This window comes from Vibrio sp. Vb2880, assembly GCF_033337975.1.
Classification (GTDB): Bacteria; Pseudomonadota; Gammaproteobacteria; order Enterobacterales; family Vibrionaceae; genus Vibrio; species Vibrio alginolyticus.
This window is the reverse complement of the sequence record NZ_JAWORT010000030.1, coordinates 1-47,899: the sequence shown is the minus strand read 5'-3', so window position 1 is coordinate 47,899 and position 47,899 is coordinate 1. Positions and strand designations below refer to the sequence as shown.

The 47,899-nt window shown below is 44.0% G+C and carries 39 protein-coding genes, 1 tRNA gene and 1 other annotated feature; of the genes, 27 read left to right on the top strand and 13 right to left on the bottom strand.

Annotated features, from left to right (window positions below):
* Positions 1–2: 2 nt before the first annotated feature.
* The 4 genes from R7M92_RS22375 to uvrY form a co-directional block, all read right to left on the bottom strand.
* Positions 3–76, bottom strand: a tRNA-Cys gene (locus tag R7M92_RS22375).
* Between the two features lie 463 nt (positions 77–539).
* Positions 540–1,097, bottom strand: a complete 558-nt coding sequence (pgsA, locus tag R7M92_RS22370; RefSeq protein ID WP_005394805.1) for a CDP-diacylglycerol--glycerol-3-phosphate 3-phosphatidyltransferase — start codon at positions 1,095–1,097, stop codon at positions 540–542.
* Between the two features lie 46 nt (positions 1,098–1,143).
* Positions 1,144–2,976, bottom strand: a complete 1,833-nt coding sequence (gene uvrC / locus R7M92_RS22365; protein WP_318134326.1) for an excinuclease ABC subunit UvrC — start codon at positions 2,974–2,976, stop codon at positions 1,144–1,146.
* A gap of 1 nt (position 2,977) precedes the next feature.
* A complete protein-coding gene (uvrY, locus tag R7M92_RS22360; RefSeq protein ID WP_005386783.1) occupies positions 2,978–3,622 on the bottom strand; it encodes a UvrY/SirA/GacA family response regulator transcription factor in 645 nt (214 codons plus the stop codon).
* Between the two features lie 427 nt (positions 3,623–4,049).
* Between uvrY and R7M92_RS22355 the strand changes: the two genes are divergently transcribed.
* Positions 4,050–6,413 carry a DNA polymerase II gene (locus R7M92_RS22355; protein ID WP_213866463.1) on the top strand — a complete coding sequence of 788 codons (2,364 nt, stop codon included), beginning with the start codon at positions 4,050–4,052 and terminating at the stop codon, positions 6,411–6,413.
* Here R7M92_RS22355 and R7M92_RS22350 read toward each other — a convergent pair.
* The gene (locus R7M92_RS22350; protein WP_005386779.1) at positions 6,410–7,177 is read right to left on the bottom strand and encodes a hypothetical protein; all 768 of its coding nucleotides are present in this window, start codon (positions 7,175–7,177) and stop codon (positions 6,410–6,412) included. The genes R7M92_RS22355 and R7M92_RS22350 overlap by 4 nt on opposite strands.
* A gap of 194 nt (positions 7,178–7,371) precedes the next feature.
* Between R7M92_RS22350 and yeiP the strand changes: the two genes are divergently transcribed.
* On the top strand, positions 7,372–7,938 hold the full coding sequence (gene yeiP / locus R7M92_RS22345; RefSeq protein WP_005376801.1) for an elongation factor P-like protein YeiP: 567 nt from the start codon (positions 7,372–7,374) through the stop codon (positions 7,936–7,938).
* A 2-nt stretch (positions 7,939–7,940) separates the two neighbouring features.
* Complete coding sequence (locus R7M92_RS22340) at positions 7,941–8,261, top strand: HI1450 family dsDNA-mimic protein (RefSeq protein WP_005376800.1); 321 nt, start codon at positions 7,941–7,943, stop codon at positions 8,259–8,261.
* 187 nt (positions 8,262–8,448) lie between these two features.
* Here the strand turns inward: R7M92_RS22340 and rluB are convergent, their stop codons facing one another.
* Positions 8,449–9,387, bottom strand: a complete 939-nt coding sequence (gene rluB, locus R7M92_RS22335) for a 23S rRNA pseudouridine(2605) synthase RluB (protein WP_054701249.1) — start codon at positions 9,385–9,387, stop codon at positions 8,449–8,451.
* Between the two features lie 565 nt (positions 9,388–9,952).
* On the opposite strand from rluB, the gene R7M92_RS22330 reads away from it, so the two are divergent.
* A complete protein-coding gene (locus R7M92_RS22330) occupies positions 9,953–10,663 on the top strand; it encodes a calcium-binding protein (RefSeq protein ID WP_005376796.1) in 711 nt (236 codons plus the stop codon).
* Positions 10,664–10,756: 93 nt separating this feature from the next.
* On the opposite strand, the gene R7M92_RS22325 is transcribed toward R7M92_RS22330, so the two are convergent.
* Together R7M92_RS22325 and rnm are read right to left on the bottom strand one after the other, a co-directional pair.
* The gene (locus R7M92_RS22325; protein ID WP_005376791.1) at positions 10,757–11,377 is read right to left on the bottom strand and encodes an L-threonylcarbamoyladenylate synthase; all 621 of its coding nucleotides are present in this window, start codon (positions 11,375–11,377) and stop codon (positions 10,757–10,759) included.
* Between the two features lie 59 nt (positions 11,378–11,436).
* Positions 11,437–12,294 carry an RNase RNM gene (rnm, locus tag R7M92_RS22320; RefSeq protein ID WP_005386777.1) on the bottom strand — a complete coding sequence of 286 codons (858 nt, stop codon included), beginning with the start codon at positions 12,292–12,294 and terminating at the stop codon, positions 11,437–11,439.
* A 95-nt stretch (positions 12,295–12,389) separates the two neighbouring features.
* On the opposite strand from rnm, the gene R7M92_RS22315 reads away from it, so the two are divergent.
* From R7M92_RS22315 to R7M92_RS22280, 8 genes are all read left to right on the top strand, one after another.
* The gene (locus tag R7M92_RS22315) at positions 12,390–12,515 is read left to right on the top strand and encodes a trp operon leader peptide (RefSeq protein WP_005376787.1); all 126 of its coding nucleotides are present in this window, start codon (positions 12,390–12,392) and stop codon (positions 12,513–12,515) included.
* Positions 12,462–12,565: a sequence feature (Trp leader region), on the top strand. (Overlaps the previous gene by 54 nt.)
* Before the next feature lie 126 nt (positions 12,566–12,691).
* Entirely contained in the window at positions 12,692–14,257 is a 1,566-nt protein-coding gene (locus tag R7M92_RS22310) for an anthranilate synthase component 1 (RefSeq protein ID WP_318134322.1), read from the top strand.
* A 16-nt stretch (positions 14,258–14,273) separates the two neighbouring features.
* The gene (locus R7M92_RS22305; protein WP_005434961.1) at positions 14,274–14,882 is read left to right on the top strand and encodes an aminodeoxychorismate/anthranilate synthase component II; all 609 of its coding nucleotides are present in this window, start codon (positions 14,274–14,276) and stop codon (positions 14,880–14,882) included.
* A gap of 37 nt (positions 14,883–14,919) precedes the next feature.
* Entirely contained in the window at positions 14,920–15,930 is a 1,011-nt protein-coding gene (gene trpD, locus R7M92_RS22300; protein ID WP_138940444.1) for an anthranilate phosphoribosyltransferase, read from the top strand.
* A 13-nt stretch (positions 15,931–15,943) separates the two neighbouring features.
* Positions 15,944–17,383: a bifunctional indole-3-glycerol-phosphate synthase TrpC/phosphoribosylanthranilate isomerase TrpF gene (gene trpCF / locus R7M92_RS22295; protein WP_318104708.1), complete on the top strand. Its 1,440-nt coding sequence runs from the start codon at positions 15,944–15,946 to the stop codon at positions 17,381–17,383.
* Between the two features lie 64 nt (positions 17,384–17,447).
* Positions 17,448–18,638: a tryptophan synthase subunit beta gene (gene trpB, locus R7M92_RS22290; RefSeq protein ID WP_005376781.1), complete on the top strand. Its 1,191-nt coding sequence runs from the start codon at positions 17,448–17,450 to the stop codon at positions 18,636–18,638.
* Positions 18,638–19,444: a tryptophan synthase subunit alpha gene (gene trpA, locus R7M92_RS22285; protein WP_047009991.1), complete on the top strand. Its 807-nt coding sequence runs from the start codon at positions 18,638–18,640 to the stop codon at positions 19,442–19,444. Before trpB ends, trpA begins: the two co-directional genes overlap by 1 nt.
* 196 nt (positions 19,445–19,640) lie before the next feature.
* On the top strand, positions 19,641–20,336 hold the full coding sequence (locus R7M92_RS22280) for a Crp/Fnr family transcriptional regulator (RefSeq protein WP_005376777.1): 696 nt from the start codon (positions 19,641–19,643) through the stop codon (positions 20,334–20,336).
* 126 nt (positions 20,337–20,462) lie between these two features.
* Here the strand turns inward: R7M92_RS22280 and R7M92_RS22275 are convergent, their stop codons facing one another.
* Entirely contained in the window at positions 20,463–22,004 is a 1,542-nt protein-coding gene (locus R7M92_RS22275; RefSeq protein WP_262643584.1) for a long-chain-fatty-acid--CoA ligase, read from the bottom strand.
* A 543-nt stretch (positions 22,005–22,547) separates the two neighbouring features.
* Here R7M92_RS22275 and R7M92_RS22270 point away from each other — a divergent pair.
* The 8 genes from R7M92_RS22270 to R7M92_RS22235 all read left to right on the top strand — a co-directional run bounded on the left by R7M92_RS22270 (position 22,548) and on the right by R7M92_RS22235 (position 30,227).
* On the top strand, positions 22,548–23,807 hold the full coding sequence (locus R7M92_RS22270) for a dicarboxylate/amino acid:cation symporter (RefSeq protein WP_005376774.1): 1,260 nt from the start codon (positions 22,548–22,550) through the stop codon (positions 23,805–23,807).
* Between the two features lie 156 nt (positions 23,808–23,963).
* Positions 23,964–25,148 carry an acyl-homoserine-lactone synthase gene (locus tag R7M92_RS22265; protein ID WP_005386744.1) on the top strand — a complete coding sequence of 395 codons (1,185 nt, stop codon included), beginning with the start codon at positions 23,964–23,966 and terminating at the stop codon, positions 25,146–25,148.
* Entirely contained in the window at positions 25,141–27,681 is a 2,541-nt protein-coding gene (locus tag R7M92_RS22260) for a hybrid sensor histidine kinase/response regulator (RefSeq protein ID WP_318134319.1), read from the top strand. Before R7M92_RS22265 ends, R7M92_RS22260 begins: the two co-directional genes overlap by 8 nt.
* 111 nt (positions 27,682–27,792) lie before the next feature.
* Positions 27,793–28,035 carry a hypothetical protein gene (locus R7M92_RS22255; protein ID WP_005376770.1) on the top strand — a complete coding sequence of 81 codons (243 nt, stop codon included), beginning with the start codon at positions 27,793–27,795 and terminating at the stop codon, positions 28,033–28,035.
* Positions 28,036–28,234: 199 nt separating this feature from the next.
* A complete protein-coding gene (locus R7M92_RS22250) occupies positions 28,235–28,798 on the top strand; it encodes a septation protein A (RefSeq protein ID WP_033905687.1) in 564 nt (187 codons plus the stop codon).
* Positions 28,799–29,023: 225 nt separating this feature from the next.
* Complete coding sequence (gene yciA, locus R7M92_RS22245; protein WP_005376768.1) at positions 29,024–29,419, top strand: acyl-CoA thioester hydrolase YciA; 396 nt, start codon at positions 29,024–29,026, stop codon at positions 29,417–29,419.
* A 115-nt stretch (positions 29,420–29,534) separates the two neighbouring features.
* Positions 29,535–29,831, top strand: coding sequence for a YciI family protein (locus R7M92_RS22240; RefSeq protein WP_005392847.1), 297 nt, complete (start codon positions 29,535–29,537; stop codon positions 29,829–29,831).
* A 3-nt stretch (positions 29,832–29,834) separates the two neighbouring features.
* Positions 29,835–30,227, top strand: a complete 393-nt coding sequence (locus R7M92_RS22235; RefSeq protein ID WP_005376765.1) for a GspS/AspS pilotin family protein — start codon at positions 29,835–29,837, stop codon at positions 30,225–30,227.
* Between the two features lie 132 nt (positions 30,228–30,359).
* Here R7M92_RS22235 and metE read toward each other — a convergent pair whose 3' ends face one another.
* Positions 30,360–32,642, bottom strand: coding sequence for a 5-methyltetrahydropteroyltriglutamate--homocysteine S-methyltransferase (metE, locus tag R7M92_RS22230; RefSeq protein ID WP_170890395.1), 2,283 nt, complete (start codon positions 32,640–32,642; stop codon positions 30,360–30,362).
* A gap of 281 nt (positions 32,643–32,923) precedes the next feature.
* On the opposite strand from metE, the gene metR reads away from it, so the two are divergent.
* Entirely contained in the window at positions 32,924–33,835 is a 912-nt protein-coding gene (gene metR, locus R7M92_RS22225) for an HTH-type transcriptional regulator MetR (RefSeq protein ID WP_005376763.1), read from the top strand.
* Between the two features lie 21 nt (positions 33,836–33,856).
* Here the strand turns inward: metR and R7M92_RS22220 are convergent, their stop codons facing one another.
* From R7M92_RS22220 to R7M92_RS22210, 3 genes are all read right to left on the bottom strand, one after another.
* Complete coding sequence (locus R7M92_RS22220) at positions 33,857–34,057, bottom strand: DUF4250 domain-containing protein (RefSeq protein WP_005376762.1); 201 nt, start codon at positions 34,055–34,057, stop codon at positions 33,857–33,859.
* 152 nt (positions 34,058–34,209) lie between these two features.
* Positions 34,210–34,920 carry a hypothetical protein gene (locus tag R7M92_RS22215; RefSeq protein ID WP_005376761.1) on the bottom strand — a complete coding sequence of 237 codons (711 nt, stop codon included), beginning with the start codon at positions 34,918–34,920 and terminating at the stop codon, positions 34,210–34,212.
* 86 nt (positions 34,921–35,006) lie between these two features.
* A complete protein-coding gene (locus R7M92_RS22210; protein WP_318134316.1) occupies positions 35,007–37,463 on the bottom strand; it encodes an EAL domain-containing protein in 2,457 nt (818 codons plus the stop codon).
* Between the two features lie 425 nt (positions 37,464–37,888).
* On the opposite strand from R7M92_RS22210, the gene R7M92_RS22205 reads away from it, so the two are divergent.
* The 6 genes from R7M92_RS22205 to R7M92_RS22180 all read left to right on the top strand — a co-directional run bounded on the left by R7M92_RS22205 (position 37,889) and on the right by R7M92_RS22180 (position 47,792).
* The gene (locus tag R7M92_RS22205) at positions 37,889–40,222 is read left to right on the top strand and encodes a YgiQ family radical SAM protein (RefSeq protein WP_064368606.1); all 2,334 of its coding nucleotides are present in this window, start codon (positions 37,889–37,891) and stop codon (positions 40,220–40,222) included.
* A 262-nt stretch (positions 40,223–40,484) separates the two neighbouring features.
* The gene (locus tag R7M92_RS22200; protein ID WP_318134314.1) at positions 40,485–43,991 is read left to right on the top strand and encodes a T6SS effector BTH_I2691 family protein; all 3,507 of its coding nucleotides are present in this window, start codon (positions 40,485–40,487) and stop codon (positions 43,989–43,991) included.
* A 3-nt stretch (positions 43,992–43,994) separates the two neighbouring features.
* Positions 43,995–44,942, top strand: coding sequence for a hypothetical protein (locus R7M92_RS22195; protein WP_064368608.1), 948 nt, complete (start codon positions 43,995–43,997; stop codon positions 44,940–44,942).
* A 3-nt stretch (positions 44,943–44,945) separates the two neighbouring features.
* Complete coding sequence (locus tag R7M92_RS22190) at positions 44,946–45,890, top strand: hypothetical protein (RefSeq protein WP_318134311.1); 945 nt, start codon at positions 44,946–44,948, stop codon at positions 45,888–45,890.
* A 3-nt stretch (positions 45,891–45,893) separates the two neighbouring features.
* On the top strand, positions 45,894–46,838 hold the full coding sequence (locus R7M92_RS22185) for a hypothetical protein (protein WP_318134310.1): 945 nt from the start codon (positions 45,894–45,896) through the stop codon (positions 46,836–46,838).
* A gap of 3 nt (positions 46,839–46,841) precedes the next feature.
* Positions 46,842–47,792, top strand: a complete 951-nt coding sequence (locus tag R7M92_RS22180; protein ID WP_318134307.1) for a hypothetical protein — start codon at positions 46,842–46,844, stop codon at positions 47,790–47,792.
* Positions 47,793–47,899: the final 107 nt, after the last annotated feature.

Below are 47,899 nucleotides of genomic sequence, written 5' to 3'. Positions count from 1 at the left end.
AATGGAGGCGCCTCCCGGAGTCGAACCGAGGTCCACGGATTTGCAATCCGCTGCATAGCCACTCTGCCAAGGCGCCTCATTTGTGAATAAAGCTAAGCTTTTTCACCACCCTTTCGAGCCGTGCTCTCTTGGGTACGGGATGCATTCTACGGATTCGAGCGATCGAGTCAACACTATTTTTATTTTTTTAAATCGTTTGACTAGAATTTGTGCGAAAGACGATGGATTGCTTAGTTTTAATACTAAAAATCGCTTAAATACACTTGTTTATCATAAAACTTTGGCTACGCCTTACACTGCTGGCCGTGCGTTGCGTGCATTGAAGTATTAATAATCAGAAGACTCGCCTCTCTAAGACTCTCCAAGGACAAAAACAAGACTTAGATCACAAATAGAACTCTATCGAAGCAAAAGCCCCAGATACAAATTGCAAACATGGCCGTTAGCAAGCATTGAAAAGCGGGAGAAGCCAAAAAATGCTGTAGATTGCCTTAGATACAAAAAAGCAGGCTATTAAGCCTGCTTTCTAACATCAGAATTTAATGGTGCTCTTCATTCAACAGATCGTCTTTCGCAGCAGCCAAATATTGAATCATTGACCAATATGTCAAGAAAGTTGCCACATACAAGGCCGCAAAGCCTAGCCAAACCATCCATTCATCGTAACGCCATATCAACACCCATAAGGCGAACATTTGCGAAACAGTTTTTACTTTGCCAACCCAAGATACCGCAACACTTGCTCGCTTACCGATTTCAGCCATCCATTCTCGCAATGCTGAGATAATGATTTCTCGCGCAATCATCGTTACCGCAGGAATGGTCACCCAAATTGAATGATAATGTTCCGTGATTAGAATCAATGCCGTTGCCACTAGCACTTTATCAGCGACAGGATCAATAAACGCGCCAAAACGAGAAGTTTGGCCAAGTTTACGGGCCAACATGCCGTCAAGCCAGTCAGTAAAACCCGCTACCCAAAACACCATTGCTGCTGCAAACGGTGCCCATGAATAAGGTAGATAAAAGACAACCACAAAAACAGGGATTAGGAACAGTCTAAGAAGAGACAGAATGTTCGGGATATTCAAACGCATTTTATTATTCTCTTACACATTGCGGCTTAATGTTGCGCGATTTTCCTTATTGTTTCAATGCTTGGAAAATAATTTCTGCTAAAGAGTGACTTATTCCCGGTACTTTGGCGATTTCTTCGACACTTGCACGTTTAAGTTCTTGTAACCCACCCATGTACTTGAGTAACGCCTGACGTCGTTTAGGGCCGATTCCTTCAATCCCTTCGAGTGCACTCGTACGTCTGGTTTTACCTCGCTTAGCACGGTGCCCCGCTATAGCATGGTTATGGCTTTCATCACGAATATGTTGGATAAGGTGCAGCGCAGGAGCATCGCTTGGTAAATGAAACTCCTCCCCATCGACTGTAATCAGCGTTTCTAAACCTGGTTTGCGAGTAACGCCTTTTGCAATACCAATCATGATGGGACGCTTTGGCCAATCCCCCCAATATTGCGAAATGATGTCATGCGCACGATTTAACTGACCTTTACCGCCATCGATAAAGATGATGTCGGGAATTTTCTCTACGTCCAATTGCTTCGAATAACGGCGCTCCAACGCTTGTCCCATTGCTGCGTAATCATCACCACCGGTAATCCCAGTAATGTTGTAGCGACGATACTCTTGCTTTACGGGGCCTTCGTTGTTGAACACCACACATGACGCAATCGTGCTTTCCCCCATCGTATGGGAGATATCAAAACATTCCATTCGAGCTATAGACTCCAACTTCAATGTTTCGCGAAGCGCATGAAAACGCTGATTAATCGTCATCTTGTGATTGATTTTTGTGGTAGTCGCCGTTAGTGCATTCGTGTTCGAAAGCTTGAGATACCTTGCTCGAGAGCCAGTTGGCGACGTATGAAAATGAACCTTACGGCCTGCCACTTCACTTAACGCTTTCTGTATTGGCGCAATATCTTCTGCCAACTCTTGATTCAAAATAATACGAGAAGGAATTGTACGTGCTTCGTTATGGCTCAAATAGTATTGAGTCAGAAAACTATCGAACACTTCCTGCTGGCTTGTATTTTGTGGGATTTTCGGAAAATGGCTACGGCTACCAAGCACTTTGCCTTGGCGTATCATCAGGATATGGATACACGCGATACCATTCTCCTGAGCAAACCCGAGTACATCCATATCATCCATGCTGTCTTCTGAGACGTACTGCTGCTCTTGAACACGCCTAATCGCTTGGATTTGATCGCGAAATTTAGCGGCATCTTCAAAGCGTAATTGCTGACTGGCAACTTCCATTTTCTCAATCAACTGTTTGAGTACTTGCTGATCTTTGCCTTGCAAAAACATGCGCACAAAGCCAACCAACTCTGCATATTCTTCATCAGAAATGATGGTATTAACGCATGGTCCTGCACAGCGACCAATTTGGTACATCAAACATGGGCGCGTTCGGTTGGAATAGACAGTGTCTTCACACTGGCGCACAGGAAATATCTTTTGCAGCAAATGCAATGTTTCTCTTACTGCACCAGAATCTGGGTAGGGGCCAAAATATTCACCTTTGCGCTTCTTGGCGCCACGGTGGATAGAAAGCCGTGGGTGCTTATGACCGCTAATAAAGATATAAGGGTAAGACTTATCATCTCGCAGCAACACATTGTATTTCGGTAAATACTGCTTGATGTAGTTATGCTCTAAGATCAGCGCTTCTGTCTCAGTGTGAGTCACCGTGACGTCTATTTTGGCGATATTACTGACAAGCGCGCGAGTTTTCTCACTGTCTACTTTTTTTCGAAAGTAGCTTGAAAGGCGCTTTTTAAGGTCTTTGGCTTTACCTACGTAGATTACAACAGCTTCGGCGTTGTACATTCTGTAAACGCCGGGCTGATGAGTTACTGTCTTGAGAAAGGAAGCCGAATCGAAAGGAGGATTCACGCTAAAGGGTCTCGGTGTCCAGCATTCCGTGGCGAATCGCTAAGTGAGTTAACTCAACGTCACCATTAATGTCCAATTTACTAAAGAGTCGGTAGCGATAGCTGTTGACTGTCTTTGGACTTAAATTAAGTTGCTCAGAAATATCCGTTACCTTTTGGCCTTTGGTGATCATAAGCATGATCTGCAATTCACGTTCGGATAAGTCTTTAAAAGGGTTCTCAGAGGCTGGAGAAAATTGACTCAATGCCATCTGCTGCGCAATCTCTGGCGAGATGTAACGCTGCCCACTATTAACTACACGAATCGCATTCACCATTTCGTCAGGGCCAGCACCTTTGGTTAAATAACCAGACGCACCTGCCTGCATCACCTTGGTTGGAAACGGGTTTTCTGTATGAACGGTAAGTACGATGATTTTCACATCAGGATTCACGCGAAGAATTTTTTTAGTGGCTTCCAAGCCGCCAATTCCTGGCATGTTCATGTCCATTAAAACGACGTCAGCATGATTACTGCGACACCATTTTACTGCATCTTCACCGCTGTCAGCTTCTCCTGCTACGTTCATTCCACGGACGTCTTCAATAATACGTCGTATCCCTGTGCGAACCAGCTCGTGATCATCTACAAGGAAAACATTTATCAAACTTGTATCTCCACACTTTGTATTGGTTCTGCACCCACATAACCATTATTTGTTAAATGTGGATATCAGTATGACTGCCTATATACTAACGTAATCGACAAAAAATTGCTTTCTATGAATATGTGCTGAAACGCAAACTTTAGCAAGAACTTATTCATAAACCACTCTATTATTTTAGAGCGTGATGAGCAGAACCGAAATCTAAGAAAAGACAATTAACAACATTAAGTACAATAAATCAAGTAACTAGGTTTCATATTGCCCAGAGAAACACGCTATAACTTAAAATGACACTGTCCCTCTTGCACCAAAGACTAACTTGTAATCACTAATTCCAGCAAAAATTTGAGACGCTTTCTTTACTGGTTATTTTCACAGTTCTTAGTGTTAAACTAACGTTCTTCAAGTTTTCTAAGGTTTCTCACATTTGAATATTCAACAAGGCTTCCTGCTAACTCGACAGGCACGAGACATCAAAGGTCAAACTCAAATCGAGCTGTGGCTTTCGACAGAAGCAGGTCCTACTCAGTTACTTATTAATGGTGAGAAGCCAGTATTTTTCATCGCTCAGAAACACTCAGAGCAAGCAAAGACACTCGCACGAGAAAAAAACATATTCGTCGACATCCGCCTTTTGGATCTCAAAACGTTTGAACATACGCCTCTTGCTGCCTGCTATACCAATGTAACCAGAGACGCTCTCGCACTCAAAGACACATTCGCTCAAAAAGATATCACTACGTATGAAAGTGATATTCGCCTCGCCGATCGCTACCTAATGGAGCGTTTTATCAAAGGCAGTATCGAGTTTACAGGCAATGTGACTCGCACCAATGGCTACCAACGCGTCCAGAGCGCAAAATGCCGTGCGGGGCAATATGAGCCGAAGTTAAACGTTGTCTCGTTAGATCTAGAATGCTCTGAGAAAGGCATTCTTTACTCAATCGGATTAGACAGCGTCATGGATTCCCGCGTTATCATGATCGGAGAACCAGAACCTTCGGAGACACCGATACAATGGGTTAAGGATGAAAAAGCGCTTCTAGAAGCACTCATCGATTGGTTTAAAAAATTCGACCCCGATGTCATTGTCGGTTGGAATGTCATTGATTTTGACTTTCGTCTGCTACACAAACGAGCAGAATGGCACAACATGAAGCTAATGCTTGGCAGAGCAGACCAAGCCAGCTTTTTTAGAAGTTCATCTCAAAGCCAACAAGGGTTTATCTCCATTCCCGGGCGAGTTGTGATGGATGGTATCGATACGCTAAAAACGGCTACTTACCACTTTCGATCTTGGTCATTAGAGTCTGTATCTCAAGAACTCTTGGGGGAAGGTAAAGAAATCCACAACGTGCATGACCGCATGGATGAGATCAATCGTATGTACCGCTCCGACAAACCATCGCTGGCTAAATATAATTTACAAGACTGCGTGTTAGTGAATAAGATTTTCAATCACACTCACCTGCTTGACTTTGCAATAGAGCGCTCTCGTCTCACTGGTGTCGAACTGGATCGTGTCGGCGGTTCGGTTGCAGCATTCACAAACCTATACATGCCTCAGATACACCGAGCAGGCTACGTTGCTCCGAACCTACACCCTGAAAATTGGATTGCCAGCCCCGGAGGTTACGTGATGGATTCCATCCCTAACCTATATGATTCTGTTTTAGTATTGGATTTTAAGAGTCTATATCCATCGATTATTCGCTCTTTCTTGATTGATCCTATGGGTTTAGTTGAAGGGTTATTGCTCGATATTGGAAAAGAAGAAAATCAGGCTGTACCTGGCTTTCGCGGTGGGCAGTTCCATCGTACGAAACACTTTTTACCAGAAATGATTGAAAAGCTTTGGGCAGCACGTGATGTTGCAAAGAAGAACAATGAAAAAGCTTTTTCTCAGGCAATCAAAATCATCATGAACTCCTTTTATGGCGTACTGGGCTCATCGGGATGTCGTTTCTTTGATACTCGGTTAGCTTCTAGTATTACCATGCGCGGACATGAAATCATGAAGCAAACTAAGGTGCTGATTGAGGAGCAAGGATATCAAGTGATTTACGGCGATACGGATTCCACATTCGTGTCGTTGAATCGACCATACAGTCAAGTAGAAGCTGACGCTGTTGGAAATCAATTAGTTGATTACATCAACTCTTGGTGGCAAGAACACCTGCGTTCTGAGTACAACCTAACATCTATGTTGGAAATCGAGTATGAAACCCATTATCGCAGATTCCTTATGCCAACGATTCGTGGCGCAGAAACTGGCTCGAAAAAGCGCTATGCGGGTTTAATCGGTGAAGGAGAGCAAGAACGGATTGTATTTAAAGGGTTAGAAAGTGCCCGTACTGACTGGACCTCGTTAGCTCAGAAATTTCAAAATACACTCTATAGCATGATTTTCCATGGTGAAGATCCAAGCGACTATGTCCGAGAGATGGTTGAGAAAACTAACAACGGTGAATTTGATGAACAGTTGGTGTATCAAAAGCGACTGCGCAGAAAACTGCATGAGTATCAGAAGAACGTCCCGCCACAAGTGCGCGCAGCTCGTTTAGCGGATGAGATAAATGCCAAGCTTGGCCGCCCATTACAGTATCAAAACAAAGGACGAATTGAATACATTATTACCGTGAACGGCCCTGAACCTTATGAGTACCTCAATAGCCCGATTGATTATCAACATTACATTGATAAACAACTCAAACCCGTTGCAGATGCGATTCTCCCTTTCATTGGGACGGACTTTGACAGGCTTTCAGCGCCACAAATGGGGTTGTTTTAGCCGATACGAAACTCTGTTTTCTGGTACTGTTTGACTAACCAATCACCAAACGCATCAATTAGCCCGATAACAGAACGCTTGGGAATCCCCCGGCCAGAAAGTAAAATTTCTAGCCGCTCGATCTCAAGCTGCTTTTCAGGATGATAAGTTAAGAATACCTTGCCACACTCTACGGGGTCATCAAACCAACGTTTATCTCGATACATCACCAAAGAGTATGACGCTCTTAGTAACTTTTTAGCAATCACGCGCTGGGCGGCCACCTGCTCTTCTATCGTCTTCGCTTGTACGATTTTTTTGCGATAAGCCGTAATCCAATCTTCCACATCCATATTCCAGTGCTTAGCAATTTCCCAACTTGGGACGTAATCACCAAAACAGTCTGCTAGATCATCACCATAAACACAGACACAGCAATGCTTAAGCATAAAGCCCCAAGTGAAAATACTATCTAAATTAGCTACTTCGCTCACTAAGGCTGTACGGACCGATACACCATTAACGTGAGGGTAACTCTGCTGCGCACGCCACTTAATTGTGTTGAGCAAAGTCGCGCGATTGTGCTCAAAGGATGATTGAGTAACGACAACCAGGTCTAAGTTCGACTTCCCTGCGATCGCTGTTTTACGAGCAACACTACCGTATACATAAACGCTGTGTAAGTTTTGCCCCAGTCCACCTTTGAGACAAGCGGTGACTTCCCTAATTAAAGGCGCAAACTCTGGTTGAAATGGTTGTTTAGGATCGATAACAGGCAGAGACATGACTTAAAACGTGTTCTCAGATGGTTCAAGAAGTTGGGCTATATGTTCTCTTAGCCGACTCACTGAATCAAGTCCATTCAGGTGTTTAGTCATGGGAGTAACAACAAATTTCTGCAATGAATTTTAATGCTAGGCGGCTAACTTAGCGCTATAATCACCGAGTTTTGCTTAATAAGTATGAATAGGAATATACAATGCCAAAGGCAAGTGAAATCAAAAAAGGCTTCGCAATCGAGTCTAATGGTAAAACTCTTCTCGTTAAAGACATCGAAGTAACGACTCCTGGCGGTCGTGGCGGCGCTAAAATCTACAAAATGCGTTGTACAGATCTAAACACGGGCGCACGTGTAGATGAACGTTACAAGTCTGATGACGTTGTTGAAACGGTAGAAATGAACAAACGTGCAGTTGTGTACTCATACGCTGACGGCGATGAGCACATCTTCATGGATAACGAAGACTACTCACAATACACATTCAAGCACAATGAAGTTGAAGACGACATGCTGTTCATCAACGAAGATACACAAGGTATCCACATTATCCTTGTTAACGGTGCTGCAGTGGGTATTGAACTACCATCTTCTGTTGAGCTAGTGATTGAAGAAACTGACCCTTCAATCAAAGGTGCTTCTGCATCTGCTCGCACTAAGCCAGCACGCTTCGCTTCAGGTCTTGTCATCCAGGTTCCTGAGTACATTGCAACTGGTGACCGTGTTATCATTAACACAGCTGAACGTAAATACATGAGCCGAGCATAAGCATGTCTGATTTGATTTCTTACGACGACGTCATCGACGCAGCGTACGACATTTTCCTTGAGATGGCTCCGGATAACCTAGAGCCTGCTGACGTGATTCTGTTTACTGCGCAATTTGAAGATCGTGGTGCCGCAGAACTTGTTGAAACCGGTGATGACTGGGTTGAACATGTTGGCTTCGAGATCGACAAAGAAGTATATGCAGAGGTTCGTATCGGCCTAGTAAATGAGGAAAATGACGTTCTTGATGACGTATTTGCTCGTATGCTAATCAGCCGAGACCCTGAACATAAGTTCTGCCATATGCTTTGGAAACGCGATTAACGTTTCTTCATCATGAACAAAAATACCAGCCTAGTGCTGGTATTTTTTTATCTGTTGTTTTTGTTTAGCTGAGATATTTGTTTATCCAAAGCACCCTGCTCTATATCGGCTTTAGATCCTTTTGTTATGTAACAGATAAGAAAAAGGCTTGCCGAATTGGCAAGCCTTTCTGATGTTTTGCTATCGATTAACGATGCTTGTTACGTGCGCCTTGGTCACCAGCAGCCTTCTTCGGCTTACGACGAGAAGGGTTGTTGCTGCGGCCTTTTGGCGTGTTAACACGCTCTTCATGGCGCTTAACTGCGCGACGAATTTTTTGGCTGCGTGCACGCTCACGTTTGCGTGACGTGTTGTCTTTGTTCAGATCAAGCATGGTTTCTTTCTCTGGACGAAGCTCTACAAGCTCACGCAAGTAGTTTACTTCTTTCAGGTCAAGCTCCATCCAACCGCCACGAGGCAGTTTCTTGTCTAAGAAGATGTCGCCGTAACGAACACGTTTCAGACGGCTAACGGTACACTCTTGCGATTCCCATAGTCGACGAACTTCGCGGTTACGACCTTCGTTGATAACAACGTAAAACGTGTGGTTCATGCCTTCACCACCCGCGTAAACAACATCTTCAAAGCGAGCTAAACCGTCTTCCAGTTCAACACCTTTGACTAGATTACGAACTTTCTGTTCAGTTACTTCACCGAACACACGTACTAGGTATTCACGTTCAACTTGGCGGCTTGGGTGCATTAAGCGGTTCGCCAGTTCACCATCCGTTGTGAAAAGTAGAAGACCAGAAGTGTTCGCATCCAGACGACCAACTGAAATCCAACGAGAGCCACGAATTTTTGGCAGACGATCAAAAACAGTACGACGACCTTCTGGATCGTGACGAGTACACAGTTCACCCTCAGGTTTGTAGTACGCAAGTACACGACAAATCACTTCTTCTTGAATCTTTGCAGAGACAATGTGACCATCGATACGAACTACGCTGCTCTCGTCTTCAAGTCTTTCACCAAGCTTAGCGACTACACCGTTCACGCTAACGCGACCAGATTTAATTAACGATTCAATCTCACGACGAGAACCGTGACCAGCACGTGCTAATACTTTTTGTAACTTTTCGCTCATTTATCTACCTATGTGTCGTCTTCACAGACGTCTAGACCAGGATTGGTCTGCATTTTGCTATTTACCCATTTCAGTGGGATTTTTCGGTCGGACATTATACGTAACTTTCTTAGTTAATGTAAGCTAAATCGGCGCCATTCTCCACACCAAAATTCACTTCAAAAATGACCGAAATATTTGTCCTATTCTGCAACTTTTTTACTACTTAATGCAGGCATTGCTCAACGAGAATCCCACTAATATCGGTCTTCCTGAACCACTTTAACCACGCGGTACCTGATAAAATTGTCAGGGTTACAACAATAACCACTTGGGGTGTGTTTACTGTTCGTATTGCTAGAAAGCAACGAAGAATAAGCCGTCCCTGTTTGCTGCTAAGTAATACCAATCACCGCAGACAATGAGCGCTCATAGCAAAACAAGGTCGTGGGTAACAAGACAAAAATTGTCTTTAAGTCATTAGTTCACATCAAAAATAACACTAATGCTATCGTGTACTCTGACTCTCTAGGTTCGCTCTGCACTCTCGGCGATTGGCATAAATCAGACAAAAAGGAATAGAACAATGTCTATGCTAAATCTCGACCTAAATTGGATTTTTGGGACATCTCAAGATGACGATATGACAGGCACAAAAGGCTCTGAAACAACCGATATCTTCTTCGGCTTCTGTGGTGATGATAAGTTTGTAGGATACGGAGGTAATGATATTGTCTTCGGTGGCTGGGGAGATGATACCTTGCTTGGTGGCCGAGGTAACGACTTTGTTTCTGGCGGCTTTGGAAACGATTTCCTATCCGGCGGATTAGGAAACGACAAACTCTTTGGTGGCTGCGGCGACGACACAATTTTTGATTATTCAGGCAACAACTACTTGAGTGGTGGCTGGGGTAACGACACGCTCGTTGTTGGTGATGGTGAATCAGTACTGAGCGGTGGCTGTGGAGACGACACCTTCGTGCTTACAAACCGCCTGGCTATTGGTGTACCTGATCAGCCAGTGTCTTCCAACGATATTGATGTTAAAGCCGACATTGTCGATTTTAATATTTTCCATGACAAACTTGTCTTTGATATGGGCCGAGACACTGATAACGATGGCATTCGAGATACGTTCTTGGATTCAGCGGATGATCTGACTTTATCTTACAATGAATGTGGCTGGGCAGTATTCTCAAGTGATGAATACAATGTTGAAGTGACACTAAACGGTGTGAGCTCTGCATACATCAACTATGCAGAACAAAATGGTATCGACATTTTCGATTTCGCTTAACCTCAATCAGTTAAGTTCAATGAGATATTCGATATGACAACTAAAATAGGAGGCGCGATGCCTCCTATTTTGTTTGACGGTGGTGTGCGTCTACTATTCGAATGGTGCAGGGTCACCAGATCCCAAACGAACCACAACAGGTTCACCTTCGCTAAAGTCAATTACAGTCGTAGGTTGTTCACCTAAGTAACCGCCATTAAGAATCACATCAACCGCATGTTCTAGTTTATCGCGAATATCCTCTGGATCAGATTCTGTTACGTCACTGCCAGGTAGAATCAACGACGTAGACATCATCGGCTCACCTAATGCTTCCAACAAGTCCAAGGCAATTTGATTGTCTGGAACACGGATACCGATGGTCTTACGTTTTGCATTCATCAAACGACGCGGCACCTCTTTTGTGCCTTTGAAGATGAAGGTGTAAGGACCTGGTGTGTTATTTTTCAGCAGTCGGAATGCAGAGTTATCCACTCGCGCATAGAGAGAAAGCTCCGACAAATCACGACACAGTAAAGTAAAGTTATGCTTATCATCCAGACGACGAATCTGACAGATTCGTTCCAGTGCCTGTTTGTTCTCCAACTGACAGCCAAGTGCGTACCCTGAATCAGTAGGGTAAACCACAACGCCGCCGTTACGAATGATTGCTACTGCTTGATTAATCAAGCGAGCCTGTGGGTTTTCTGGGTGAACGTAAAAAAACTGGCTCATTGTAATTCCTCATTATCGAGCCTCTCGGCTCTATATTTTTATGGGTTCTCGACTTCGTATTACTGAGTATTATTCAACGAAGGATCTATTCCCCAATCTTTCCAAACTGGTTCGACGCCAGCAGGCAACCATAGGTTCCTTCCTAGCTCCATCCACGGTGATGGGTAGTGAAAATCACTGCCTTGAGAGGCTAATAGTTTGTATTGTATAGCATAATCAGCCAAGTTGCGCCTTTCTTGTTGCGCTTGCTGTGGCTGTGCAACTTCCATCGCATCACCACCTGCTTCGACAAACGCTGCTAGAAGACGCTTAATCCACTTCGCTGTCAACTTATATCTGCCAGGATGCGCTAATACCGCCATTCCACCAGCCGCATGGATAGCATCAACCGCATCCTTCATCGAACACCAATTCGGTGGTACATAACCTGGGTTATTACGCGTTAGGTATTTTTTAAACACCATTTGCATGGTTTTTGCGTAACCATTATCTACCAACCATTTCGCGAAATGCGCTCTTGTCACTGGAGCATCACCGGCGATTTGCCTTACCTCTTCAAGCACACCTACTCGAGTTGCTTTTTGTAGTCGCTCTGCAATTAACTCAGATCGTGTTATGCGATGCTGCTTCTGCTGTTCTATGAGGGCAGATAATTGTTCATTTTCCGGATCAATATTCAGGCCGACAATATGAATGTCTTTGTTTTGCCAGACGGTCGATATCTCAATGCCATTGATGATTTTTATCGGCAAATTATTATCTTGAACGTATTGCTTAGCTAACGCCAAACCGTCAACCGTATCGTGATCAGTGATCGCCAAAACCTCGATATCAAAACTCAGCGCCCTTTCCACTAAATCTTTAGGTTCTAACCGACCGTCCGATGCTGTGGTGTGACTATGTAAATCAATTCTCATATTTTTATCGTTTTAATGCCGTTTTGGGGTTGACTTTTTACTCTCGCACTAGTTAACTAGTACACAAATACAAAGTGCGTAATTTAAGGTTCACCATGTTACAAGAATTTAACCAAAACCAAAAAGCGAAAGTTGCGGTTTGTCTTAATAAGGCAAACTCATCAGATCTTGCTTGGTGGCGCACTTGGACTAGTTCTTGGTGGGCAAACGTATACTTCTAGTTTATAGAACCAAACGTTGTAAAGCCCGCTACTTAAGCGGGCTTTTTTGTTTTGTTGCTCATTTCACATTCAACTGCCTAAACATTAATCGAATATAGCCAACTCTAGATTGGGAGAACGTTTGCTTTATGCGACTATGTACGGCAGGAAGATTTAAACAGCTACAAGGAGGTCTTGTGAACAAGGCCATTGAAATTAAGAAACTTGGACAGCTTGAAGTGCTAACGGCTTCCGTCCCTTATACTCAAGACCCGACTCGCTTGTTCCACACGTTATGTGAGAACAAAACTGACAGCCTATTGCTGGAATCTGCTGAGATCGATTCAAAGCAAAATTTAAAATCCCTGCTAATCGTAGATTCAGCGGTTCGCATTGTTTGCTTCGGCCATACCGTTAGCATGCACGCCTTGACCAATAACGGTAAAAACCTACTGTCTCACCTAAACCAAAACATCCGTGGTGACGTTGAGAGCAAGTTCGATGGCGAAACGCTAACTTTGGAGTTTAACCAGCCATGCGACACGTTAGATGAAGACTCTCGCCTACGTGAAGCTTCTTCTTTCGATGCGCTGCGTTTGGTTCAGCATAGTTTTGATATTTCACAGCAAGACAAACACGCAATTTTCCTTGGTGGTCTGTTTGCCTACGACTTAGTCGCAAACTTCGAGCCGCTTGGTAATGCAGAAGCAACAAATCAGTGTCCAGATTACGTTTTCTACGTAGCGGAAACATTGCTTGTTGTCGACCATCAAACGGAATCTTGCCAGCTTCAAGCGACGTTGTTTGTTGATGGTTCAGAGAAAACAGCGTTAGAGACTCGTATTGCAGAAATTAGCGCCCAGTGTGCAGCGCCAAAACTGTTGCCGAGTGCAGAGCAAATAACAGATGTAACGGTAGAACCTAGCGTGTCTGATGCAGACTTCTGCCAAACCGTTCGCGACTTAAAAGAGTTCGTAGTGAAAGGCGATGTATTCCAAGTTGTACCGTCTCGTAGATTCACTCTACCTTGTCCTTCTCCACTAGCGGCTTACAAAGAACTGAAACAAAGTAACCCAAGCCCTTACATGTTCTACATGCAAGATGAGCTGTTCACTCTGTTTGGCGCATCACCAGAAAGCGCGCTTAAGTATGAAACCGATACCAACCAAATTGAAATCTACCCAATTGCAGGCACACGTCGCCGTGGTAAGCGCCCTAACGGCGAGATTGATTTCGACCTAGATAGCCGCATCGAACTTGAACTGCGCACCGACATGAAAGAAAACGCAGAACACATGATGTTGGTTGACTTGGCACGTAACGACGTCGCTCGTATTGCTCAAGCTGGAACTCGCCACGTAGCAGACCTTCTAAAAGTCGACCGTTACAGCCACGTAATGCACTTGGTATCTCGTGTGGTTGGCCAACTGCGTGAAGACCTAGACGCGCTGCACGCATACCAAGCATGTATGAACATGGGCACGCTCACTGGTGCACCAAAGATTCGTGCAATGCAATTGATTCGCGACGTAGAAGGCGCACGACGCGGTAGCTACGGCGGTGCTGTGGGCTACCTAACTGGTGAAGGCACCCTCGACACATGTATCGTAATTCGCTCAGCGTACGTTGAGAACGATATTGCTCAAGTTCAAGCTGGTGCAGGCGTGGTGTTCGACTCTGATCCACAAGCGGAAGCAGACGAAACGCGCGGCAAAGCACAAGCGGTAATCTCTGCTATCCAAGCAGCGCATAAGTCACAATAAGGAATAGGGTTCAGAGATGGCTAATATCATTTTTATCGACAACTTTGACTCGTTCACCTACAACCTTGTGGATCAATTCCGCTCGCTAGGTCACTCAGTCAAGATTTACCGAAACAACATCCCAGCAGAAACCATTGAACAAGCGGTAAATGAGCTTGAAAACCCAGTGGTTCTGCTATCACCAGGTCCTGGTGCACCGTCAGAGGCAGGCTCAATGCCAGAGCTTATCCAACGTATGAAAGGCAAAGTGCCGATGATCGGTATTTGTCTTGGTCACCAAGCGATTGTTGAAGCATACGGCGGCACCGTTGCTGGCGCGGGCGAAATCATTCACGGTAAGGTCTCTATGATGGAGCACCAAAACCATGCGATTTACCAAAACCTACCATCACCACTTGCAATTGCACGTTACCACTCGCTGGTTGCGACCAAGGTTCCTGAGAGCCTAACCATCACAGCAGAAGTGGATGACTTGGTAATGTCTGTTGTACATGAAGAGGATAAAGTTTGCGGGTTCCAGTTCCACCCGGAATCTATTATGACGACCTACGGAGCGACACTGTTGGCCAATGCCATTGAATGGGCACTTGAAGAACAAACTTCAGCGAACCCACTCACTGCTTAAAAAGCACTTGGCACATAAGAAATTTAGGAGAGGAAATATGGAAACAATCATCAACCCTATTATTACCAAACTGTACGAGCAAGAATCGCTTACTCAGGAAGAGAGCCAACAGCTATTCGACATCATTATCCGTGGTGAACTAGACCCAATTTTGATGGCATCAGCACTGACTGCACTAAAAATCAAAGGCGAAACGCCAGACGAAATTGCAGGCGCGGCGAAAGCACTGCTGGCAAACGCAAATCCATTCTCTCGCCCAGATTACGATTTCGCAGATATCGTAGGTACTGGCGGTGACGGTCACAACACCATCAACATTTCAACCACTGCGGCGTTTGTTGCTGCAGCATGTGGTCTAAAAGTAGCGAAACACGGTAACCGCAGCGTTTCAAGCAAATCGGGCTCTTCTGACCTTCTTGATTCATTTGGTATTAACCTAGCAATGAGCGCAGAAGATACGCGCAAAGCGGTAGACGAGATCGGTGTTGCTTTCCTATTTGCACCTCAGTACCACGGTGGTGTGCGACATGCGATGCCAGTGCGTCAAACCATGAAAACACGCACTATCTTTAACATTCTTGGCCCACTGATTAACCCTGCTCGTCCTAACATCGAGTTGATGGGCGTTTACAGTGAAGAACTGGTTCGTCCTATCGCAGAAACCATGCTACAAATGGGTATGAAGCGCGCCGCTGTAGTACACGGCAGTGGCTTGGATGAAGTGGCGATTCATGGTGAAACAACCGTTGCCGAAATCAAAGACGGTAAGATCACAGAATACAAACTAACGCCTGCAGACTTCGGTCTAGAAGCTCACCCCCTAGAAGCGATCAAAGGTGGCGATCCTGAAGAAAACAAAGCGATCATTACCAATATTCTGACGGGTAAAGGTACAGACGCACAATTGGGTGCAGTGGCAGTAAACGTTGCTCTGCTAATGCGTCTATTCGGCCACGAAGATTTAAAAGCCAACACGCAACAAGCGATTGAGGCAATGAATTCAGGCAAGGCGTACCATTTGGTACAACAACTTGCCGCACACGCTTAAGGAATTGAAGAAGATGACTGACTTCAACACTCAGCAAGCTGACAACCTGTCTGAACACGTTTCTAAGAAAGAAGCAGAAATGGCAGAAGTACTGGCGAAAATTGTCCGCGACAAATATCAGTGGGTAGCAGACCGTAAGGTGTCTCAACCGCTAAGCACATTTCAGTCTGATTTGCTGCCATCGGACCGCAGCTTCTACGATGCTCTGAGTGGCGAAAAGACGGCATTCATCACAGAATGTAAGAAGGCATCTCCTTCTAAAGGTTTGATTCGTGATCACTTCGACTTGGATTACATTGCGTCGGTTTACAACAACCACGCAGATGCAATTTCAGTCCTAACAGACGAAAAGTACTTCCAAGGTAACTTTGACTTTCTTCCTCAAGTGCGTGGTCAAGTCAAACAACCGGTTCTGTGCAAAGATTTCATGGTAGATACCTACCAAGTTTACCTAGCACGTCATTACAGTGCTGATGCCGTGCTACTGATGCTTTCTGTCCTTAATGACGAAGAGTACAAAGCGCTAGAGGAAGCAGCGCACAGCCTGAACATGGGTATCTTGACCGAAGTCAGCAACGAAGAAGAGCTTCATCGTGCCGTTAAGCTAGGCGCACGCGTTATCGGCATTAATAACCGTAACCTTCGCGACCTAAGTACTGATTTGAATCGTACTAAAGAACTGGCACCGACCATTCGCGAACTGGCTCCTAACGCAACAGTAATCTCAGAATCTGGCATTTATACGCATCAACAAGTTCGTGATTTAGCGGAATACGCAGACGGCTTCTTGATTGGTAGTTCACTGATGGCAGAAGACAACTTAGAACTTGCTGTACGTAAAGTGACCTTAGGCGAAAACAAAGTGTGTGGCTTAACGCATCCAGATGACGCAGCAAAAGCATATCAAGCTGGCGCGGTATTTGGTGGCCTGATTTTTGTCGAGAAGTCGAAGCGTGCGGTTGACCTTGAAGGTGCTCGCCTAACCATGAGCGGTGCTCCACTGAACTACGTGGGCGTTTTCCAAAATCACGATATCGATTTTGTTGCTTCTGTCGTGACCTCTTTGGGTTTAAAAGCGGTGCAACTGCACGGTCAAGAAGACCAAGCTTACGTAAACCAACTTAAAGCCGAACTGCCAGCAGCGGTAGAAATTTGGAAAGCTTACGGCGTGACTGATGCCAAGCCAGAACTACTTGCAGAAAACATTGACCGTCACCTATTAGATGCACAAGTTGGCACTCAAACCGGCGGAACTGGTCAAGTTTTCGACTGGTCACTGATCGGCGACCCAAGTCAAATTATGCTAGCGGGCGGACTGTCGCCAGAAAATGCTCAACAAGCAGCGACACTAGGTTGCTTGGGGTTAGATTTAAACTCTGGTGTAGAAAGCGCACCAGGCAAAAAAGATTCACAGAAGTTGCTTGCGGCCTTCACCGCCATTCGCAACTACTAAAGCTGGACATCAGCTAAAAAATTTAAAGCTATTCGTAGCGAAAAATACGAGAAGGAATATAACGATGGCAAAACTGAATGCCTACTTTGGCGAATACGGCGGTCAGTACGTTCCGCAAATTCTAGTTCCAGCGCTGGAGCAACTAGAGCAAGCGTTTATCGACGCGCAAGAAGATCCAGAATTCCGCAGCGAATTCATGACGCTTCTTCAAGAGTATGCGGGTCGTCCAACGGCTTTGACTCTAACTCGTAACCTAACCAAAGGTACGAAAACCAAACTGTACCTAAAACGTGAAGACCTACTTCACGGTGGCGCGCACAAGACCAACCAAGTGTTAGGTCAAGCTCTGCTTGCAAAACGCATGGGTAAAAACGAAATCATCGCAGAAACGGGGGCAGGCCAACACGGTGTAGCAACTGCACTAGCGTGTGCGCTGCTTGGCCTTAAGTGTCGCGTTTACATGGGTGCAAAAGACGTTGAGCGTCAAAGCCCGAACGTATTCCGTATGAAGCTAATGGGCGCAGAAGTTATTCCTGTCCACTCGGGTTCAGCAACGCTTAAAGACGCATGTAACGAAGCGCTACGCGACTGGTCTGCAACTTATGAAGACGCGCACTACCTACTAGGTACAGCGGCAGGCCCTCACCCATTCCCAACGATCGTGCGTGACTTCCAACGCATGATTGGTGAAGAAACGAAGAATCAGATTTTGGCACGTGAAGGTCGTCTTCCTGATGCGGTTATCGCATGTGTGGGCGGTGGTTCAAACGCGATTGGTATGTTTGCTGACTTCATCGAAGAAGAAAGCGTTCGCCTAATTGGTGTTGAGCCAGCAGGTAAAGGTATCGATACTGACCAGCACGGTGCACCACTTAAGCATGGTAAAACAGGCATCTTCTTCGGTATGAAAGCACCATTGATGCAAGATCCAAACGGCCAAGTAGAAGAGTCTTACTCGGTGTCTGCTGGCCTTGATTTCCCTTCAGTTGGTCCACAGCACGCACACCTAAACGCAATTGGCCGTGCTGAATACGACAACGTGACAGACGATGAAGCGCTAGAAGCATTCCAAGAGATTGCACGCCATGAAGGCATCATCCCTGCACTTGAATCTTCTCACGCCGTGGCACACGCACTGCGTATGGCACGTGAGAATCCAGAAAAAGAGCAATTGCTGGTTGTTAACCTATCTGGTCGTGGTGATAAAGATATCTTCACTGTACATGCCATCCTAGAAGAAAAAGGAGCGATCTAATGAGCCGTTATGAGAAGATGTTTGCGCGCCTAAACGAAAAGAACCAAGGCGCATTTGTACCGTTCGTAACGGTTTGCGATCCAAACGCAGAGCAGTCTTACAAAATCATGGAAACACTGGTTGAGTCTGGCGCAGATGCCCTTGAACTTGGTATTCCATTCTCAGATCCGCTAGCCGATGGCCCAACCATCCAAGGCGCTAACATTCGCGCGTTAGATTCAGGTGCAACACCAGATATCTGCTTCGAGCAAATCGGTAAGATCCGAGCTAAATACCCAGAGTTGCCTATTGGTCTTCTGATGTACGCGAACCTTGTTTACTCTCGTGGTATCGAGAACTTCTATGAGCGTTGTGCAAAAGCAGGCATCGATTCTGTTTTGATTGCAGACGTACCAACTAATGAAAGTGCTGAATTTGTTGCTGCTGCAGAGAAGTTTGGTATTCACCCAATCTTCATCGCACCACCAACGGCAAGTGATGAAACACTGAAGCAAGTATCAGAGTTAGGTGGCGGCTACACTTACCTACTATCTCGTGCTGGCGTTACTGGCGCAGAAACCAAAGCAAACATGCCTGTAGGTCATATGCTGGATAGACTGAACCAATTTGATGCGCCACCAGCACTACTTGGTTTTGGCATCTCAGAGCCTGCACAGGTGAAACAAGCACTAGAATCTGGCGCCGCTGGTGCAATTTCTGGTTCAGCCGTGGTCAAAATCATTGAAGCGAACGTTGATCAGCCACAAATTATGCTCGACAAGCTAGGTGAATTCGTTTCTGCAATGAAAGCCGCCACTCAAAAATAATTTCAGTTTGATATGACACAACAACGCCCGCTTAACATTATGTTTAGTGGGCGTTTTCTTACTATCGCGTTTATGCCACGTCATTTTTTGTTCAACGCCCGCACTTTCCAAATCTATCTCAAGCAGAGCACTCAAAGAGTGTTAAGCTTGGGTAACTTAACTAACTCAATAAAGCAATGTGCAGTAAGGTTGCTACATGGAAGAAGTCAAAACACTGCTAGCCAAATGTCCTGTACTATCAGGGCTGCCAGATAAAGGGCTTAGTGAAGCAGCGCAAATGACTAAGGTTCGCTGCTTCGACGAAAAAGCACTGATTTGCAATAAAGGTGCGCTTCAATCTTCTCTTATGGTCATAGCTCAAGGTGCAGTGAGAGTGAACTCAATTAGTTCAAAAGGCAAAGAAGTCACACTGATGATTTTCGAAGCTGGTGGCTGGTTTGGAGACAATGTTTTTTCTCCCGGCATGCCTCGTATTTTTGGTGCGACCGCGCATTCTGACGTGACTGTAATGGAGCTTCCTGGAGATAAATTTCGCCAATTACTCGCCAAATACCCTCAAAGTTACCCCACTATACTCGACTTACTTAGCCGCCGCTTGTGGTCTGCTATTTCTGTTATCGAAGATGACGCGATTAGAGGAATTGAAGAACGAGTCGCCAAAAGGTTGCTGCTACTTGCTGAATACCAACTTAATCAAGCGATCGATACTCGACCATGCGTTGTCAGGGTAACAAGAGAACATATCGCTAACATGATGGGGCTAACTCGTCAGAGCGTACACAAGATACTAAAACGATTAGAAAGTATTGGGATGCTAGAGCTAAACTATGGCTCAGTAACCATTACCAATCCGAAACGCTTAGAAGAATACTTTAAAGAACTCGAGCAATAGATCCATTCAACAAACGGTAAGTATTGTCTAACGATAGCTAAAAACCTTATGCATCTAATTGGTCAAGAGCACAACACCATTTGCACTTAGGCAAGTGGCGCTGTGACACAAAAACCATTGAATTGACTAAGCTATATTCAATTCAGATTTCAACTCACGTTTCAAAATCTTTCCTGTCGCACTCATCGGGAGGTGTTCACGAATTTCGACATAACGAGGATACTTAAACGAGGCTAATTGCTCTTTACCCCACTTATGTAATGAATCGGCGTCAATGTATTCTTTTGGTTTAAGTACAACGTAGGCTTTTATCTCTTCGCCATACTCTTCATTTGGAATCCCTATCACCGCTACCATTGAAACTGCAGGATGAGTCATGAAAACTTCTTCAATTTCTCTGGGATAAACATTAAATCCACCTCGAATGATCAGATCTTTCATTCTATCGACAATAAATAAATTACCTGAACTGTCAAAGCGGCCCACATCACCAGTATGGAACCAACCATTTTGTAGCGCAGATTCAGTAACTTCTGGGCGGTCAAGATATCCCTTCATAACATTATGACCACGCACAACAATCTCACCTTCTTCGCCTATCGGTAGTGCATTACCTTCAATATCGATAACTTTTACTTCGACACCTTGAACCGGTTGACCTACCGAGCCAGGTATGCGCTCCTGATCCAAATGATTAAAACATGCAATAGGACTTGTCTCCGATAACCCGTATCCTTCTAAGATCGGCACATTAAATGTTTCTTCAAAGGTTCGAAAGATTTCGGTTGGCAATGGCGCACCACCGCTTACTGCAACACGCAATGACGAGGTATCAAATTGATGCTGCACATGAAGCAGACCGATGTACATCGTTGGCACACCAGCAAATATCGTCACCCTATGTTTTTCCACCAGCTCAAGAACATGTTTAGGCTCAAACCTAGGCACTAACACCAATGTTGCCCCGCCCAAAACACTAGCATTTAAGTGGACGGTTTGACCAAATGTATGAAATAAAGGCAAAGTTACTAAGTGAATATCATCGGCCTGGCTGCCCATAATGTTTTGTGCCACCAGAGCGTTCATTATGATGTTCTGCTGAGTCAGTTCAGCGCCTTTTGGTAAGCCTGTCGTCCCTGATGTATACAAAATCACACATGTATCATCCGCATTACGCGGTATATAATCCGGCAACGGTTGGACATCGGCTATAAACGCATTGAGAGTTATTACACCATTCCAATAGCTTTCATCTTGAGATTGAGTCAATACGACTATGCCTTCGCATGTATCGACTTGTTCAAAGGCTTTGACACCCTCTTTTGCCATTGGCAGTTCTTTCGTCCCTTCAAAGCAGAAATAAAACTTCGCTTTTGAATCTTCTAAGTGATACTTAATTTCTCGCGCTTTCAAAAGCACATTTAATGGGACTGCAACCGCGCCGGCTTTTTGTATTGCATAATAAACAAACGCGAAAAAAGGAATGTTTGGGCATGAAATCGCAACGCGGTCACCTGGCTTTACGCCTTTATTGATTAAAGACGCTGCGATCTTGCCAGCGATCGCATCAAATTGCGCATAATTTATCTTTTCAGCGCCACATATCAACGCCGTTTTATCTGGTTTACTCGCAGCATTTCTTTGTAACGCAGCAGCAAGATTCATCATAGTCTCTTCACCTCTTACTTGTCTTTCTCGTCTAATCAGCTCAGGAGCATTAACTAAGCAAGTTATCCCTAACACTGGATCGTCAGCATTTGATTCTCACCAGTCATTATCATTTAACATTATGTTTACAACGCAATTAGAGCCAAGAATGTAAAGCAATTAACATTTCAGAACGCAAATTAATAAAAGTGTGAGCTTGAAAGAGATGAATTGTTATAAATATCACCCCAAGTCACTAAAAACTCTGACTGCAATAGCAAATACAAAAGCGGTTAAAATTAACAAAAAGAAAACAAATAAAGAAAAATAAACTTGAACAATCCTAAGCGCGACCCTTATAAGAAAAATCAATAGCAAACGTTTGCTATTGAACAAAACTTTATCGTTCGTCAATAAAATATCGATTAATCCATCAATAATACCTTGCTGCATATTGCCAATTGTAAACGATAAGTGTAAAAAGCAAGGCGAGATAATTATCCGTAAATCCATTTATGGTTAGTGGGTAATTTTAGGATTTTACATTTTATTAGCACAGAGGTTATGGAAGTGTTAAAAGAAAAGAGTTTGCTAAACAACATTGGCGTACAAGTCGTAATCGCCATGATCGTGGGCACAGCCGTTGGTGCCATGATGGGTCATGATGCGACAGTGTTCGCTCCTTTAGGTGCTATCTTTATCAACTTAATCAAAATGTTGGTTATTCCTTTGGTCGCTGTAGCCTTGATTTCTGGTGCCGCTGGTCTTGGGAACAGCCAGTCAGCAGGTAAAGTTGGTATAGTCACTCTAGGTTATTTTGGTTTAACATCCGCCCTAGCCGTTGCGCTTGCACTATTTATGGGTGAAGTATTCCAACCAGGCATGGGTATCGACGTCTCTGGCGTTGAAGGCATGTTCTCAGCAGAATACGCTTCAAAAGGTGAACTACCTACTTTCTGGGCAACCATCACGGGTATGATCCCAACCAACGTCTTCCAATCACTAAATGAAGCAAACATCCTACAGATCCTCGTTTTCTGTATGTTCTTTGGTATTGCGATTTCTAAGCAAGCAAAAGAACGTCGTGAACCAATCATCAATGGTGTTAACTGCATCGTTGACGCAATGGTTTGGATGATCAACAAAGTAATGATCATTGCACCTATCGGTGTATTTGGTCTGATGGCAGAAGCCGTCGGTACGTTTGGTTTTGGTGCGCTAATGGTGGTATTTAAACTGTTCGTTGTTTACGTTGCCGCCATCCTAATCTTCGGTTTCGTTGTTTACCCAGCAATGGTGCATGTTTTCACGAAGACATCTGCGAAGAAATTCCTGTCTTCAATGAAGAAACCGCAAGCAGTTGCGCTTTCAACAGCGTCTTCTATGGCAACACTGCCTGTCACAATGGACACCTGTGAAAAAGAGCTGGGCGTAAAAAATTCAACTGCATCATTTGTTCTGCCTCTAGGCGCAACGATCAACATGTCAGGTAATGCGATTTACTATGGCTTGGTTGCTATCTTCTTTGCTCAACTGTTCAATATCGATCTAGGCATGGGCGCTTACATTGCAATTATCGTAACGTCTACATTGGGTGCGGTTGGTCAAGCAGGTGTTCCTGGCCCTTCTTTCCTAGTGGTTGCCGTGCTTCTTGCCGCTGGTATTCCAATTGAAGGTCTACCGCTGCTATTCGCTCTTGACCGTATTTTCGATATGATTCGTACAGCACTGAACATCACAGGTGATGCTGCATGTGCAGTTATCGTTGATGCGCTAATTGAAGAAGAAACGGCAGAAGCTGAGCTAAAAAAGCAAGAAGCCTAACCCTTTCTTGAATAGACCAAAAACCGCTCATAATGAGCGGTTTTTTTGTCTTTTCTTGCATTACGTAACTATACAAATAGAAACCGATGGCATAAATTTTTCAAAATGATATAAACCATTACAAAATATAACAAAACGTTAGAGCTAGGTTCTATCATGAGTCTTGAGCAATCTTTGGAATATCTCACCAAAATAAATTTGCCGATCGAATCAAAGCAGCAGGCCCTGGTTGACTCAGTTATTCTTACCCTAACGAAACAAAAACGAGATGCTCTTTTTCAACAGGTTGCTCTGTATCGAATAAAACTGCTTAAATCTCTCTTTCCTAAACACGCATCAAAAAGTCTTTCTGCACTATTTGAGTTAATGGATTATCGAGATTTAGTGCAACAGTATCCGACAGGTTTCTCCAAAGAGATTCGTTTACTTGAACAACTTGCCGCAGATTGTTACCCGCATTGGATGGTTTTCTGGTGTCAATGCGAGATCGAAGCAATCAAGCAAAAATATCCTTCAAACGAAGCTGCGATTCCTACTCCGCTTCCGTTTGACGACCACAGCTATACTAGCGTGTTAATTGAAGATATCGCAGATTGCGATCTTGAGGTAATGCTGCCAAATCATGCAGCGTTAATGCCGATTTCCGAAGCGATCACACTGAGTAATCTTGAGCTTTTCGTCCAAACTGAACAATGGTTTGAAATCTTGCCTCTTTTATCACTCTCGCAAAAAGGGCAGCACTTTGCCCTCTTGCTCAAATCGTCATCTTCACCAATCATGGTCTCCTCCGCTTTAGTGCAAAGCTGGCATCAACGAAATAACTGGCTTAGTTACTCACCACAGTTTAGTAACGAACAATGGCAGTTTTGCTTTCCTAATCATGGGTACAGTGTTCTCAATCAACTGGGTATTTTGGAGTGTCGTGCTCTAACTCATGAGCACACTCTTATTGAGTTTGATGCTCAGTTTCAATCTCGTGTAAAGAACACTGAAGCGGTTTGCGAAGTGCTGCGCCTTACGGTGGGAGGCAACATCCAACAAAAGCTGTATTTTTTGTATCTGGCGCAAAAAACAATGATGAGTGAGCTTTATAAAACAGGCTATAAGCTCGGCTTTACCATTATTGAGCAAGTATTTATGTTAAATTTCTATCAATCTATTGATTTAAGTGCCTACTTTCACTCAGGATACCGCGACATTAACGGTGACGGTACCAAGACATACCGCGGTTTCTGGAATTTAGGTATGATGGTTGAAGCATTTCAAGACATACAATTTCGCGACTACAAACATTGCGTACGAACAAAAAGAATGGATAAAAAGGTGAATGAGCATGCTTGATGTTCATTTGCACGGTCTCTTTTACCCAAAAGCAATGGCATTGTACGCGACTGTACTAATAGTATTCGCTTGGCTACTGTATTACTGCTATCGCCTAAAACAGAAGAGTGAATCAATCTTAGGCTCGCATCACGCGCCTTACATCGCTTATTCCAGCTGTATCATTGTTTGGATAAGCAGCAACGCCTATTTCCATACTGATTTATTGCCAGAATTAGGCTCTGTTGGTGGCATCTTTATGGCTAAGTTAGCGAACTTAGCGTCTTTTTTCGCCTTTGCGTTTGCATTCTATTTTTCTTGCCAGTTAACCGCAGATGTTAAAAAAACAGCGGTCAAAGTCTGGCAAAAAGTCGTCTTTGTCGCACTAGCAACGTATTCACTGTACATCAACTTAGTGCCGAATCTTACTGTCGAAAATGTCACCATTAGTGGTCCAAGCCAGTTCGTCATTGAATTTGGCTCACATACCTCATATTTTTTCATTAGTTTGCTAGCTTTCGTGGTACTAACGCTGCTTAACTTGATTGCCATGCGCGCGAACAGCAGCAAGCTCACGCTAGCAAAAAGCAACTATATGATAGCTGGCATTTTGGTATTCATGTTATCTACGGCAGTGATACACCTTGGAATGACGTATTTCCTTGGCGACTTCTCCCTAACTTGGTTACCACCAGCACTTTCAATCAGCGAAATGTTGTTTGTGGGCTATGCCCTACTTACCTCTCGCTTCTACAGCGCTAAATATCTCACGTACTTAACGGTAAGCGCGCTCTTAGTCTGCGCCATTTTTGTTCTGCCGCTAGGGGCGATATTTATTCCTATCTCTGAAGATAACCAATGGCTTGTTGCGGTACCTTTATGTGCGCTTATCGGTATCACTTGGCACTTGCTTTTTAAGCGAGTCAGTCGTTACGCTTCGTATTTTATTTATGGGAAACGACACACTCCCGTTCAGCAAATCCTTGGGTTAGAGGAAGAGTTTAAACGCTCAATAGATGATGCTATGCATCAGTTGGCATCGTTACTTAACATACCAAACAACAAGCTGCAGCTAGTCACTAGCAATTACACAGAAACGTTTTACGAAGAGTACCTGCCGTCAAGCAAGTCAGTTCTCGTGCTAGATGAGTTGTCTGAAGAAATTGATTATGCCTCCTCTTCTAAAGGGTCGATGAGAAAGCTCTACGAGCGCATGCGCTCAAGCAATACTGCGCTCGTTATGCCTCTCTTCGGTCGTGGAAAGTCTGTTACTCACTTACTAATTTCTTCACATAAAATAGATAATAAGCTGTTTTCTAATGAAGAAATCTCAGCTCTGCAAACGTTATTAGTTCGCATCCAGAGCACCATTGAAGCCGATAGAAAGGTACGCCAAAGCCGTGCGCTGGCTAACTCCATTGCACATGAAATGCGTAACCCTCTCGCTCAAGTACAATTACAATTTGAAGCTTTAAAACAGCATATAGAGTCAAACGCTTCACTGGATACGCTAAAAAGAGAAATTGATAAAGGTGAAGCCGCTATACAACGCGGTCGACAACTTATCGATATTATTTTACGAGAAGTTAGTGACAGCTCACCAGAGCATGAGCCTTTAGCTCTCACTTCCATACATAAAGCCATCGACCAAGCAGTAAGCCGTTATGGTTTTGAAAACGATCAAATAATAGAGAGAATTAACCTGCCACAGGCACACGATTTTGTCGCGAAGTTAAATGAGACCCTGTTTAACTTTGTCATTTTCAATTTGATTCGTAACGCTATCTACTATTTTGATTCTTATCCCGACAGTCAAATTGAGATTCGTACCCAGACGGGGGCTTACGAAAACATTCTGATCTTCCGAGATAGTGGGCCAGGTATAGATAGCAGTATCTTACACAAGATATTTGATGACTTTTTCTCGTATCAAAAAAGCGGAGGCAGTGGCTTAGGTTTGGGCTATTGCCAACGTGTTATGCGCTCCTTCGGAGGACGAATAGAGTGCCAGTCTGAATTGAACGAGTTCACAGAATTCTACTTGTATTTCCCAGTCGTACCAAACGCACCAAAACCAGAGACATTAAGAGCACCGGACTTTGATAGCTGGAAAGCAACTGCATCACATTCTGAAAATCATTCAGCTCAACACGTACAAGTATGTAAAGATGCACCAACAGTGCTCATTGTAGATGACAAAGAGGTGCAACGCACCTTGGTACAGATGTATTTAAAAAGATTGGGAGTCAACAGCTTACAAGCAAATAATGGAGCCTCTGCGGTAGAACTCTTCCACTCTCACAAGATTGATCTCGTTCTTATGGATGTCCAAATGCCGGTAATGAATGGATTTGACGCCAGCCAACGGATTAAGCAAATCACATCTTCCGTTCCAATCATTGCCTTATCTGGTGAGTCTGGAGCTAGAGAGTTGGAGCTAATTTCGAAACTCATGGATGACAGACTCGAAAAGCCCACCACGTTAAATGCACTTCAAGTCGTCATCCAAAGATGGTTACAGAACGAGAATTTTGCACCTTCCAACACTTTTTAATTTGCAAATATAGAATTGGCACTAGATGTGCATTATTGGAGTAAATCGAATTATCCAGAAGGTCAAGCAGGCTGCAAAAGAGTAGCGTATGAGCTTGATAAGGAGATCGCCATGTTACTTCATCGACATACATACTACGGCCTGATTCATCATGGAATCAAAACACTGTTACTTGATCGCTTAGGCCACTATACAGAAGAAGAGTATCATCAATATCTGAGCCTGATGACTGGTAAATCCACTTGCTTCACGATGTCTCTCGAAGAGCTAGAAGCAACGGTCGATAACTTACTGCGGGAAGGCTATTTGGAAGATGTAAAAACGCTTATTTCCCAATATCAACGTGTGGCTTAAGGTTTAAAATTCTCAACTTTATTGCCGCCTCATCGCGGCAATTTTTATTCCTTCCATATGCTGTTTCGACATGGAAGAATCTTACAGTCTATACGATATACTAAGCGTTACTATTCTTACCTTAACTTCCTCAGTATTCACATCTTGTCAGATTCCGTTAGACTGTCTTCAATTCAATAATTAGGTAGATTTTGCCATCATGAAGCAGATCCTAGACTTTATACCACTCATCATTTTCTTCGCTTTATACAAGCTGTACGACATCTACGTGGCGACAGGTGCACTGATCGTAGCAACAGCCATTCAGCTTGTCGTCACCTACGCGCTGTATAAGAAAGTCGAAAAGATGCAACTAATAACATTTGTTATCGTTACTATCTTCGGTGGCATGACCCTTTTCTTCCACGACGACAATTTTATAAAGTGGAAAGTCACCATCATTTACGCGATTCTGGCGATTGGCTTAGCAGTGAGCCACGCATTGGGAAAATCAGCCATCAAAGGTATGCTAGGCAAGGAAATTACGTTACCTGACGCTGTTTGGGCAAAGATTAACTGGGCTTGGGTTGGCTTCTTCTCATTCTTCGCTGGCCTAAACATTTATATTGCTTACGAATTGCCGTTGGATGTTTGGGTTAACTTCAAAGTATTTGGAATGTTGATCGCGACATTTGCCTACATGATTGCGACTGGCTTTTACATTTATAAACACATGCCAAAAGAACAAAAAAATAACTCATCCGATGTGTCCACTGATGATTAAAAACTCAGTTTTGCTATAATCTGCGACTTCACAGCGGCCTTCGGGTCGCTGTTTTGCTCCATGTATCAGTAAACCGCTCAAACAACGTACCGTTTTCAGATCATTCTTGCTGCTGTAAACCAACTTTCTCTGGTCCGGTATCTGCGGTTTTTTAAGGACCTTTGGTTCTAGGTATTTACTATGTTGGCGCTTAGTTTGAGCGCCTTTAAGATTTAGGATGTCACAATGAGTCAAGAAATTAGCTCTCCGAAAGGTCAAATGCTGCTTCGTACCCTTGCAATGCCTGCAGATACAAACGCCAATGGCGATATTTTTGGCGGTTGGATAATGTCACAGCTCGACTTAGCAGGCGCGATTCTGGCAAAAGAGATCTCTTGTGGTCGCGTTGTCACCGTTTCGGTATCAAGCATTACGTTCAAAAAACCTGTTGGTGTGGGCGATGTCGTATGCTGCTACGGCGAATGCACCAAGATCGGCCGCACATCCATGAGTGTCGATTTGGAAGTATGGGTCAAACCCGTCAAAGCTCACGGTGTTGGCGAACGCTTCATGGTTTGTGATGCGACCTTCAACTACGTAGCCATTGACAGTGAAGGTAAACCGCGTCCGGTTCAGAATTAGTCAACCTACAACGCTAACAGTTAGAAAGGATCTCACATTTTCTGTTGTTCACTTGTGAGAGACACAAAAAAGGCGTTAAATTAACACTTTACCCTACCAATTAAGGAACTATGCTATGTGGTATGTCATCTTTTCACAGGACGTTGAGAACTCGTTGGAAAAACGCATGAGCGTTCGCCCACAACACTTGGAGCGCTTACAAAAGCTACAAGACGAAGGTCGCCTTCTTACAGCTGGTCCGATGCCTGCGATAGATTCTGACAATCCTGGTGAAGCTGGATTTACGGGCTCAACTGTCATCGCTGAATTCGCCTCTCTAGAGGATGCTAAAGCGTGGGCAGAAGCCGATCCTTACGTAGCGGCTGGTGTTTACGATAATGTAATCGTGAAACCGTTCAAAAAAGTGTTTTAATTTATGAAAAAATTACTGTGTCTTTTCTTGGTATTTGGTGCTCTGGCTGGCTGCTCATCAACCGATGATAAGCAGCGCCAACTTGAGCTTATGGCATCAAACCGAGCAGGAGTCTTGTCAGCGGGTCTCCCTTTAGAGTACGGTCCACTGCAAATAATGCGTGTCTCATCCAACAAAAATGTTGTAGAGATGATGATGATTTATAACGATGGCGCCCTCGGTGCAAAGCCGTTAAATCAAGTACTGAATACCAGTATCTACACCTACTGCAGCAACCCAGAAGTTCGCAAGCAAATTGATATGGGCTTGATGTATCGTATTAAGGTACGTAATTCTCGCGGTCAGTTGATGGCAGATGAGTTGGTTTCCGCACAGACTTGTACTCAGGTGAAGTAGCTACAGTAATTTTGTTGCTTTCGGCATGAGACGATGATTCGCTATTATTGAATAATCTGAAAACGAAAGTTAACAATTAAGAATAGAAAAACGGAGACCATAGTCTCCGTTTTTATTTGCTGTAACGATGTGTTACGCCAGCTCAGCACGGAGCTTCTTCGCCGCTGAAACCAGATTTGCCAATGCGGCTTCTGTCTCCTTCCAGTTTCGTGTTTTCAGACCACAATCTGGGTTTACCCACAAACGTTGAGCCGGAATTTTTTCTGCCGCTTTCTTGATTAAACCTTCAATCCATTCTTCCGTAGGAATGTTTGGTGAGTGAATGTCATAAACACCAGGGCCAATTTCGTTCGGGTAATTGAATTCTTCAAATGCTTTCAGCAACTCCATATTCGAGCGAGATGTTTCAATGGTAATGACGTCCGCATCGAGTGCCGCAACCGAATCAATGATTTCATTGAACTCGCTGTAACACATATGAGTGTGAATCTGAGTTTCTGGTTTTGCACTTGCCGCAGAGACCTTAAACGCATTTACGGCCCATTCTAAGTACGCTTTGTGATCGCGTTTTTTGAGTGGTAAACCTTCTCGAATGGCTGGCTCATCAATTTGAATGATATTGATGCCCGCATCTTGCAGGTCAGACACCTCATCACGCAGTGCTAAAGCAAGTTGCTGCGCAATTTCTTGACGTGTGATGTCTTCACGTGGGAACGTCCAACATAAAATCGTTACTGGTCCAGTCAACATGCCTTTCATCTGTTTGCTGGTTAGCGATTGTGCGTACGTCGACCATTCAACTGTGATCGGTTTTTCACGTTCAATGTCAGCAACTACAATGGCAGGTTTCACACAGCGAGAACCATAACTCTGTACCCAACCAAATTTGGTCGTTTGAAAACCCGCCAAGTTCTCAGCGAAGTATTCCACCATGTCGTTACGCTCTGCTTCGCCGTGAACAAGCACGTCTAGGTCGAGCGCCTCTTGACGTTTTACTGCGTCAGCAATATGTCCTTTAAGTGCTTGGATATATTCAGACTCAGATAATTGACCTGTACGATAAGCGCTGCGCTGCACCCGGATTTCACCCGTTTGAGGAAAAGAGCCGATTGTCGTTGTTGGCAACAAAGGCAAGCCCAATACTTCAGCTTGATGCGCGGCACGCTCTGCATAAGGTGCGCTGCGCTCGGCAATTGACGAGGTAATGTTGTTTATACGCGCTTGTACTTGAGGCTTATTCACATGTGTTGCTGTCTTGCGCGCTTTGATTGGCTGGCTATAGGTATCACAAGCGCGAATCGCATTTTGGTCACCATCGAGCGCTCGGCCAAGCAAGGCGACTTCTGCCACTTTTTGTTTTGCAAAGGCAAACCAACTTTTTACTTCTTCGCTCAGTTCTGTTTCCAGTGCTAAGTCAACAGGGCTATGTAGCAGAGAACATGAACTGGCAACCCAAAGTTTGTCGCCCAGTTTCTCTTTGACTGGCTGTAGACGCTCGAGTTGGGCACTTAAATCCGAACGCCACACGTTACGACCATTCACAACGCCAGCAGAAAGCACCCACCCCTCCGGTAACTTGGCAACCACATCGTCAAGCTGCTTAGGGACGGTAGATAAATCGATATGCAAACCATCTACCGGAAGCTCTACAATTTTGCCTAGCGTATCGCTTACGGAGTCAAAGTACGTCGTTAGCAGCACTTTTACATCGCTTCGAATCACTTGGTAGGCTAGCTTAAACGAATCAGCCCATTTGCTTTCTAGCTCCAGTGACAAAATTGGCTCATCAATCTGAACCCACTCAACACCTTGACTTGCTAGCTTTGCCAAAATAGCTTGGTAAGCAGTAAGTAAGCGTGGTAGCAGGGTTAAGCGGTCAAACCCTTCTTCGACCTCTTTGCCCAAGTAAAGGTAACTGACTGGACCAAGCAAAACAGGCTTCACTTGGTGGCCAGCTTGAAGCGCTTCGTTGACTTCTTCAAACAGTTGCGGCCAGCTCACTTCAAACGTATCGTCCTTGCTGAATTCAGGGACAATGTAATGGTAGTTTGTGTTGAACCATTTGGTCATATCCGATGCCGCAGCGCCCGCACAGCTGCAACCCGCCTGAGATTGACCGCGACCCACTTTGAACAACGTATCCAGGTTAGGGAAACCATCAGCGTGACGCTTTGGCACATGACCCAATAGCAACGTGGTCGTCAGTACATGATCGTACCAAGCGAAGTCGCCAGCGGTGGCAAAACTCAAGCCAGCATCTGTTTGCGTTTGCCAGTTTTTAGCGCGCAGATCTGCTCCAACCTTTTTAAGCTCTGCTTGATCAATTTCTCCGCGCCAGTATTTTTCCTGAGCGAATTTTAATTCTCGTTTTTCACCGATGCGTGGATAACCTAATATGTGAGTCGTTGTCGCCATGTCCCTATTCCTTTCTCAATTTTGTTCAATTTGTTTGGATCAGAGCATCTTTCGGTAAAGAATAAGATGTCTGGATGGCTAAACTATCGCTCTCATCTGATATTAGAACAACGTCCATTTATTCAACTTGTTTATTAAAAAAATTCATCATGAAGCGACATGATTCGCAAATAAAAACAACAAATAGACGTCTAGACGTTTACATATCCATTTTTTGTCGTTAAGTTATTTACACGATTGCTATTCTGTTCATAGCGAGCAACAAAGGATGAAAGGAATTCATGATAGAGCTAAAACATTTGCGGACACTCACTTCGCTTCGAGACACTGGCTCTCTAACGGCAACAGCGACCGCTTTACATCTCACTCAGTCGGCACTGTCTCATCAGATCAAAGATTTGGAGGCGCGAATTGGAGGGCAACTGTTCCTGAGAAAGACTCGTCCGGTGAAGTTCACTTCAGAGGGAGAAATCCTATTGCGTCTTGCAGAAGATATCCTTCCGAAACTCGCAAGAGCAGAAAATGATTTAGCGAGCTTGAAAGAGGACGTCAATGGCCGATTACATATGGCCATTGAATGTCACTCTTGCTTCCAATGGCTAATGCCTGCACTTAGGGAGTACCAACTTGCTTGGCCTAGCGTAACATTGGACTTTTCCTCTGGTTTTGGCTTTGAACCACTCCCAGCTCTATTGGCAGGCGAACTCGATCTCGTTATTACTTCCGATATCCAACCTCGATCTGAAGTCCACTACGAGCCTCTATTCGACTTTGAAATGCGTTTAATTACCGCAACCAACCACCCATTGGCGGAAAAAGAAATTATTGATCCGCAAGATCTCGCAGATCAAACCATGCTCTCTTATCCGGTTCAAAAACAAAGGCTAGACGTCGTAAAGCACTTTCTTCAGCCAGCAGGAATAGAACCTGCGAAATGGAAGCAAGCCGACAACACTCTCATGTTAGTTCAGATGGTCTCTGCTGGATTAGGGGTGGCGGCACTACCCAATTGGGCGATTTCTGAATTTTCTCGCCAAGGTCTTATTACCAGTAAACCTTTCGGCCAAGGCTTATGGCGTCGCTTGTTTGCTGCAACGCGTCACTCAGAGAAAGAAAAGCGTTACTTACAAGCTTTTTTCGCAACCGCGAGGCTACAATGTAAAAGCCACCTTGACGGAATCAAGGTGGCTTAAAAGATTTGGGTTATGAAAGGCTTAGCGTTGATATGCTTTAAATTGGTTAGTCAATGGATCGTACTGATAACCGAGCATATCAAGCTTGCCGACTACAGACTCTACATCCATCTCATACACTGATACTAACTCGTCAAAACTGTCGCACTCTAAACGTAGCTTTTCGTTGACGATACCTAGCAAAATAGTGCTGTCCAGATTACCTACATTGCTTAAATCCATCGCGACTCTCCTCTTCGACAAGGTATATAAACAAGCGTAGTAGTAATCACGCGAATTTAAAGTGAGTGCGATCTAAAACGTGATCACCTTATACCCAAGCACCAAGAAAGCACTTGGATATAAGCTGTCTAGCTTTGTCTTTAGAATAGAGGTTAAGCCGCGAGAGAGAATAAACCTTGCAGGCTCGTCATCGACGCGAGTGCTAGAAACAAGGCAACGCTCAGTTGCACCTTTTCTGGTTTCTTATGCGTAAAAATATGCCAACACCACACAATAATTGAAGAAATTAGCATAGCTAAAGACAGCAAGATCGGCTGTGTCGCAGCGTTTAGTGTGGCTTCATTTAACTGGTAAGAAGCAAACAACGTTGCGATGACTAATAGCATTCCAGACACAATGCCCGTAACTGGTAAAATACGGTGAAATGCCTGTAATCTGCTGCGAGCTATCGTAAGCAGCAATTGAGAAAATGACGCCCCAAGGAAAAATATCATTAGCGCCATCGCTATCGATGCTGGCCAGCTTGATTGCTCAAATACTTGAATACTCACATACGCAAAGGCCAAACCATTCGCTAAATGCATCGCCCATAGTGGCCCTTTTTCACGCGTTTTCTTGGTTTGAACCTGAGAATAGAAGTAGAAAATAGCAAACACGATCATAAATGCTTCAATGCGAAGTGACGCAACAGCGAGCCACAATACAGCTACTGCAGGCAACATTTTATGAAGACGTCCTCGCTGACCAGGACAAATATCGCCCTTGATTAGAAGCAAAGTCAGTAGCGCTTGTGCGCCAAATAGCATCGGAGGGAAAGTAACCAGCAATTGTTGAATCATGTTGAATGCACGCTCAAAAGTCATTTTGGGGGGCGATAATATCAAATCAACTATCGCCAAACCACCGAAAGTCGGCCCCCAAATGAGCTAAAACGGTAAGACAATTTTATTCACAGAGAAGCAAGATACTTCAACGCGTCTTCCTGCGTTAAAACTCCACGGTACTCTTCTTTGGTATTACACAATACCCAAGGGAAACGAATGCCGGTTTTAACCAACTCTCGAATAACAGAGACAGGTAAATCCTCATCAACCAACACAAATTCGGTGCTCATTATCTGATTAACAGGACGTTTCCAAATTCTGCTTTCTCGTTCAGTTTCTCGCTCTGTGCCCATCGAGGGCGTTAGGTGTAAATTCACCGTCTCTTTCGTAATTAACCCAACACAACGATTTTCATTGAGAACAACTAAAGGCAAGCTTGGATTCAAATTCATGTACTCCACTGCCAAGGAGAGCGGTTCTCCAGGGTCCATAGACCTGACTTGTTCATGGCTCAAAGATTGCAGCACATCACTTTGCTTAGACTCAATCGCGATGTCAGAGAACAGATGCTCATAACTGTCCGCTTTATCCATCAAATCGACAGGCACGGCAGCAGAAAATAGAAAGCCCTGCATGTGATCGACACCGATTTCTGCCAATACTTGAAGTTCTTGCTTAGATTCCACGCCTTCAGCAACCACTTTTACATTCATTTGCTGTGCAAGCTCGGTGACCATTTTCACAATGTTATAGCTGGTGCTCCCTTTATGAATGTTCTTGATGAATTTTCGGTCTATTTTCAGTAAATCAAACTGCCCTTTTTCTAGATAAGAAAAAGAAGAATACCCAGTACCGAAGTCATCAATCGCGATCTCAATGCCCTCTTTCCGCACTTCCTCTAGAGCTCGAGTATGCTCCTCATCTTGTTCAAAATACGCGGTTTCTGTTAGCTCGATAGTTACTCGCTTAGGGTCTACACCACTGGCTTTAATCAAATCATGCGACCGCTGAAGGATCTGAAGAGAATCCAATTTCGTATTGAGGGAGCGATTGATGGTCACGCCCACTTCCTCGCCATAAATTTCTTGTAAGCGCGGAAAGTGCTTCAACGCAGCTTGGCAGACCACATCATCAAGTGCCGCTATGAGTTCTAGATCTTCAATAATAGCGATCATCTTTTGCGTGCAATACGCATCATTTTCATCATAGAAGCGTGCGAGAGCCTCGAACTTAACCACGCTTCCGGTTTGAACGTCGATAATCGGTTGAAAGTAAACGTCCACTAGCCCACTCTCTATTTGCGCCTCCAAAAACGCCTCGAGATGTTGGCGCTTCACTAATTCAGAGTGAAGTTCACTGTCGTAAAAGTTGAAATAGCTACCTTCACCGGAAATAGAGGACAACATTGCTTGCGCTGCATGTGCTAGCGCTTGTCTTGGTCGGTTCGTATCATAGCCAAGGATTGACACACCAGTTTGGCCTTTAACGATAGTGGCATGCATTTTTGTGCCCATTTCATTTCTAAGCTCATTAAAGAACCCTTTCATGGCAATTTGGATCAAACGAACCGGGCTCAACCATTGACAATGAGGGGTCTGCAAGCATACGACAAACACATCCCGAGATAACTGCCCCGCAATACTGGTGTAGCGACTTCGCATAATAAAATCTGCAAAACCTAATTGCTGTTCAAGCAAGTATCTCTCCGAAAACTTGGGTCTTAGTGTCATAACAATGTTGAGTTCTTTATTTCTGCTTTCATTCGCTAAGGTAGCTAATTGGAGTTCAAATTCTTTCCTCGTCGGTAAAAAGGCAGCCCAATCATGCTGTTGTTCACAACGATTTTTCATCCACAACAACGAAGCAGAAATATCCGTAGAAAATCCGAGATAAAGAATTCGTCCAGAGTGAAACGTAAGTCGGTAAATACAAAGATGATGAGCTTGGTTGCTACCGTTTGCTGTTTTGCTCAGCAAGTTACCACACCAACATCCTTCATCATTAATTTGCTGCCACAGCTGATCATAAAACGCTTGGCTATGGTGAGAGGTACTGAATATATGAGTTTTAAGCCCAACCAGATCTCGGTTTTGATAGCCCATTTGTAACTCAAAGGCACGGTTACAACCTAAGATGCGCGTATCTTCATCGGCAACTAAAACGCCTACATTTGGCAAATCAAAAATCGTTTCGAGGATTTTCGCTAACTCCTCGCAACCAGTGATTGTTAATTGTGGAATGATAGTGCCTTGGATAATGCGCTTATTGAGCCTTTCAAAACTAATAGTAACGTGCACTAAGTTAACGTTTTTTAGCATCATGCAACAAGAAAACCGCCCCCGTCCGCCAAAGAGTTCCACTTCTAGAATTCGTTGTTTTAGCGTTTCTTGTTGCCCCATCAGCATATGATCAAACAAGTTATTTAGGCTGGTTACTGGCGTACTTATCCCAAATGCCTTTGCCATTCCTTGCTGATCACATTCGAACTCGCGAGTATCAATATCGTAAGACCACTCTATAACAGGAGTTAGACTGGAAGTCGTTTGCATTTTTGGATGCACTGTTGTCGTAGATTCACTCATACCCTAGCCCCTTTTTTTGTAATTAGCCCAAGGCTCAAAATTCACAGTCAATTCGCGACATTCCAGTTGGGACCTGCCGATCCTCTTTATAGATGGATTGTGTCAACGATAAGCCTATCGACTTAGAACTATTTCCAGAGCAGCTCAGCCTTTTGCATTTAATATGCACTAATTTGATTATAGGCTTTACCCCATATAAGCACACCATTGCTTATACTTTGTATTAAGATTGCGACATTTTTCATGAACCGATCTATAACCATGAGGCTTTCAAGGTGAAATTAGACAGAAAATCGCCGATAGAGCATTGATATTTTTACAAACCAAATAAAACTCGATGAACTAAGCTGGAATAGATGAGTTTGTTATAGATACCTGATAATCAAATCGCTATAATTCGCGCTCCCTGGAACAGAGAGCAAAATATGACCAATAACATCACTCCTATTCATGAGTACAAAAAATACTGGGCAGAGTGTTTTGGTACGGCACCTTTCTTGCCGACCAGTCGCAAAGAAATGGATGCCCTAGGATGGGATAGCTGTGACATTATCATTGTAACCGGTGACGCTTATGTGGATCACCCAAGCTTTGGTATGGCTATCATTGGCCGCCTGCTAGAAGCACAAGGTTTCCGTGTCGGTATAATTGCTCAACCAGAATGGCAAAATAAAGATGCGTTCATGCAACTTGGTAAGCCAAATCTGTTCTTCGGGATCACTGCGGGTAACATGGACTCCATGATCAACCGTTACACCGCGGATAAAAAGCTTCGTCACGATGACGCGTACACACCGAATAACGAAGGTGGTAAACGCCCAGACCGCGCGACTTTGGTTTACTCTCAGCGTTGTCGTGAGGCATACAAAGAAGTACCTATTGTTTTAGGTGGTATCGAAGCTAGCCTACGCCGTGTGGCGCACTACGATTACTGGTCAGATAAAGTTCGCCGTTCTGTACTGTTTGATGCAAAAGCAGACATCCTACTTTTTGGTAACGCAGAGCGCGCACTTGTCGAAGTAGCACATCGCATCGCAAACGGCGAAGACATCAGCACCATGACCAATATTCGTGGTACTGCCGTGAACTTGCCAGCGGCGCCAGAAGGCTACACGGTTATTGATTCTTCTCGCATTGAAAAACCTCGTAAAGAAGCGTTCGTACCAAAGAACCCATACGAAGTAGAAACTCAGTGTGAAACTAAAAAAGACGAGCCAGTTGCACAACCAATCACGATTCGCCCATCACGCCACGATGCTGCGACGACTGCGGTCCGTTTACCTTCGTTTGAAAAGCTAAGAAACGATCGCATTCTTTATGCGCATGCAAGCCGTGTATTGCATCTAGAAACGAACCCGTACTCTGGTCGAGCGTTACTTCAAAGCCATGGTGATCGTGAACTTTGGGTAAACCAAGCTCCAATTCCATTGACGACCGAAGAGATGGACTTTGTGTTTGGCCTGCCTTACGCGCGTGTCCCTCACCCTATGTACGGGAAAGCAAAAATTCCTGCGTACGACATGATCAAGACGTCTGTGAACATCATGCGTGGTTGCTTTGGTGGCTGTTCTTTCTGTTCGATTACCGAGCATGAAGGTCGAATCATTCAAAACCGTTCGAAAGAGTCTATCATCAACGAGATTGAAGAAATTCGCGACAAAGTTCCAGGCTTTACCGGCACAATTTCCGATCTTGGTGGCCCGACTGCAAACATGTACCGCCTGGGCTGTAAAGATCCAAAAGCGGAAGCGAACTGTCGTCGTCCTTCTTGTGTATTCCCGGGCATCTGTAACAAGCTAAACACAGACCACAAACACACGATCGATTTATACCGTGAAGCGCGTAAAGTTGAAGGCGTGAAGAAAGTGATGGTTGCATCTGGCGTACGTTACGACCTTGCGATTGAATCACCAGAATACGTGAAAGAGCTCGTGACTCACCACGTAGGCGGTTACTTGAAGATTGCACCGGAACATACAGAGAAAGGTCCTCTTGATCTGATGATGAAGCCAGGCATGGGTACGTACGATCGCTTTAAAGAGATGTTCGAGAAATACAGTGCAGAAGCAGGCAAGAAGCAGTACTTAATCCCTTATTTTATCTCTGCGCACCCAGGCACAGAAGACGAAGACATGCTGAACCTTGCTCTGTGGCTGAAAAAGAACAACTTCGAATGTGACCAAGTACAAAACTTCTACCCTTCGCCAATGTGTAACGCAACGTCGATGTACTACTCAGAGACAAACCCTCTGAAACGCGTGAAGTACAAAAAACGTGAAGATGTACCTGTAGCAAAAGGTGAACGTCAACGTCGCCTGCATAAAGCGCTGTTGCGTTATCACGATCCAGCAAACTGGCCAATGATCCGTGAAGCCCTAGTCAGTATGGGTAAAAAACATTTGATCGGTGACAAACAAGGCTGTCTCGTTCCTGCGGAAGACATTGAAGCACAAACACCTGCGCAACGTCGTAAATCTGGTCGTCACGGGGCAAACCGCTTTGCAACCAAACATACCAAAAACCAACCAGGCTTCGGTGGTCATTTGAACAAACGCTCTGAAGGCGGTTCAAAAGATGGTAAACCATCTGGTAACCGTAACGGTTCTGGCAAAGCTACAGGTGGTCAACGCCCTGCAAGCAACGGCCAACGTCCTAGCGGCAACGGTGCAAACCGCCCGGCAGGTAGCAAGCCGCAAGGCCAAGGTCGCCCACAAGGACAAGGCAAACCAGCTGGTCAACGTAAACCAAAGCGTCGCTAATTATTTAGAGCTTAAATACTAGAAAGGGCTCCAGAGTTAACTCTGGAGCCCTTTTGTTTTGTCAGCTCATTGAGGCATCACTAATAACTCAAACTTTGATTCAATCAATACAAAAAATGGTAAACACCAACCAACTTATTGGAAAAACAAACAATTATTTGATTGAAGCAAAACCATAAAAATATAACTCATTGATTTTTAATTGCTTTATTTTGGTGCGATATTTGCGTAACAGAGTAAAACTCTTAAACATGGGCTAACGATGAATAATCCACTTCCCCCAAAAACTTCTATGTTCTGGTATGACAACAGCTATACCTATGAGGAGGCCGTTCAGGCATTTGAAAGAGATGGTACACTGAAATCGCTGAATATCGTTCCAACCACGGAATCCGATGATCTTGCTGGCTCACCCCCAGAGCGCAGTATGTTTTGGGAGGGAGAAACAAAAAAAATCGATCCGCCACCGCCGTCTGAACCAGAGCCTCTCAATTTAAAAACTGAGAAAGAAGCAACGGAAGCATCACCTGCGCACTTTATCCCAGTCCGCTATGCCATCGATCAGCTAGAAACAGAAGAGACACAACCTTTTGGTTTGCCTGAAGAATGGAAAGGCCAAGGCCCAGCCAAACTCAATACCGTTGGTTACACCCTGCGTCAACTGCGCGACGGTTGGCTGTATGTGTATGATGCAATCAACAAAAGCTTAGACGAATACGAAATCAAAGGAACGCAATTCACGCTCTATAAGTTGGGAGAATCAGAAAGCCCAAAATCAGAGCAGCGTGGGACACCACAAGATGCAAAGCCCTTCCTTACTTACGTCAACGGAAGCGTACTATCGATTTGCTTCTCTGAGCACCGGTGGACATGGCACACGTTCATGCGCGTACTTAACAATCCGAGTAATCATATCGATCGCATGCAAACCATTGTTCTGTCCTCAAACGAGAATCAGCACAACATTGCACCAATAGATAAGTTAACCCAAGTCGCTGATATTGAATCTTCTGCCGTCGATGATGGTCGCTTTGCGGATTCTGGCATCGCCACCAAAGCAGATGAAGATGGTTCTGTCTTTAAACCTGTCGCAGTCGAAAGCGATTTAACCTCTGCGATTCCAGAAGAAGAATCAGGCTACTTCGTCGCGATAAAAGATTACGCCGCAGACATTCAAGATATGTCACTGCATTTTGTTGGTGCCGCAAGCCCTTACCGCCTTTTCACTGACCAGTTTTCAAACCAGTGGAACTTGATGCAGACCGCCATGCAACTGTGTATGTTTGGTGCAAGTGACGAGATAGACATGCCAGCTAGCGTTAAGCGTAACGGCGAAGAGCTGTCGTTTTATACCGACATGGCTGACTATTATGACTCCTCTCACCAACTTGATTTGGCAGAGCAGAACAAAAGCTCAGTTCAGTCCGGCTATCCTGCTAAATTTTCCGCTGGAGCGATTGAATCACACCAACATACCCAAAGTGACATTGCTAAAGCGATACAGGACAAATATCGAATTTCTGCGAGCCGTTTTGGTAAATACGAACAATGGATAGCGACTGAACGCTGGCGTCAGCAGCTCAACTGGAAGCAAATGCTGAGCGAGATGCAAGAGCTGTCAGAACAAAAAGAAACCATGCTAGCCCAAGTGGTTTCGGTCAAACGCGACTTTATCGCAGTAATGGAGTCCTTAACGCCGCATCATCTCGAAAGAACCTTCGACCTATACAGCGAAGACACACAGTACAGCTTGTATCAACTGCACAAGCAAGCGGTTGAGTCATTTACTTTGGTGATGCAAGAAGAAGACCGCCAATGGGCAGAAAGCCAATGGGAGAAACCAACCAGTTTACTTGCTCTCTATGCCTCTGGGTTTAGTCGTAGTTTATTTAAAGTGATGGAGAAGAATATTACTGAGGCGCAGAATGAACAGTCGATCACCTCAGAAAATTCTGATGCTGATAATCAGTTGATGGACCGGATCTCGGCTACCAGCAACCGTGTGAGCATGTACTCTAAGATCATGGATTTTGTTTCCAACCCAAACACTGCGGAAACGGACTTTCTCAAGGATATCGCCAAAGGCTTCCAAGAGCTGGACATTATCTTTAAATCTGCAATAGGTGCACTTGCAAAAGGAGTTTTAGAGTTTGGCGTTAGCATGACTTCACAAGCATCGATTTTACTGATGCCTGTTTTCGCTAAACCTCTGAACCGTCATAGCTATTATTTATTTGCCGTTATTGCAGAACATATGGCACACAATATGCCAGTTACTGTAAATGAAAGCTACGCTCGCGATTTTAAAAAATGGAAAACACGCGTAAATGATTACCCAAGTGAGCTCAAGAAAAACGATGCGGTCATTGCTGACTTCCAGAAAAACAACCGCAAAGCCGACTCTAAATACACAACAGCTTTAAAAAATAAAAAGAGAATTAAGAAGGCACTCGCTGTGGCTACATTGGAGTACCCACAGTATATTGAATTACCCGATGATCTACCGCAAAGAACCGTCGAGCTTAGAACTGGGATCGCTATGAATAAGCTCGATGATTTGAATAAACTGTTCGAGAATGCCGGTGGTCTAGGCTTTATGGCATTAGTATTTAACTGCATCGCGCTTGGTGATGCCATGAGCAGTATTCAAGACACTGGATTAATGTCCTCAGATGAATTTTTGGATATCCAACAAAAGCTTTTTTATACAGTCAACGCTTGGACGGGTATTCGCACCGGTAAACTTTGGGACAACGTAAGAGTAGATAAAACGCTACGAGCACGTTCTTTATCTGCCCTAAAAGAAATGGCGAAACGTGATACCACAATACCTATTTCTTCTTTGAGTGATCTTAAAATTTTCAACAAATGGCTTGCGGTAACAGGAATAATAGGTGCTTTAGCTTCAGGGATAGAAGCTTACCGGTCGTTACAACAACTTGATAGTTTGAATGGCACTGCAAAAATTGCGGGATACTTCAACTTTTCTTCTTTAGTTGGACTTACAGCAGTAGGGACCTTTCAAGCTGTAGGAGGAATAACTGGCGTATGGTCAGCAAACGTTCTTTTCGGTGGGCCAATCATGTTTGTCATTATGGGGCTAACTGCAATTTACCTTTTGAGCAACTATGTAATGAGCAAGTTCAAACAAGACGATTTTCAAAAATGGTTAGATAAATTACCGTGGGGATATAATTCCGCCAGAGCACAATGGAGTCAGTCTCCAGATCTGTTAGAACGAGAAAAACACAACTCTTCATTAGTACAAAAGGCACTATTTGATTTACAAACCATCATAGATAAACCATCAATCTACCAAGTGCCAATGATGCGGGTTGTTCCCAATTCATCAACGCAATACCCATCAGCAATGCAGGAGCTGTTTGGTATTGAGTTGCATATCCAAGTTCCTACCAAAATAGCAAGAGATGGAATTAAACTTCGGACAAATACTTCTGTAACTAAGGGAGAATTGATATCAGGAACTTGGTACACCGGAGTAGATCTAGAAACCTTGAATAGCCCGATGAACTCCACAAACTCTCAAAGCGTGTATAAATTGAGTTTACCTATGAAAGACTCAGCTGACTATCTAGCATTTGAGATAGAATACATCCTCGATGATGAAAACGAATTAAGCCGTAAGTACTGGTTCCAAAATAATGCAAAACAGCGTGCAACTTATACGGCGATTTCAGACAATACTAAACAAGCAACGATCAGAAGTTCATTAACTTCAGATACTAGTGAACTTAGCTTACAGGAGTAACCCTTGGCTTATTTACCTTTTTACATCACGCCAGACGAGTTTTCGGCTTATCAAGAAGAACAAGAGCAACAAATTCTAAAAGGGAAAGAGCTCACAACCTGGCACAAGCACGATATTGAAGAGCCTTTTCGATACTTATACCTATCGATTGCTATAGCCGCAGTCAGCCCATTATTTTTCCTTACCTACTTTCTGCACGATAGTAGTCAGATGCTCTTGACCTACATATTATCAGGCTTAACGATAATCATGTCCGGTGTTTCTTATCTTACATTTGGTTTAGACAATCGTTATGACTACACCATATCCGAGCAAGGCATGGTCTTGAGAAAGAGACGTGATCTCCCTACTTGGGTGAACTCAGCAGCGCAAGTGATGGGTTGGTTTGGAGCAGTAGTCTGCGTATTTATGGTAATCGCAGTAGGACCAATGGCTCTAGTCGGTGCTGGTGGATTTATTTTAGTTTCATTTCGCATGCTGAAGCGCCAACCTGAAGAAGAAACTGAAGTACGAGTGGGGCTTCGCAAAGATTCATTGTTTGCTCAATACAACAAACAGCGAAAACTCATTGTGATTTATCACAAATTTGACGACTGCTATTTCTTTGACATTGAGCATAAAGAAGTCAGTCGAAACCAAACTCGTGGTCGAAGTTATATATTTTGCAAAACTGAATCAGAAGTGGATTACTTGTTGAAGTTGTTAGTTAACAAGTGGAACATCGAATGCTCTGAAGAAAACAACATTAAACAGCTTTTCAATACAGGCCTAATGTACGAAAAACTTCAAGATATTCCAGTAAGAGGAACTAAATATCTACTAAGCGAAGTAGATAGCCTGAGAAATAAGAATGCCACATTACCCGAACTAAAATACTTGCGTGGTGACTTATGGCTAAGCGAAGCGGAAATCGACCAGCGCAAAGCAGAACTGAATACAACCAAGGAGTAACCCTTGGCATATTCACCATTTTACGTCACCCCAGAAGAATTAGCAGTTTATCAAGAGGCGCAAGAGCAAGAAATACTCGCAGGCGATAATGTCAGAACATGGCACAAGTATGATGTAGAGGAACCATTTCGCTATTACTTTAAACTTTTTGCGCTTCCATTTGTGATCGCTCCATTCCTATTAACTTTGTTTATACACACGAGTGACACGGTTGACGTAACTATTTTTTCTTTTATTTTGTCGGTGATTGTATCTGGAGCCTTTTACCTTACGATTGGCCTCGACTATCGCTATGACTATATTTTTTCTGACAAAGGCTTTGTGATGAAGAAACGTCGCAACATGCCTAAGTGGGTGAATACCGCCACGCAAGCCGTTGGCTGGATAGGTGCAGTGGTGTGTGTGGTGATGGTAGCGATGGTTGGCCCGATGGCGTTAGCTGGAGCTGGAGCTTTTATATTAGTCTCCTTTAAAATGCTTAAACGTCAGCCTGATGAACCAACAGAAGTGAGAGTTGGAGAGCGTGAAGATTGGTTGTTTGCCGACTACAACAAAAAGCGCAAAGTGATCCAGTTCTACTTTAAGCAGGATAAGTGTGAATATATCGACACTGCTCACAGAACTATTTTCCGTTCACACAGTAGATCCGATTGCTACGTATTTTTCAAAACTGAAACGGACTTAGAATCGATGGTAAATCAGTTAGCTACGGAATATAAGCTGGATTGTACAGAGGTAGATGACCACAAAAAGCTGTTTGAATCGAAGCCAGAAGCTAGACTGTTTAACATTCCTGTTTGTAATAGAGAATATCAAACCGATGAGGTATTTGATTTAAGGGCTTCGAACGCCCCTCTCCCAGAGCAAGAATACCTTTACAACGGCAAGTGGCAAACCGAATCTGAGATTGAAAAATCTAAATCTGAACTAACAACAGCCAAAGAGTAACCCTTGGCTTATTTACCTTTTTACATCACGCCAGACGAGCTTTCGGCTTATCAAGAAGAACAAGAGCAACAAATTCTAAAGGGGAAAGATCTCACAACCTGGCACAAGCGCGATATTGAAGAGCCTTTTCGATACTTATACCTATCGATTGCTATAGCCGCTGTCAGTCCATTATTTTTCCTTACCTATTTCCTACATGACAACAGCGACATGATCTTAACTTACATTGTATCGGGTCTAACGATAATCATGTCTGGTGTATCTTATCTGACATTTGGTTTGGACAATCGTTATGATTACATCTTGTCCGATCGCGGATTGGTTATAAAAAAGCGACGTGATTTACCGAATTGGGTCAACTCTGCGACTCAAGCCATGGGCTGGATTGGAGCAATAGTTTGTGTCGTGATGGTTGGGGTTGCTGGACCCATGGTTCTTGCCGGAACTGGTGGGTTTATATTGGTTTCATTTGGTATGCTTAAACGACAGCCTGATGAAGCAACAGAAGTGAGAGTAGGCGAACGAGAAGATTGGCTGTTTGCGGACTACAACAAGAAAAGGAAAGTGATCCAATTCTATTTTAAGCAGGACATATGCAGATATCGAGATACTGCTCATAAGACTATCTTTCGCTCACAAGATAGATCAGATTGTTATGTTTTCTTTAAAACTGAAGCAGATTTAGAATCCATGGTCGCGCAACTGTCAAAGGTCTACAAGCTGGATTGTACAGAGGTAGATGACCACAAAAAGCTGTTTGAATCGAAGCCAGAATCAAGGCTCTTTAGTATTCCAGTTTGTAGTAAAGAATATCAAACCGAAGAGGTATTTGATTTAAGGGCGTCAAATGCCCCACTTCCTGAGCGTGAATACCTTTACAACGGCAAGTGGCAAACCGAGTCTGAAATCGAACAATCAAAACCTGAACCAACAGCAGCCAAGGTATAGACATTGGCTTATTCACCTTTTTACATCACCCCAGAAGAATTGGCGGTTTATCAAGAGGCTCAAGAGCAAAGAATCAGCTCGGGTAGCAAAGTTTTACGTTGGAGTGTTGTAAACGTCGAGATGCCTTCTCGATACATCCACCTCTATTTTACTCTCGTAACCTTGTGTGTCTGTATTGCGATATTTTTTGCCTTAGCAAACTTTGAACGATCCGATGACACAATTTTCTTAGCATCTGTTTTGTCATTTTGCTCCATGCTTTTTTATTTTCTGATGAGGTGGGGGATTTTAAAGCGATACCAATATGTTTTTTCAGAAAAAGGGCTTGTTACTAAATCTCGTAGTACTATTCCAAAATGGATGAACAGCGCTAGTCAAGCAACGGGCTGGATTGGGGCTGCAATTTGTATATTAATGGTAACTGTCGCTGGCCCAATGGCTCTCGCAGGCGCAGGCGCTTTTATTTTGGTCTCATTCAAAATGCTTAAACGCCAACCCGAAGAGCGCACAAATATCAGAATTGCAGAGCGTGAAAATTGGCTATTTGCTTACTACAACAAAAAACGCAAGGTTATTACTCTTTATCATAGGTATGACGATTGTGATTACAGAGATGTAGCGAAAACGACCGTTAGTCGATGCCACAATAGAGGTAGGAGCTTTATATTTTTCAGTTCAACCAATGATTTAGAGAGAGTTTTGGAAAAATTGTCTAAAGAGTATCAACTTAAATGTACCGAATTCGAGGATATCAAAGCCTTGTTCAATGCTTATTCACCTGATGAATTGCTCTCGGAACCAGCAAGAAGCCTAGAGTTCCCCGTGGATGATACGTTTGAACTTAGAGCTCAAAACGCACCTATCCCTGAATGGGAATACCTTTACAACGGTAAGTGGCAAACCGAGTCTGAAATCGAACAATCAAAGTCTAAACTAACTACAGCTCTGGAGTAACCCTTGGCATATTCACCATTTTATATCACTCCAGAAGAGTTGGCAGTTTATCAAGAGGCACAAGAGCAAGAAATACTCGCAGGCGATAACGTCAGAACATGGCATAA

What these genes read in the sequence shown, in the direction of transcription:
- pgsA (WP_005394805.1), bottom strand. Translation starts at nt 1,097, where the DNA reads ATGCGTTTGAATATCCCGAACATTCTGTCTCTTCTTAGACTGTTCCTA.
- R7M92_RS22350 (WP_005386779.1), bottom strand. Translation starts at nt 7,177, where the DNA reads ATGTCTCTGCCTGTTATCGATCCTAAACAACCATTTCAACCAGAGTTT.
- yeiP (WP_005376801.1), top strand. Translation starts at nt 7,372, where the DNA reads ATGCCAAAGGCAAGTGAAATCAAAAAAGGCTTCGCAATCGAGTCTAAT.
- R7M92_RS22340 (WP_005376800.1), top strand. Translation starts at nt 7,941, where the DNA reads ATGTCTGATTTGATTTCTTACGACGACGTCATCGACGCAGCGTACGAC.
- rluB (WP_054701249.1), bottom strand. Translation starts at nt 9,387, where the DNA reads ATGAGCGAAAAGTTACAAAAAGTATTAGCACGTGCTGGTCACGGTTCT.
- R7M92_RS22330 (WP_005376796.1), top strand. Translation starts at nt 9,953, where the DNA reads ATGTCTATGCTAAATCTCGACCTAAATTGGATTTTTGGGACATCTCAA.
- R7M92_RS22325 (WP_005376791.1), bottom strand. Translation starts at nt 11,377, where the DNA reads ATGAGCCAGTTTTTTTACGTTCACCCAGAAAACCCACAGGCTCGCTTG.
- rnm (WP_005386777.1), bottom strand. Translation starts at nt 12,294, where the DNA reads ATGAGAATTGATTTACATAGTCACACCACAGCATCGGACGGTCGGTTA.
- R7M92_RS22315 (WP_005376787.1), top strand. Translation starts at nt 12,390, where the DNA reads ATGTTACAAGAATTTAACCAAAACCAAAAAGCGAAAGTTGCGGTTTGT.
- R7M92_RS22305 (WP_005434961.1), top strand. Translation starts at nt 14,274, where the DNA reads ATGGCTAATATCATTTTTATCGACAACTTTGACTCGTTCACCTACAAC.
- trpD (WP_138940444.1), top strand. Translation starts at nt 14,920, where the DNA reads ATGGAAACAATCATCAACCCTATTATTACCAAACTGTACGAGCAAGAA.
- trpCF (WP_318104708.1), top strand. Translation starts at nt 15,944, where the DNA reads ATGACTGACTTCAACACTCAGCAAGCTGACAACCTGTCTGAACACGTT.
- trpB (WP_005376781.1), top strand. Translation starts at nt 17,448, where the DNA reads ATGGCAAAACTGAATGCCTACTTTGGCGAATACGGCGGTCAGTACGTT.
- trpA (WP_047009991.1), top strand. Translation starts at nt 18,638, where the DNA reads ATGAGCCGTTATGAGAAGATGTTTGCGCGCCTAAACGAAAAGAACCAA.
- R7M92_RS22280 (WP_005376777.1), top strand. Translation starts at nt 19,641, where the DNA reads ATGGAAGAAGTCAAAACACTGCTAGCCAAATGTCCTGTACTATCAGGG.
- R7M92_RS22275 (WP_262643584.1), bottom strand. Translation starts at nt 22,004, where the DNA reads ATGATGAATCTTGCTGCTGCGTTACAAAGAAATGCTGCGAGTAAACCA.
- R7M92_RS22270 (WP_005376774.1), top strand. Translation starts at nt 22,548, where the DNA reads ATGGAAGTGTTAAAAGAAAAGAGTTTGCTAAACAACATTGGCGTACAA.
- R7M92_RS22265 (WP_005386744.1), top strand. Translation starts at nt 23,964, where the DNA reads ATGAGTCTTGAGCAATCTTTGGAATATCTCACCAAAATAAATTTGCCG.
- R7M92_RS22260 (WP_318134319.1), top strand. Translation starts at nt 25,141, where the DNA reads ATGCTTGATGTTCATTTGCACGGTCTCTTTTACCCAAAAGCAATGGCA.
- R7M92_RS22255 (WP_005376770.1), top strand. Translation starts at nt 27,793, where the DNA reads ATGTTACTTCATCGACATACATACTACGGCCTGATTCATCATGGAATC.
- R7M92_RS22250 (WP_033905687.1), top strand. Translation starts at nt 28,235, where the DNA reads ATGAAGCAGATCCTAGACTTTATACCACTCATCATTTTCTTCGCTTTA.
- yciA (WP_005376768.1), top strand. Translation starts at nt 29,024, where the DNA reads ATGAGTCAAGAAATTAGCTCTCCGAAAGGTCAAATGCTGCTTCGTACC.
- R7M92_RS22240 (WP_005392847.1), top strand. Translation starts at nt 29,535, where the DNA reads ATGTGGTATGTCATCTTTTCACAGGACGTTGAGAACTCGTTGGAAAAA.
- R7M92_RS22235 (WP_005376765.1), top strand. Translation starts at nt 29,835, where the DNA reads ATGAAAAAATTACTGTGTCTTTTCTTGGTATTTGGTGCTCTGGCTGGC.
- metE (WP_170890395.1), bottom strand. Translation starts at nt 32,642, where the DNA reads ATGGCGACAACGACTCACATATTAGGTTATCCACGCATCGGTGAAAAA.
- metR (WP_005376763.1), top strand. Translation starts at nt 32,924, where the DNA reads ATGATAGAGCTAAAACATTTGCGGACACTCACTTCGCTTCGAGACACT.
- R7M92_RS22220 (WP_005376762.1), bottom strand. Translation starts at nt 34,057, where the DNA reads ATGGATTTAAGCAATGTAGGTAATCTGGACAGCACTATTTTGCTAGGT.
- R7M92_RS22215 (WP_005376761.1), bottom strand. Translation starts at nt 34,920, where the DNA reads ATGACTTTTGAGCGTGCATTCAACATGATTCAACAATTGCTGGTTACT.
- R7M92_RS22210 (WP_318134316.1), bottom strand. Translation starts at nt 37,463, where the DNA reads ATGAGTGAATCTACGACAACAGTGCATCCAAAAATGCAAACGACTTCC.
- R7M92_RS22205 (WP_064368606.1), top strand. Translation starts at nt 37,889, where the DNA reads ATGACCAATAACATCACTCCTATTCATGAGTACAAAAAATACTGGGCA.
- R7M92_RS22200 (WP_318134314.1), top strand. Translation starts at nt 40,485, where the DNA reads ATGAATAATCCACTTCCCCCAAAAACTTCTATGTTCTGGTATGACAAC.